Origin of the sequence: Agrobacterium salinitolerans (assembly GCF_002008225.1) — a bacterium.
Taxonomy (GTDB): Bacteria; Pseudomonadota; Alphaproteobacteria; order Rhizobiales; family Rhizobiaceae; genus Agrobacterium; species Agrobacterium salinitolerans.
This window is the reverse complement of the sequence record NZ_MRDH01000026.1, coordinates 1-56395: the sequence shown is the minus strand read 5'-3', so window position 1 is coordinate 56395 and position 56395 is coordinate 1. Positions and strand designations below refer to the sequence as shown.

General features: G+C 58.3%; 58 protein-coding genes and 1 tRNA gene. 30 read left to right on the top strand and 29 right to left on the bottom strand.

Annotated elements, in window-relative coordinates; genetic code table 11:
• Positions 1-135 precede the first annotated feature (135 nt).
• The 6 genes from BS627_RS17935 (at position 136) to BS627_RS17910 (ending at position 8205) form a co-directional block, all read left to right on the top strand.
• Positions 136-1230 (top strand): microcin C ABC transporter permease YejB, encoded by a 1095-nt coding sequence (locus tag BS627_RS17935; RefSeq protein ID WP_077984523.1) that lies wholly within the window; start codon positions 136-138, stop codon positions 1228-1230.
• A gap of 29 nt (positions 1231-1259) precedes the next feature.
• Positions 1260-2375 carry an ABC transporter permease gene (locus tag BS627_RS17930; RefSeq protein WP_406568461.1) on the top strand — a complete coding sequence of 372 codons (1116 nt, stop codon included), beginning with the start codon at positions 1260-1262 and terminating at the stop codon, positions 2373-2375.
• A 5-nt stretch (positions 2376-2380) separates the two neighbouring features.
• A complete protein-coding gene (locus BS627_RS17925) occupies positions 2381-4021 on the top strand; it encodes an ABC transporter ATP-binding protein (RefSeq protein ID WP_077984617.1) in 1641 nt (546 codons plus the stop codon).
• Positions 4022-4120: 99 nt separating this feature from the next.
• A complete protein-coding gene (locus BS627_RS17920) occupies positions 4121-5368 on the top strand; it encodes an NAD(P)/FAD-dependent oxidoreductase (protein ID WP_077984521.1) in 1248 nt (415 codons plus the stop codon).
• 172 nt (positions 5369-5540) lie between these two features.
• Complete coding sequence (locus BS627_RS17915; RefSeq protein WP_165691302.1) at positions 5541-6902, top strand: glutamine synthetase family protein; 1362 nt, start codon at positions 5541-5543, stop codon at positions 6900-6902.
• 1 nt (position 6903) lies between these two features.
• On the top strand, positions 6904-8205 hold the full coding sequence (locus BS627_RS17910) for an NAD(P)/FAD-dependent oxidoreductase (RefSeq protein WP_165691301.1): 1302 nt from the start codon (positions 6904-6906) through the stop codon (positions 8203-8205).
• On the opposite strand, the gene BS627_RS17905 is transcribed toward BS627_RS17910, so the two are convergent.
• The 7 genes from BS627_RS17905 to rirA all read right to left on the bottom strand — a co-directional run bounded on the left by BS627_RS17905 (position 8202) and on the right by rirA (position 14475).
• Entirely contained in the window at positions 8202-8690 is a 489-nt protein-coding gene (locus tag BS627_RS17905) for a gluconokinase (RefSeq protein WP_165691313.1), read from the bottom strand. The genes BS627_RS17910 and BS627_RS17905 overlap by 4 nt on opposite strands.
• Before the next feature lie 110 nt (positions 8691-8800).
• Positions 8801-9541, bottom strand: coding sequence for an ABC transporter permease (locus BS627_RS17900; protein WP_077984519.1), 741 nt, complete (start codon positions 9539-9541; stop codon positions 8801-8803).
• Complete coding sequence (locus tag BS627_RS17895) at positions 9538-10476, bottom strand: ABC transporter ATP-binding protein (RefSeq protein ID WP_077984518.1); 939 nt, start codon at positions 10474-10476, stop codon at positions 9538-9540. The genes BS627_RS17900 and BS627_RS17895 overlap by 4 nt, the downstream gene beginning before the upstream one ends.
• Positions 10473-11639 carry an ABC transporter permease gene (locus BS627_RS17890; RefSeq protein ID WP_165691300.1) on the bottom strand — a complete coding sequence of 389 codons (1167 nt, stop codon included), beginning with the start codon at positions 11637-11639 and terminating at the stop codon, positions 10473-10475. The genes BS627_RS17895 and BS627_RS17890 overlap by 4 nt, the downstream gene beginning before the upstream one ends.
• Positions 11640-11735: 96 nt before the next feature.
• A complete protein-coding gene (gene osmF, locus BS627_RS17885; protein ID WP_077984516.1) occupies positions 11736-12647 on the bottom strand; it encodes a glycine betaine ABC transporter substrate-binding protein OsmF in 912 nt (303 codons plus the stop codon).
• Positions 12648-12788: 141 nt separating this feature from the next.
• The gene (locus BS627_RS17880; RefSeq protein WP_077984515.1) at positions 12789-13835 is read right to left on the bottom strand and encodes an AbrB family transcriptional regulator; all 1047 of its coding nucleotides are present in this window, start codon (positions 13833-13835) and stop codon (positions 12789-12791) included.
• A 169-nt stretch (positions 13836-14004) separates the two neighbouring features.
• A complete protein-coding gene (rirA, locus tag BS627_RS17875) occupies positions 14005-14475 on the bottom strand; it encodes an iron-responsive transcriptional regulator RirA (RefSeq protein ID WP_077984514.1) in 471 nt (156 codons plus the stop codon).
• 173 nt (positions 14476-14648) lie between these two features.
• On the opposite strand from rirA, the gene BS627_RS17870 reads away from it, so the two are divergent.
• Positions 14649-15698 (top strand): Fe(3+) ABC transporter substrate-binding protein, encoded by a 1050-nt coding sequence (locus BS627_RS17870; protein ID WP_245307174.1) that lies wholly within the window; start codon positions 14649-14651, stop codon positions 15696-15698.
• Positions 15699-15788: 90 nt separating this feature from the next.
• Here BS627_RS17870 and BS627_RS17865 read toward each other — a convergent pair whose 3' ends face one another.
• Positions 15789-17285 (bottom strand): CoA-acylating methylmalonate-semialdehyde dehydrogenase, encoded by a 1497-nt coding sequence (locus BS627_RS17865; RefSeq protein ID WP_077984513.1) that lies wholly within the window; start codon positions 17283-17285, stop codon positions 15789-15791.
• Between the two features lie 106 nt (positions 17286-17391).
• On the opposite strand from BS627_RS17865, the gene BS627_RS17860 reads away from it, so the two are divergent.
• The 8 genes from BS627_RS17860 to pncB all read left to right on the top strand — a co-directional run bounded on the left by BS627_RS17860 (position 17392) and on the right by pncB (position 24255).
• Entirely contained in the window at positions 17392-18273 is an 882-nt protein-coding gene (locus tag BS627_RS17860) for a LysR family transcriptional regulator (protein ID WP_077984612.1), read from the top strand.
• Positions 18274-18390: 117 nt separating this feature from the next.
• Complete coding sequence (locus BS627_RS17855) at positions 18391-19314, top strand: DMT family transporter (RefSeq protein ID WP_170985428.1); 924 nt, start codon at positions 18391-18393, stop codon at positions 19312-19314.
• 292 nt (positions 19315-19606) lie between these two features.
• Entirely contained in the window at positions 19607-20713 is a 1107-nt protein-coding gene (locus tag BS627_RS17850; RefSeq protein WP_077984511.1) for a DUF475 domain-containing protein, read from the top strand.
• Positions 20714-20724: 11 nt separating this feature from the next.
• A complete protein-coding gene (locus BS627_RS24370; protein WP_131829429.1) occupies positions 20725-21018 on the top strand; it encodes a hypothetical protein in 294 nt (97 codons plus the stop codon).
• A gap of 53 nt (positions 21019-21071) precedes the next feature.
• Positions 21072-21416, top strand: coding sequence for a MarR family winged helix-turn-helix transcriptional regulator (locus BS627_RS17845; protein ID WP_077984611.1), 345 nt, complete (start codon positions 21072-21074; stop codon positions 21414-21416).
• An 18-nt stretch (positions 21417-21434) separates the two neighbouring features.
• Positions 21435-22286 carry a C40 family peptidase gene (locus BS627_RS17840; RefSeq protein WP_077984510.1) on the top strand — a complete coding sequence of 284 codons (852 nt, stop codon included), beginning with the start codon at positions 21435-21437 and terminating at the stop codon, positions 22284-22286.
• 94 nt (positions 22287-22380) lie between these two features.
• Positions 22381-22740: a hypothetical protein gene (locus BS627_RS17835; RefSeq protein WP_077984610.1), complete on the top strand. Its 360-nt coding sequence runs from the start codon at positions 22381-22383 to the stop codon at positions 22738-22740.
• Positions 22741-22950: 210 nt separating this feature from the next.
• Complete coding sequence (gene pncB, locus BS627_RS17830; protein ID WP_077984509.1) at positions 22951-24255, top strand: nicotinate phosphoribosyltransferase; 1305 nt, start codon at positions 22951-22953, stop codon at positions 24253-24255.
• A 107-nt stretch (positions 24256-24362) separates the two neighbouring features.
• Here the strand turns inward: pncB and BS627_RS17825 are convergent, their stop codons facing one another.
• Positions 24363-25757, bottom strand: a complete 1395-nt coding sequence (locus BS627_RS17825; protein ID WP_077984508.1) for a leucyl aminopeptidase family protein — start codon at positions 25755-25757, stop codon at positions 24363-24365.
• 256 nt (positions 25758-26013) lie between these two features.
• On the opposite strand from BS627_RS17825, the gene BS627_RS17820 reads away from it, so the two are divergent.
• Positions 26014-26724, top strand: coding sequence for a tetratricopeptide repeat protein (locus BS627_RS17820; protein ID WP_162520590.1), 711 nt, complete (start codon positions 26014-26016; stop codon positions 26722-26724).
• A 45-nt stretch (positions 26725-26769) separates the two neighbouring features.
• Here the strand turns inward: BS627_RS17820 and BS627_RS17815 are convergent, their stop codons facing one another.
• The 9 genes from BS627_RS17815 to BS627_RS17775 form a co-directional block, all read right to left on the bottom strand.
• The gene (locus BS627_RS17815; protein ID WP_077984506.1) at positions 26770-27756 is read right to left on the bottom strand and encodes a type II secretion system F family protein; all 987 of its coding nucleotides are present in this window, start codon (positions 27754-27756) and stop codon (positions 26770-26772) included.
• A gap of 9 nt (positions 27757-27765) precedes the next feature.
• Positions 27766-28770, bottom strand: a complete 1005-nt coding sequence (locus tag BS627_RS17810; RefSeq protein ID WP_077984505.1) for a type II secretion system F family protein — start codon at positions 28768-28770, stop codon at positions 27766-27768.
• Positions 28771-28785: 15 nt separating this feature from the next.
• Positions 28786-30258: a TadA family conjugal transfer-associated ATPase gene (locus BS627_RS17805; protein WP_077984504.1), complete on the bottom strand. Its 1473-nt coding sequence runs from the start codon at positions 30256-30258 to the stop codon at positions 28786-28788.
• Positions 30259-30291: 33 nt separating this feature from the next.
• The gene (locus BS627_RS17800; RefSeq protein ID WP_077984503.1) at positions 30292-31575 is read right to left on the bottom strand and encodes a CpaE/TadZ family protein; all 1284 of its coding nucleotides are present in this window, start codon (positions 31573-31575) and stop codon (positions 30292-30294) included.
• 34 nt (positions 31576-31609) lie between these two features.
• Positions 31610-32290, bottom strand: a complete 681-nt coding sequence (locus tag BS627_RS17795; RefSeq protein ID WP_077984609.1) for a CpaD family pilus assembly protein — start codon at positions 32288-32290, stop codon at positions 31610-31612.
• A gap of 62 nt (positions 32291-32352) precedes the next feature.
• Complete coding sequence (locus tag BS627_RS17790; protein WP_373692764.1) at positions 32353-33924, bottom strand: type II and III secretion system protein family protein; 1572 nt, start codon at positions 33922-33924, stop codon at positions 32353-32355.
• Positions 33925-33935: 11 nt separating this feature from the next.
• Positions 33936-34742, bottom strand: coding sequence for a Flp pilus assembly protein CpaB (cpaB, locus tag BS627_RS17785; RefSeq protein ID WP_077984501.1), 807 nt, complete (start codon positions 34740-34742; stop codon positions 33936-33938).
• A gap of 126 nt (positions 34743-34868) precedes the next feature.
• A complete protein-coding gene (locus BS627_RS17780; protein WP_077984500.1) occupies positions 34869-35381 on the bottom strand; it encodes an A24 family peptidase in 513 nt (170 codons plus the stop codon).
• Positions 35382-35493: 112 nt separating this feature from the next.
• Positions 35494-35682, bottom strand: a complete 189-nt coding sequence (locus BS627_RS17775; RefSeq protein ID WP_077984499.1) for a Flp family type IVb pilin — start codon at positions 35680-35682, stop codon at positions 35494-35496.
• A 414-nt stretch (positions 35683-36096) separates the two neighbouring features.
• Here BS627_RS17775 and BS627_RS17770 point away from each other — a divergent pair, with 414 nt between their 5' ends.
• A complete protein-coding gene (locus tag BS627_RS17770; RefSeq protein ID WP_165691299.1) occupies positions 36097-36507 on the top strand; it encodes a pilus assembly protein N-terminal domain-containing protein in 411 nt (136 codons plus the stop codon).
• 186 nt (positions 36508-36693) lie between these two features.
• Here BS627_RS17770 and BS627_RS17765 read toward each other — a convergent pair.
• Both BS627_RS17765 and BS627_RS17760 read right to left on the bottom strand, forming a co-directional pair.
• Positions 36694-36780: transfer RNA gene (locus BS627_RS17765), tRNA-Leu, on the bottom strand.
• A 119-nt stretch (positions 36781-36899) separates the two neighbouring features.
• Positions 36900-37205 carry an Rdx family protein gene (locus BS627_RS17760; RefSeq protein WP_077984498.1) on the bottom strand — a complete coding sequence of 102 codons (306 nt, stop codon included), beginning with the start codon at positions 37203-37205 and terminating at the stop codon, positions 36900-36902.
• Positions 37206-37350: 145 nt separating this feature from the next.
• On the opposite strand from BS627_RS17760, the gene BS627_RS17755 reads away from it, so the two are divergent.
• From BS627_RS17755 to BS627_RS17740, 4 genes are all read left to right on the top strand, one after another.
• Complete coding sequence (locus tag BS627_RS17755; RefSeq protein WP_077984497.1) at positions 37351-37800, top strand: DoxX family protein; 450 nt, start codon at positions 37351-37353, stop codon at positions 37798-37800.
• Between the two features lie 133 nt (positions 37801-37933).
• The gene (locus BS627_RS17750; protein WP_165691298.1) at positions 37934-38659 is read left to right on the top strand and encodes a type 1 glutamine amidotransferase; all 726 of its coding nucleotides are present in this window, start codon (positions 37934-37936) and stop codon (positions 38657-38659) included.
• Between the two features lie 58 nt (positions 38660-38717).
• Positions 38718-38906 carry a YegP family protein gene (locus tag BS627_RS17745; protein WP_059759498.1) on the top strand — a complete coding sequence of 63 codons (189 nt, stop codon included), beginning with the start codon at positions 38718-38720 and terminating at the stop codon, positions 38904-38906.
• A gap of 178 nt (positions 38907-39084) precedes the next feature.
• Positions 39085-40197, top strand: coding sequence for a glycoside hydrolase family 25 protein (locus tag BS627_RS17740; RefSeq protein ID WP_077984496.1), 1113 nt, complete (start codon positions 39085-39087; stop codon positions 40195-40197).
• A 27-nt stretch (positions 40198-40224) separates the two neighbouring features.
• On the opposite strand, the gene BS627_RS17735 is transcribed toward BS627_RS17740, so the two are convergent.
• Positions 40225-41100 carry a DMT family transporter gene (locus BS627_RS17735; protein WP_077984495.1) on the bottom strand — a complete coding sequence of 292 codons (876 nt, stop codon included), beginning with the start codon at positions 41098-41100 and terminating at the stop codon, positions 40225-40227.
• Positions 41101-41215: 115 nt separating this feature from the next.
• On the opposite strand from BS627_RS17735, the gene BS627_RS17730 reads away from it, so the two are divergent.
• Both BS627_RS17730 and BS627_RS17725 read left to right on the top strand, forming a co-directional pair.
• Positions 41216-42628: an aminotransferase-like domain-containing protein gene (locus tag BS627_RS17730; protein ID WP_165691297.1), complete on the top strand. Its 1413-nt coding sequence runs from the start codon at positions 41216-41218 to the stop codon at positions 42626-42628.
• 72 nt (positions 42629-42700) lie between these two features.
• Positions 42701-43018: a hypothetical protein gene (locus tag BS627_RS17725; protein ID WP_077984494.1), complete on the top strand. Its 318-nt coding sequence runs from the start codon at positions 42701-42703 to the stop codon at positions 43016-43018.
• Between the two features lie 77 nt (positions 43019-43095).
• Here BS627_RS17725 and BS627_RS17720 read toward each other — a convergent pair whose 3' ends face one another.
• Positions 43096-43554 (bottom strand): Rrf2 family transcriptional regulator, encoded by a 459-nt coding sequence (locus BS627_RS17720; protein WP_077984493.1) that lies wholly within the window; start codon positions 43552-43554, stop codon positions 43096-43098.
• A gap of 154 nt (positions 43555-43708) precedes the next feature.
• On the opposite strand from BS627_RS17720, the gene BS627_RS17715 reads away from it, so the two are divergent.
• A complete protein-coding gene (locus BS627_RS17715) occupies positions 43709-44596 on the top strand; it encodes an NAD(P)/FAD-dependent oxidoreductase (protein ID WP_077984492.1) in 888 nt (295 codons plus the stop codon).
• Here the strand turns inward: BS627_RS17715 and BS627_RS17710 are convergent, their stop codons facing one another.
• Positions 44597-45373, bottom strand: coding sequence for an AraC family transcriptional regulator (locus BS627_RS17710; protein WP_165691312.1), 777 nt, complete (start codon positions 45371-45373; stop codon positions 44597-44599).
• Between the two features lie 94 nt (positions 45374-45467).
• Here BS627_RS17710 and BS627_RS17705 point away from each other — a divergent pair, with 94 nt between their 5' ends.
• Positions 45468-45875 carry a DUF2000 family protein gene (locus BS627_RS17705; RefSeq protein ID WP_077984602.1) on the top strand — a complete coding sequence of 136 codons (408 nt, stop codon included), beginning with the start codon at positions 45468-45470 and terminating at the stop codon, positions 45873-45875.
• Between the two features lie 59 nt (positions 45876-45934).
• Here the strand turns inward: BS627_RS17705 and lepA are convergent, their stop codons facing one another.
• Genes lepA through BS627_RS17690 form a run of 3 tightly spaced genes read right to left on the bottom strand, consistent with a single transcriptional unit; the run spans position 45935 to position 49305 of the window.
• A complete protein-coding gene (lepA, locus tag BS627_RS17700; protein WP_165691311.1) occupies positions 45935-47773 on the bottom strand; it encodes a translation elongation factor 4 in 1839 nt (612 codons plus the stop codon).
• A 60-nt stretch (positions 47774-47833) separates the two neighbouring features.
• Positions 47834-48703: a carbon-nitrogen hydrolase family protein gene (locus BS627_RS17695; protein WP_077984489.1), complete on the bottom strand. Its 870-nt coding sequence runs from the start codon at positions 48701-48703 to the stop codon at positions 47834-47836.
• Positions 48700-49305, bottom strand: coding sequence for a GNAT family N-acetyltransferase (locus BS627_RS17690; RefSeq protein ID WP_165691296.1), 606 nt, complete (start codon positions 49303-49305; stop codon positions 48700-48702). The genes BS627_RS17695 and BS627_RS17690 overlap by 4 nt, the downstream gene beginning before the upstream one ends.
• A gap of 72 nt (positions 49306-49377) precedes the next feature.
• On the opposite strand from BS627_RS17690, the gene BS627_RS17685 reads away from it, so the two are divergent.
• From BS627_RS17685 to BS627_RS17675, 3 genes are all read left to right on the top strand, one after another.
• Complete coding sequence (locus BS627_RS17685) at positions 49378-49779, top strand: ketosteroid isomerase-related protein (protein WP_077984487.1); 402 nt, start codon at positions 49378-49380, stop codon at positions 49777-49779.
• 95 nt (positions 49780-49874) lie between these two features.
• A complete protein-coding gene (locus BS627_RS17680; RefSeq protein WP_077984486.1) occupies positions 49875-50456 on the top strand; it encodes a helix-turn-helix domain-containing protein in 582 nt (193 codons plus the stop codon).
• 21 nt (positions 50457-50477) lie between these two features.
• Positions 50478-51005 (top strand): GNAT family N-acetyltransferase, encoded by a 528-nt coding sequence (locus BS627_RS17675; RefSeq protein WP_077984485.1) that lies wholly within the window; start codon positions 50478-50480, stop codon positions 51003-51005.
• A gap of 5 nt (positions 51006-51010) precedes the next feature.
• Here the strand turns inward: BS627_RS17675 and BS627_RS17670 are convergent, their stop codons facing one another.
• A complete protein-coding gene (locus BS627_RS17670; protein WP_089153266.1) occupies positions 51011-52087 on the bottom strand; it encodes an alpha/beta hydrolase family protein in 1077 nt (358 codons plus the stop codon).
• A 143-nt stretch (positions 52088-52230) separates the two neighbouring features.
• Between BS627_RS17670 and BS627_RS17665 the strand changes: the two genes are divergently transcribed.
• Positions 52231-53325: a helix-turn-helix domain-containing protein gene (locus BS627_RS17665; RefSeq protein ID WP_165691295.1), complete on the top strand. Its 1095-nt coding sequence runs from the start codon at positions 52231-52233 to the stop codon at positions 53323-53325.
• 6 nt (positions 53326-53331) lie between these two features.
• On the opposite strand, the gene BS627_RS17660 is transcribed toward BS627_RS17665, so the two are convergent.
• Together BS627_RS17660 and BS627_RS17655 are read right to left on the bottom strand one after the other, a co-directional pair.
• Positions 53332-54435 carry a TRAP transporter substrate-binding protein gene (locus BS627_RS17660; RefSeq protein WP_077984484.1) on the bottom strand — a complete coding sequence of 368 codons (1104 nt, stop codon included), beginning with the start codon at positions 54433-54435 and terminating at the stop codon, positions 53332-53334.
• 162 nt (positions 54436-54597) lie between these two features.
• Positions 54598-55068: a group III truncated hemoglobin gene (locus tag BS627_RS17655; RefSeq protein WP_089153268.1), complete on the bottom strand. Its 471-nt coding sequence runs from the start codon at positions 55066-55068 to the stop codon at positions 54598-54600.
• A gap of 141 nt (positions 55069-55209) precedes the next feature.
• Between BS627_RS17655 and mbfA the strand changes: the two genes are divergently transcribed.
• A complete protein-coding gene (gene mbfA / locus BS627_RS17650; RefSeq protein ID WP_077984483.1) occupies positions 55210-56193 on the top strand; it encodes an iron exporter MbfA in 984 nt (327 codons plus the stop codon).
• Positions 56194-56395: the final 202 nt, after the last annotated feature.

Genomic DNA, 56395 nt, shown 5'->3' with positions numbered 1-56395 from the left:
GGCCTTGCTTTCATGGCGAAGGCTTGATTCACATAGGGCGAGACGAATCGCTCAAAGCGCAGGCAGCGCTTTCAGGAAGGGACAGGTTTTGAAAGAAACGAAAACCGCTGACGTATCGGCCGGGAGCAGAGGCTGATGGGCGCCTATATCCTCAGACGTCTGGCGCTGATGATCCCGACCATCATCGGCATCATGGGCATTTCGTTTCTCGTCATCCAGTTCGCGCCGGGCGGGCCGGTGGAGCAGGTCGTCGCGCAATTGACGGGGCAGGGTGACAGCGCCTCCGACCGGCTATCGGGCGGCGGCGATCTTATGGGCCAGTCCGGCGGTTTCGATGACAGCGGTTCGAAATACCGTGGTGCGCAGGGTCTCGATCCGGAACTGATCGCCAAGCTCGAAAAACAGTTCGGCTTCGACAAGCCGCCGCTCACCCGTTTCCTCGAAATGATGTGGAATTATATCCGCTTCGATTTCGGCGACAGCTTCTTCCGCAATTCCTCGGTGATCGATCTCATCATTGACAAGCTGCCGGTCTCGGCCTCGCTCGGCTTCTGGATTCTGATCATTTCTTACATGATATCCATTCCGCTCGGCATCAAGAAGGCCGTATCCGACGGCTCGACCTTCGACGTCTGGACGTCAGGCGTTGTCATCGTCGGTTATGCCGTGCCAAGCTTCCTCTTCGGCATCCTGCTCATCGTCCTCTTCGCCGGCGGGTCCTTCTTCGACTGGTTCCCGCTGCGCGGCCTTGTGTCCGATAATTTTGCTGAACTGAACTGGTGGCAGAAGATCATCGACTATTTCTGGCACCTGACCCTGCCGCTGATCGCGCTGTCGCTCTCGGCCTTCGCGACAACGACGTTGCTGACCAAGAACTCCTTCATCGACGAGATCAAGAAGCAATATGTCATCACCGCTCGCGCCAAGGGCCTCACCGAACGCAGGGTTCTTTATGGGCATGTCTTCCGCAATGCGATGCTGATCGTGATCGCCGGTTTTCCGGGCGCCTTCATCTCGGCCTTCTTCACCGGATCGCTGCTGATCGAGAATATCTTCTCGCTCGACGGTCTCGGTCGCCTCGGTTATCTCTCGGTCGTCAATCGCGATTACCCGATCGTCTTCGGCACGCTCTTCATCTTCTCGCTGATGGGCCTCGTCGTCGGCCTCATTTCCGACCTGATCTATACATGGATCGATCCGCGCATCGATTTCGAGCGGAGGGACGTGTGATGACGCTTGTCCATACCGCTGAAACGGAAATGCCGGCAAAGCCGAAGCGCCCGTGGTTTTCGCCCACGACCAAGCGCCGCTGGCAGAATTTCAAGGCAAACCGGCGCGGTTACTGGTCCTTCTGGCTGTTCCTGGTCCTGTTTTTTCTGAGCCTCATTGCGGAATTCATCGCCAATGACAAACCCATTCTCGCTTCCTACAAGGGCGAGTTGCTGGTGCCGGTCATGGTCGATTATCCGGAAGAAAAATTCGGCGGGTTCCTGGCTCAGACCGATTACAAATCCTCCTTCATTCAGGATGAGATCAACGCCAATGGCTGGATGATCTGGCCGCCGATTCGCTATTCCTATCAGACGGTCAATTCCAATATTCCCCATTCGGCGCCGACTGCGCCCTTCTGGCTGATGGATAAAAAGGATCGCTGCTCGGCTTACCCGCAGGGCGATGCCGATCCCGGCTGCACGCTTGGCAATCTCAACTGGCTCGGAACCGACAATCAGGCGCGCGACGTCACCGCGCGAATGATCTACGGGTTCCGCATTTCCGTGCTGTTCGGTCTGACGCTGACCATCGCTTCCGCCATTGTCGGCGTCACCGCCGGCGCTATTCAAGGCTATTTCGGCGGCTGGACGGACCTGCTTTTGCAGCGTTTCATTGAAATCTGGTCGTCCATGCCGGTGCTCTACATCCTGCTGATTATCGCAGCCATTCTGCCGCCGGGCTTCTTCGTGCTGCTCGGCATCATGCTGCTCTTCTCATGGGTCGGCTTCGTCGGCATCGTGCGCGCGGAATTCCTGCGCGCCAGAAACTTCGAATATGTCCGCGCCGCCCGCGCGCTTGGGGTCGGCAACTGGACGATCATGTTCCGCCATCTTCTGCCCAACGCCATGGTAGCGACGCTGACATTCCTGCCATTCATTCTCTCAGGGTCGATCACGACGCTCACCTCGCTCGACTTCCTCGGCTTCGGTATGCCGCCGGGGTCGCCGTCGCTGGGCGAGATGATCGCGCAAGGCAAGAACAACCTTCAGGCCCCCTGGCTCGGCCTCACTGCGTTTTTCACCATGTCCATCATGCTCTCGCTGTTGATCTTCGTGGGTGAAGCGGTGCGCGACGCTTTCGATCCACGCAAGACGTTCCGGTGATCGCCATGACGGAAACAAATATCCAGCCGCTTCTCTCCGTCCGTGATCTCTCCGTCGCCTTCCATCAGGGCGGCGCGACGAGCATCGCCGTCGATCATGTCTCTTTCGATCTGATGCCGGGCGAGGTCGTCGCCCTCGTCGGCGAGTCCGGTTCCGGCAAATCGGTCACGGCAAATTCCATTCTCAAATTGCTGCCCTATCCGGCAGCGAGCCATCCTTCGGGAAAAATCCTGTTCGACGGCAAGGATATGCTGACTTTGCCGGAGCGCGCGCTGCGCGCCGTGCGCGGCAACGACGTCACCATGATTTTTCAGGAGCCGATGACCTCGCTCAATCCGCTCCACACCATCGAGCGGCAGATCGGCGAGATTCTGGAGCTGCATCAGGCGATTGCCGGAGCGGACGCGCGGGCGCGCACGCTGGAACTGCTGCTGCAGGTGGGTATCCGCGAGCCGGAAAAGCGCCTGAAGGCCTATCCGCACGAATTGTCCGGCGGCCAGCGGCAGCGCGTGATGATTGCCATGGCGCTTGCCAACCGGCCGAAACTGCTGATCGCCGATGAACCGACGACGGCGCTCGACGTGACGGTTCAGGCGCAGATTCTCGAGCTGCTCGGCGATCTGAAAACGCAGCACGGCATGTCCATGCTGTTCATCACCCACGATCTCGGCATCGTCCGCAAATTTGCCGATCGCGTCTGCGTCATGACCAAGGGCAAGATCGTCGAGACCGGTACGGTGGAGCAGGTGTTTACCGATCCGCAACACGCCTATACGCGCCATCTTCTGGCGGCAGAGCCAAAGGGCGAGCCTCCCCATTCTGACGCAACCAAACCGGTGGTCATGCAGGGTGACGGTATCAAGGTCTGGTTCCCCATCAAGGCGGGGCTGATGCGCCGGGTGGTGGATCATGTGAAGGCGGTGGACGGCATAGATATCACCCTTCGCGCCGGCCAGACTGTGGGCGTTGTGGGCGAATCCGGCTCCGGCAAGACGACGCTCGGGCTGGCGCTCTCGCGGTTGATCGCATCTGAGGGTCGTATCAGCTTCATCGGCCAGTCGATCGACCACTATTCCTATGAAATGATGAAACCGCTCAGAAACCGGTTGCAGGTGGTGTTTCAGGATCCTTATGGGTCTCTCAGCCCGCGCATGTCTGTCGGCGAGATCGTCGCCGAGGGCTTGAAGGTGCATGAACGGTCTCTGTCTGCCGATGAGCGCGATAAGCGTGTCGCCACAGCGCTGGAAGAGGTCGGTCTCGATCCGGCCACCCGCTGGCGGTATCCGCATGAATTTTCCGGCGGCCAGCGCCAGCGTATCGCCATTGCCCGCGCCATGGTGCTGAAACCGCGTTTCGTCATGCTGGACGAGCCGACCTCCGCGCTCGACATGAGCGTGCAGGCGCAGGTGGTCGATCTGCTGCGCGATCTGCAGGCGAAGCACGAACTCGCCTACCTTTTCATCAGCCACGACCTGAAGGTGGTGAAGGCGCTCGCCAACGACCTGATCGTCATGCGCCACGGCAAGGTGGTGGAGAGCGGCCCGGCGGCGGAGATTTTCGCCAATCCGCAGCAGGACTACACCAAGGCGCTGCTGGCTGCCGCCTTCAACATTGAGGCGGTGAAAACGAAAGCGGTCAACCAGTAAGACGCGTCACCTTTCCATTAAGACGATGATTTTTCTGTTGCTTCGCGGAAAATGCCGACCCATGTTGAGGGGCAGTGACGCGGAAACGGATTGATTGCCATGGCAGCGGATGTGATCGTTTTGGGTGCGGGGATCATCGGGGTCTCCATTGCCCTGCAACTGGCCCGCAGGGGTAAGTCGGTGGTGCTGGTCGACCGGCGCGGGCCGGGTGAGGAGACCTCCTTCGGCAATGCCGGGCTGATCCAGAGAGAAGGTGTCGTACCTTATGCCTTCCCGCAGGATCTCGCCCTTCTGCTGCGCTATTCCCTGAACAACAGCATCGATGCTCGCTATCACCTCTCCGCCCTGCCGAAGATCGTGCCGTTTCTCGGCCGCTACTGGTATAATTCCGCAGCCTCGCGCCACGCGGCAATTGCCCGCGCCTATGCGCCGCTGATCGAGCATTCGGTTTCGGAACACAACATCCTGATCGAGGAAGCGAAAGCCGGTGATCTGATCGTCAAGAACGGCTGGATGGAGGCCTACAGGACCGCCGTAAGGCGGGATGCAGATTTTGCTTTCGCCGAGCGTCTGGCGCGCGACCACGGTATTTCCCATACGAAACTCGACGCTGAGGAGCTTGCCGCAGCCGAACCGCATCTCAGCCATGATTTCGTCGGCGGCCTGAAATGGAACGATCCCTGGTCGGTGCGTGATCCGCATGCGCTGACGCTCGCTTATGTTCGGCTGTTCGAGAGCCTTGGCGGAAGTTTCGTCCGTGGTGATGCCTCCACCCTCAGCCAGACGGTGAGCGGTTGGACGGTGCGCACCGAAACCGGCGCGGTCGAGGCCGAACATGCCGTGGTGGCGCTAGGCCCCTGGGCGGATACCGTTACGGAACGGCTGGGTTACCGCTTTCCACTCGGTGTGAAACGCGGTTACCACATGCATTATGCGCCACAGGAGGGCGCGAAGCTCAATAACTGGCTGATCGACGCCGAGCGCGGTTATTTCCTCGCGCCGATGCGCAAGGGTATCCGCCTGACGACGGGCGCGGAATTCGCCGAACGCGATGCGCCGAAATCTCCCGTGCAGATCGAGCGGGCGGAGCGGGTGGCGCGTACCGTCTTTCCTCTCGGCGGCCGGCTGGATGCGGAGCCGTGGATGGGAGCGCGGCCCTGTACGCCGGATATGATGCCGATCATCGGCAAGGCGCCGCGCCATAAAACATTGTGGTTTGCTTTCGGGCACGCCCACCATGGCCTCACACTTGGGCCGATCACCGGCCGTGTGCTGGCGGAAACCATGCTTGGCGAAACGTCGGTTATCGCCATCGACGCCTATCGCCCGGAAAGGTTCAATCCCTGATAGCTAAATCCGCTGGCCTTCCGGGGACAGGCCACGTAACATGGTCGCGTGCAAAGGGAAAAGGGGCGAAACGTCATCATGGTGGCGAGGTTTCTCATCTATCAGCAGCAGGACGACTTTCGTTAGCGCAACTCGCTGCGCATGAAACGAGATGGAAACGGCTTGCTGGTGCATGATGGATGATATTGAAAACGCAAAGAAATTTTTCGCCGATAATCCCGATATCGAAATTCTCGAAGCTTTCGTCATAGATGCGAACGGCGTGCCGCGCGGCAAGTGGATTCCGCGCGAACGGGCAATTGACGTTCTTGAGAAAGGAATGGCCATTCCCCGGTCGGTCTATGCGCTGGATATCTGGGGTCGAGATGTGCATGCTGCAGGTCTTGCGGAAGGCACGGGCGATCCAGACGGTTTTTGTTTCCCCGTTCCAGGCACGCTGTCGCGGGTGACATGGCTTGGCCGCCCAACGGCACAGGTTCTGCTGGCAATGAAAAATCCGGATGGGACCGGCTTTTATGGCGATCCGCGCCATGTTCTGGCGCAGGTTCTAAGCGCCTATAAAAAGGCGGGCCTCACGCCGGTCGTGGCGACCGAACTTGAATTTTACCTGATCGATCCTGTCCGCTCCGCGCTCGATCCTGTCCGCCCGCCGCGCAGCCGCGAGGGCCGATGGCACACGGGCCAGACACAGGTTCTGTCGATTTCCGAATTACAGGATTTCGAGGATGTTTTCCATGATATTGCCACGGCCTGCCGCGCACAGGGCGTCCTTGCCGATACGACGCTGCGGGAAAACGGCCCCGGGCAATATGAGATCAACCTCAACCATGTGCCGGATGCATTGCAGGCGGCCGATTTCGCCGTCTTCCTGAAACGCATCGTCAAGGGCGTGGCGCGGCGGCATGACCTCGACGCCACCTTCATGGCCAAGCCTTACGGGTTGCAGGCCGGCAACGGCATGCACGTGCATTTTTCCGTTCTCGACAGGGACGGCAGGAACATATACGCCGGGGAGAACGGCCCGTCGGATGCTTTGATGCATTCAGTCGGCGGCCTCTTGGAAAACATGGGTGAAAGCATGGCGATCTTCGCCCCCCATGCCAATTCCTACCGCCGCCTGACCCCCAGCGAACATGCGCCGACCTACGCCTCCTGGGGCATCGACAACCGCTCGGCGGCGGTGCGTGTCATCGTTGCCAGCAAGACGGCGACGCGTATCGAACATCGGGTCGCGGGCGCTGATACCAACCCCTATCTCGTTGTCGCGATGATCCTGAGCGCCGCATTGGCAGGCATGAAGGAGAAGCGCCAGCCGGGCGGCGCGATTGCCGGCGACAGCCACGCGATCAATCACGAGCCGCTGCCCACCAACTGGGACTACGCGTTGCAGCGCTTCACGCGCTCGAGCTTTGCCTATGCGACGCTCGGCCAGAAGTACCGCACGCTGTTTTCCGCCTGCAAACAGCAGGAGCTTTCCGAATTTTCCCTGCGTGTAACCGACGTCGAATATGACGCCTATATCAGGACGGTGTGAAATGGCTGAGGTAACGAATATTCCCAATCCCGGCCACACATCGTCATGGTATGCGGCCTCCGCCAATGTCAAAACCGTGCGGCCGACACTCGAAGGCGCGCTGGACGCCGATGTCTGCATCATCGGTGGCGGCTTCACCGGCATTTCCGCCGCGCTCGAACTCAGTGAACGCGGCTATTCTGTCATCGTCCTGGAAGGTGTCCGCGTCGGCTTCGGCGCTTCGGGGCGCAATGGCGGTCAGATCGTCAACGGCTATAGCCGTGATCTCGAAACCATTGCCGGTCGCTATGGGCATGACAAGGCGGTGAAACTCGGCGAAATGTCGCTTGAAGGCGGCGCGATCATCCGCAACCGCATCGCCAACTACGCCATCGATTGCGATCTCGTCGATGGCGGTTTCTTTGCCGCCTTCACACCGAAACAAATCCGCGAGATGGAAGCTCACAAAGCCCATTGGGAAAAACACGGTCATGGCGGTCTCGAAATGGTCTCCAGGGCGGATGTCGGCCACTATGTGAAGACCGACCGTTATGCTGGCGGCATGATCGACCGCTTCGGTGGCCATATCCACCCGCTCAATCTGGTGCAGGGCGAGGCGGCGGCTGCCGAAAGCCTTGGAGCCCGCATATTCGAAAATTCGCGTGTCATCGCGGTGGAGCAGGGCGTCAATCCCATCGTGCGCACGGCAACGGGCAGCGTGAAGGCGAAATATGTCCTCGTCTGCGGCAACGCCTATCTCGGCAAACTCTTGCCGGAAATCGGCGACCGCATGATGCCGGTCTCAAGCCAGGTCATGGCAACGGAGCCGCTCGATGCCGATCTGATCGAGGCCCTTCTGCCCGCCAATTATTGCGTCGAGGATGCCAATTACATTCTCGATTATTACCGCCGCACCTCCGACAATCGCCTGCTCTATGGCGGCGGCATCGGCTATGGCGGCAGCGATCCTGCCGATCTGACGGGTGTGATCCGGCCGAATATGCTGAAGACCTTTCCGCAACTGGAAAAGACGAAGATCGACTTTGCCTGGAGCGGCAATTTTGCGCTGACGCTCACGCGCATCCCGCATATGGGCAGGCTGTCCGACAATATCTATTTTTCGCATGGCGACAGCGGCCATGGTGTTACGACAACCCATCTGCTTGGCAAGATACTGGGCGAGGCCGTTGCCGGCCACGCCGAACGTTTCGATATCTGGAGTTCGCTGCCGAATTATCCGTTCCCCGGCGGCAAGACCTTCCGGGTGCCGCTGACCGTGCTTGGCGCATGGTGGTACGGCCTGCGCGACAGGCTCGGATTTTAGAACGTCACCGTCTTCAAACCGGAAAGTGCGTTATTCGCAATATCCTCCGGTGTGGCATCGATGCTGACGGTCACGACGCCCGGTTCGCCGGTCGGCACTTCCAGTGTGGCAAGCTGGGTCTGCAGCAGCGAAAGCGGCATGAAATGGCCCTTGCGTTCGCCCATGCGCCGGCTGAGAAGCTCCAGGCTGCCATCCAGATAGACGAAAGCCAGCGGGCCGCCAGTGGCCTTGCGAAGGCGGTCGCGATAGATTTTCTTGAGCGCCGAGCAGGAAACGACGACACCGTTGCTTTCGCTGCCCTTGCGCAGTTCCGCGCCGATCAGATCGAGCCAGGGCCAACGGTCTTCGTCCGTCAGCGGAATACCTTCGGACATTTTTTCGACATTGGATTTCGGGTGCAGCTTGTCGCCCTCTATGAAGGCAATGCCCAGTTTCTCCGCCACTGCTTCCGCGACTGTGGACTTGCCGGAGCCGCTCACTCCCATCACGACAATTGCCTGTGTCACCCGCACCTCGAATGTTTCTGTTTCGACCGTCAGCCCCTATCATGTGCGGCAGGCATCGGGAATATAAAAATGCGGGGGCTTGCACTGTGTCAGTGCCCGGTTTTGCGCGCCGCAGTCTTTTCCATGGCGGAAAAGGCCGCGTGAATCAGGATCGCCAGCGCCGCAACGATCAGCCCGCCCTGAAGAATGAAGGCCAGATTGTTGGATTGCAGGCCAGCAATGATCACTTCGCCGAGGGTGCGCGCCGCGACTGTCGAGCCGATGGTCGCGGTCGAAAGGCTGATGACCGCCGAAAGCCGGATGCCGGCGAGAATGGCTGGAAGGGCAAGCGGCAACTCCACTTTGACAAGGCGTTGCCAGCCGGTCATGCCGCTTCCTCTCGCGGCGTCCATCACCGTGGCGGGCAGGGTCGTAAGACCCGTCAGCGAATTTTCGAATACCGGCAAAAGCGCGTAGAGAAACAGGGCAATGAGCGTCGGTTTTTCGCCAAAACCGATCATCGGCACGGCCAGCGCCAGCACCGCCACGGGCGGAAAGGTTTGGCCGATATTAACGATGCTGCGCGACAGCGGCAGGAAATCCGCCCCGAAAGGCCGGGTGACGAGAACCGCAAGGGCCCCCGCCGTGAGCGTGGCCAAGCCCGTGGCAATCGCCACGATAGTTAGATGCGACAGAGTGAGGGAAAGCAGATTGGCCTGCGTGTAGATTGCGGGTGCATTGGCCTGCACGAGAGGGCGGAACACCGGTACGAAGACCTGCGGCGCTGCCAGAAAGATGATCAGCGCCAGTAGCAGTAGCCCGAGAGCAAAGAAGGATAATGCGTTTTTCATAGGGCTCCGGCGGCGCGCTGGAGGAGAACATCACGCCGCACCCGGCCGGCGGGTTGCCCATCGTCCCCGACGACCGGCAAGGCATCGCAACCCGCCCATAACATCGCCGACAGGGCGTCGCGCTGGCTTGTATGTTCGGTGAGCGGTTCGCCCTTAGCATTTCCCGGCTCCACGACATCGGCAACGGAGAGAACGGATAGCAGTTTCAGCGCCCGTTCGTTTTCGCCGATCATGGTGCGCACGAAATCCGTCGCCGGTTTCAGCACCAATTCGGCCGGCGGGCAGTCTTGGACGATACGGCCTTTGTCCATCACGGCGATACGATCCGCCAAATGAAAAGCCTCGTCCATATCGTGTGTGACGAGAACGACGGTCACGCCGAGCTTTTTCTGGATGTCGAGAAGATCGTTCTGGGCCTTGGCGCGGATCACCGGGTCCAGCGCGCCGAAGGGTTCGTCCATCAGGAGAATGTTCGGTTCGGCGGCCAGCGCACGCGCCACGCCGACACGCTGCTGCTGACCGCCTGACAGTTCATGCGGGAAACGGTTGGCATAAAGCGCGGGATCGAGCTGGAAGAGCTGCATCAGCGCGTCGATCTTCGCATCGATCCGCTTGCGATCCCAGCCGATCAACTGCGGAACAGTCGCAATATTTTCGGCCACCGTCCGGTGTGGAAAAAGGCCATGGCCCTGAATGGCGTAGCCGATCTGGCGGCGCAGCTTGAAGCCGGGTATGGCGCTGACATCCTCACCGTCGATACGGATCGTGCCGGAGGTGGGCTCCACCAGCCGGTTTATCATGCGCAGCAGGGTGGTTTTTCCCGAGCCGGAGGTGCCGACGATGACGGTGACGGTGCGCGGCGCGACAGTCAACGATACCTGATCAACGACGGCTGCATCGCCATATCGCTTCGTGATGGTGTCGATCTCGATCATGCCTTTTGCCTTCCGCCTGCGCTGAAGAGATTGCTGTCGATGAGGGCGTCGAGTGTTATTGCTGCGGCAAAGCCAAGAAGGACGGTCGGTACGGTGCCGAGCAGCACGAGGTCCATCGCTGTCTGCCCGATGCCCTGAAATACGAAAACGCCAAAACCGCCGCCGCCGATCAGGGCGGCTATCGTCGCCAGGCCGATATTCTGCACCAGTACGATGCGGATGCCGGTGAGGATGACCGGCATGGCCAGCGGAAATTCCACCCGCAGCAGCCGTTGCACCGGCGTCATGCCAAGCCCGCGCGCCGCTTCCCGGACCGCCTGCGAAACGCCGGAAAGACCGACCACAGTGTTGGAAACGACCGGCAGCAGCGAATAGAGAAACAACGCCACGAAAGCGGGCGCCATGCCGATGCCGGCGATGCCGATTTTCGCGGCGCCCGGCACAGTGGCTGCGATCCACCCCAGCGGGGCGATCAAAAGGCCGAAAAGGGCGATGGAAGGGATGGTCTGGACGATATTGAGGCCATTCAGTACACCCGCGCGCAACCACTCGACCCTGTAACAGAGTATCCCCAGGGGAATACCCACTACGGTCGCCGCGATCAGCGAGCCTATGGCAAGTTCCACGTGCCGCAAAGCCTCGGTCCAGAACGTATCGGCCCGGCCGGTATATTCCTTGATGATGGAGAGGTCGTTCCAGAGGCCGCTTGTCAGCACGGCCGCGAGTGCGGCGATGGCCGCCAGCAGCAACAAAATCCGGGCAGCGGGCTTCGGCTCAAGACGCGCAATACAATCCGTAGCAAGCAGAGCCAGACCGGCAAACATCAACCAGAAGCCGCTTGCGGGTGAAACGCGGGCAAAACTGTTACCCTCTGGCGTGAGAAAAGATGCCGCCTGCCCGATGAAAACCGCCAGTGCCGCAAGACCGACCAGCGCGACTGCGAGTTTCAATCGCGTGGGAAAGCGGAAAAAGGCGATGAAGACTGAAACAAGAACGATGGTGACGAGAAGAGTTGCAGCTGAACCCGGAAGCGCTTCGAAGACCGTGCGTGTCTCGCCCTGAACGATCCGGTTGGCACGCAATGTCATGAAAGGCGACGCAAAAAGCGCATAAAGAAGCAGGGACGAAATCACCACGCCCACTTTGTCAGGCCACTTCGTCAAATCCTGCTCCCCTGCCTTTTGTCTCGCCTACTCTGGATTCGGACCGGATCATGGGAACGTACCGGCTCCCGCAACCCGCTCCGGCGTCGCGAGCGGTTACTTGACGAAGCCGTTCTTTGTCAGGAAGTCGATGGCTACGGTCTTGGCCTGTTCACCCCCCACCTGCACGCGCGCATTCAGGTCCTGCAGGGTTGCCAGATCGAGTTTTTCGAACACGGGTTTCAGCAACTCTTCGATATTCGGGTGCTTTTTCAAAGCCTCTTCGCGAATGATCGGCGCTGGCTGATAGACCGGCTGCACATGTTTGTCATCCTCCAGCACCACGAGACCTGAAGGCGCGATGCCGCCATCCGTGCCATAGACCATGGCAGCATTGGCGTTGTTCGTCTGGTTGGCGGCGGCGGCGATCGTGGCCGCAGTGTCGCCGCCGGAAAGTGTGATCAACTGGTCAGGCTTCATGGTGAAGCCATAGGTGGTCTGAAATGCAGGCAGCGCAGCGGCGGAATTGACGAATTCTGAAGAAGCGGCAAGGACCACCTCGCCACCATCGGCAACATATTTGCCGAAGTCGGAAAGCGTCTTGAGATTGTTCTTGTCGGCGACATCCTTGCGCAGCGCAATAGCCCAGGTGTTGTTGGCCGGAGATGGTGTCAGCCAGACGATCTTGTTGGCATTGAAGTCGAGTGTTTTTGCTTCTTCATAGGCCTTGGCTGCATCTTTCCAGAGCGGATCGTCCGCCTTGGAGAAAAAGAAGGCGGCGTTGCCGGTATATTCCGGATAAATGTCGATCTCGCCGGCTGTGATCGCTTTTCGCACAACCGGCGTCGCGCCGAGCTGGATGCGATCCGTCGTTTCGATCTTGTTCTGATTGAGGACGGCGAGGATGATGTTTCCGAGAACACCGCCTTCCGTGTCGATCTTAGACGACACGACCACCTGCGCCTGCGCGATGGAAACAGAAAGGGCAAGCGCAAGTCCGGCGCCCGTCAACGTCATCAAGCGGTTCATGAATGTTCCTCCGGTGGGTCAGCCTGCGAACAGGCGAAAGATCGCCGCCGCAATTGCGGCCCAACATAAACAGCCGGAAGGAAAAATGGTTGCATGCCATCTGCTTTTTTTGCGTCAATGGCTGCGGCTGGACGCCGATAGTCAGGTTTCGCCGTCACGTTTGCGCGCATCCCTGCCCATGACGAGCGGCATGAGAACGGACAGAAACAAGAGCCGGATGACGTGATGGGAACCGACATAGGCGGTATCGGCATGCATCATCACCGCCATCGCCGCCATGGTTTCCAGACCGCCCGGCGAATAGGCGATCATGACGGCATTGAGAGGAACGCCGGTCACACCGGAAATCATCCAGGCAATGCTGCCAGCGATAACCATCACGGCGATGGTGACGACGAAGCCCGCCAGAAAGCCTTTCCGCACGTCCATCAGTGAGACATTCGAAAAGCGCGTGCCGATCAGGCAGCCGATAAGCACATAGACGGGCAGGCTGAGCCAGGTGGGAACACCGCCTTCGGTAAGGCCGGTAATATGGGTGCCTATGGAAATGGCGACACCGCCAAGCAGCAGGGCGGCCGGAAACTTCCAGCGCAGGAAGAGCCAGCCGGTCAGAAGCGATGCACCGATGGTCAGCGCCAGCGTAAAAAGGCCCATTGGCGGGTTGGCCACAAGCGGTTCCCTGCTGACAAGATCGAAATATTCGACGATCAGCGGCACGGAAAGCGTCAGCGCCAGCACCCGCACGCTTTGCACGATGCTGACGGTCGCAAGGTCGCTTTTCGTTTCGGCGCCGAGGCTGATGATATAGCTGAGATGACCGGGAGAGGCGCCTAGCATCGCTGTCGTCCGGTCGTAACCGAAGCCGTAATGCAGAATCCAGTAGGCGACATAGAGCATGATGACGACGGCGGCGAGCACGACGACGAAACTCAGGGGCCAGGTCTTTGCGGCGTCGATCACGGACGGCGTCACGCTCGTTCCCATCGAAATGCCGACGACGACGAAACAGGCGTTGCGGATAAAGGCGGGAATACCAAGCCTTACACCGGCCAGTCCCGTAATCGTCACGGCAAGCGCCGGGCCGGAAAGAAAAGGCGCCGGGATATCGATGAGACTGGCGAGCAGCGCACCAATGCTGCCGACGAGCGCGGTGAGCGCGAATGTATGGAGTTCAGGCTTGATGATCATTGCGACGCTGAGTGTTTGCTTGAAAAAGCTCGCGACCAAATGCGCCGCTTCCGTTCATGACGTCAACACGCAGGACCAGAAATATTACATTTCTTGCTTATTTACATAAGAAAAGCCCGTGGCCTACAGGGCACGGGCTATGGCAATTCCCGATGGGACAATGGGATGATCAGGCAGCCGGAAGGGGAGCGACCTTCGGCATTTCCGTGTCCAGGCCCAGGAGGAAGTTGATCTGGGGCCGCGCCTTGACGAGATCATCGATTGAGTATTCCGCCAGAACGTCAAAAAAGGCATTAAGTGCCTTGCGAAGCGCCGAGTTGAGGCCGCAGCTATCTACAAGCGGACATTCCACCGCACCATCCTCAAAGCACTCGGCCATGGCGAAGCTGTCTTCAGTAACCTTCACCACGTCGAACAGGCTGATCTTGTCGGCGGGTTTGCCAAGACGCACGCCGCCGTTGCGGCCGCGCACGGTCTCCACCAGACCTGCCTTGTTGAGCGGCTGCAGGATTTTGAACAGGAACAGCTCCGAAACGCCATAAGCCCTGGCAATCTCGGGAATGCGGCTCAGATGGCCGTCATTTGCGGCGCAATACATCAACATGCGAACGGCATAGTTGGTCTGTTTGGTCAAGCGCATGCTGGTCTCCTAACTCTCAATGTGGAGTTATATAGTCTCTTTTTCAGTTTAGAACAATTCCAAAAACTGAAAAAACTGGTACCCATCCGATATTTCTCGAACAGCGTTGTTGACCGTCCGGATGATTCATGAACAAACAAGTCAAGAATCCGAATGTAATGGAGGCGTTCATAATGGCAAGCTTGAAATCATACTTTTCCGCTGCCGTTTTTTCAGGGTTGACGATCCTTGTCGCCGCGCCCGTCGCTTTGGCGGAGGGGGAGGTTAACGTCTATTCCTATCGCCAGCCTGAATTGATCCAGCCGCTGCTCGATGCTTTCACGAAGGAAACCGGGATAGAGGCGAATGTGCTTTTTCTCGACAAGGGGCTGGTGGAACGCATTCAGGCCGAGGGCGTCAATTCACCTGCGGATGTGTTGCTGACGGTCGATATCGCCCGTCTCGTCGAGGCGAAGGAGGGCAAGGTTACCCAGCCGGTCCTCAACGATCCCGTCATCGAAAAGGATATCCCCGCCAATCTGCGCGATCCCGAGGGCGAATGGTTTGGGCTCACCACGCGCGGCCGGGTGGTCTATGCGTCGAAGGAAAGGGTGACCCAGAAGGAGATTACCTATGAGGAGCTTGCCGATCCGAAATGGAAGGGCAAGATCTGCATTCGCGACGGCCAGCATTCCTATAATATCGCGCTGATCGCCTCGATGATCGCCCATCACGGCGTCGATTATACCCGCACATGGCTGACCGGCCTGAAGAACAATCTTGCTCGCAAGCCTGATGGAACCGACCGCAGCCAGGCGAAATCGATCTTTTCCGGTGAATGCGATATCGCGCTCGGCAACACCTATTATGTCGGCCTGATGCTGACCAATGATCGCGAGCCGGAAGAAAAGGAATGGGCCGGATCGGTGCGGGTGATTTTCCCCAATGCGGGCGATCGCGGCACGCATGTGAATATCTCCGGCATGGCGCTGACGAAATACGCCCCCAACAAAGACAATGCGCTGAAGCTGATGGAATTCCTGGCCTCGCGGGAGGCGCAGGAAATCTACGCCAGGCAGGTCTTTGAATATCCGGTGCTTCCCGGTGCGGAGCCATCCGATGTTGTGAAGGGCTTCGGCCCCATCAATCCGGACAAGCTGCCGCTGACGGACATAGCCGCCCATCGCAAGCAGGCGTCCGAACTGGTTGATGAAGTGGGTTTCAACGACGGCCCGACCAACTAATCCCGGCGCAACCCTTACCGTTCTGCCGAATCTAATAAAAAGCCCCGCTGTTTTTGCAGCGGGGCTTTGTTTGTCTACGTGCTTCTCGGGTTACTTCATTGTCGGCATGACGAATTCTGCGCCCGACTTGATACCCGACGGCCAGCGCGAGGTGATCGTCTTGGTCTTGGTCCAGAACTTGATCGAATCCGTGCCGTGCTGGTTGAGGTCGCCGAAGCTCGAAGCCTTCCAGCCGCCAAAGGAATGATAGGCGAGCGGAACGGGGATCGGAACGTTGATGCCGATCATGCCGATATTGATGCGGCTTGCGAAGTCGCGGGCGGCATCGCCGTCACGGGTGTAGATCGCGACGCCGTTGCCATATTCGTGCTTCATCGGCAATTCCAGCGCGTCTTCGTAGTTCTTGGCACGCACGACGGAGAGAACCGGTCCGAAGATTTCCGTCTTGTAGATGTCCATGTCAGGAGTGACATGGTCGAACAGGCAGCCACCGACGAAATAGCCGTCTTCATAACCCTGCAGCTTGAAGTCGCGGCCATCGACCAGTAGCTTTGCACCCTGTTCGACACCGCTGTCGATCAGACCCTTGACGCGCGTCTGGGCTTCCTTGGTGACGAGCGGACCCATATCGGCCTTGTCATCGGTATAGGGACCGATCTTCAGCGCCTCGATCTGCGGGATGAGCTTTTCAACGAGGCGATTTGCCGTTTCTTCGCCAACCGGAACCGCAACGGAAACCGCCATGCAACGCTCGCCGGCGGAACCGTAACCTGCGCCCATCAAGGCGTTTACCGCCTGGTCGAGATCGGCATCCGGCATGATGATCATGTGGTTCTTCGCACCGCCGAAGCACTGCGCACGCTTGCCGTTCATGGCGGCCGTGCCGTAGACGTAGCGGGCAATCGGCGTCGAGCCGACGAAGGAGACCGCGCCGATATCGGGATCGGTCAGGATGGCGTCGACCGCGCCCTTGTCGCCGTTGACGACGTTCAGGATGCCAGCCGGAAGACCGGCTTCGATCATGAGTTCGGCAAGGCGGATTGGCAGGGACGGGTCGCGCTCGGAAGGCTTGAGGATGAAGGCGTTGCCGCAGGCGATCGCCGGGGCGAACATCCACATCGGGATCATGCCGGGGAAGTTGAACGGGGTGATGCCCGCACCGATGCCGACCGGCTGGCGGATCGAATACATGTCAATCGCAGGGCCGGCACCTTCGGTGAATTCACCCTTCTGCAGATGCGGAATGCCGCAGACGAATTCGCACACTTCGAGGCCGCGGACGATATCGCCCTTGGAATCCTCGACGGTCTTGCCGTGCTCGCTGGAAAGCAGCACCGCCAGCTCATTCATGTCGCGGTTCAGAAGCTCGACGAATTTAAAGAAAACGCGGGCGCGGCGCTGCGGATTGGTGGCGGCCCATTTTGGCTGTGCCGCTTTTGCGCTCTCAACAGCGGCGCGAAGCTCGGCATCGCTCGCAAGCGCGACAGTCGCCTGAACTTCGCCAGTGGCCGGGTTGTAGACATTCGATGTGCGACCGCTGGTGCCGGGCACATGCTTGCCATTAATGAAATGACCGATTTCCTTCATGGGTTTTCCTCCAGAATGTGATGGCGCAGCATTACCTTTCGATTTGCACAAATCAATCGCCTGAAATAAGCATCCATTGTGCAAAAATAGACATAAGGAGGGTGCCGTGAACTGGGATGATGTGCGTTTGTTTCTAAGCGTGGCGCGAAGCGGCCAGTTTCTTTCGGCGGCGAGAAAGCTCGGTGTGAACCACGCCACCCTCAGCCGCCGTATTTCCGCGTTGGAAGCGGCCATCGGCACACAGCTCTTCCTGAGAAGCACCAATGGCTGCGAGTTGACGGAAGAGGGCCAGCGCCTTCTTGCCGGGGCCGAGCGCATGGAAACCGAAATGCTGAATGCCCAGGCAAATCTCGGCCGCGTCGATACGGCGGTGGCGGGAACGGTGCGCATTGGCGCGCCGGATGGTCTCGGCGTTTCCTTCCTCGCGCCGCGGCTTGGCCGGCTGACGGCGCGTTATCCCGATCTTAAAATCCAGCTCGTGCCGGTGCCACGCTCTTTCTCTCTGTCGCAGCGCGAGGCCGATATAGCCATCACCATCGAAAGGCCGGAGCAGGGCAGGCTGATGTTTTCGAAGCTCACCGATTATTCGCTGGGCCTCTATGCCTCGGCGGATTATCTGGCCGATTACGGAACGCCTGATGATGTCGAGGCACTGAAGCGCCACCGGCGGATCGGTTATGTAGAGGACCTGATCTTTTCGCCTTCACTGAACTTTACCGGTGAGATCATGCGCGACTGGGACGCCGCCTTTGAAATATCGAGCGCCACCGGTCAGACCGAGGCAGTGCGCTCCGGTGCGGGTATCGGTATCCTGCATAATTACATCGCGGGGCAATATCCCGAGCTTTTGCGCATCATGCCGCAACTCACCATCAGCCGGTCCTATTGGACAGCCTATCACGAATCCGCCCGTCAACTTGTCCGCGTCCGCACAGTGGTCGATTTTCTCCAGGAACTCGTGGCCGAAGAACGGCGGATATTCACCTGACGTCCCACATGTCGATATTATTAGTACTATTAATTGTTTGGGCCTGGCTGTTCGGGGCTTGACAAAGGATAGCTGGCTGGACGACCAATGCAGCCATTGGGAGAGATCGGAACTGACATGTCTATACTACGTAAGCTTTCGCCGACTGGCCTCGGCGTGGCCGTCATGCTGCTTGGAATGCTGCTTTTCGCACTGAACGACGCCATGGGGAAGTGGCTCGTCGCCACCTATAGCCAGGGTCAGGTGATCCTTATTCGCAGCGCGGCGGCGCTTATTATCCTCGTTCCGATCGTCTGGCGTGCCGGCCTCTCCGGCCTTGTCAGAATTGAGCGTCCCGGCCTTCAGTTTGCGCGCGTTTTCTTTTCCACCGCAGAGCTTTTCTGTTTCTATTTCGCGGTCGCGGCACTGCCGCTCGCCGATGTCATGACCTATTGGCTGGCCGCCCCCATTTATGTGGCGGCGCTCTCACCGTTTCTGCTCGGAGAAAAAGTGGGCTGGCGTCGCTGGACGGCCATCGCCATCGGTTTTGTCGGCGTTCTCATCGCGCTCAAGCCCAGTTCGGCAAGCCTCACCTCCGCAGCATTGTTTTCGATCCTCGGCAGCGCCGCTTTCGCTTTCATGATGTTGTCTGGCCGCCAGCTGCGCAATACGCCGGATACCGTGCTTGCCTTCTGGCAGATCATCGGTGCGGCGCTTGCGGGCATTGTCGCGGTAGTCCTTACGCCATCGGGATGGCTGCCGGTTCAGTCCGGTTTCGATCTCGCCTTCCTCGGCCTGCTTGGCGTCGTCGCCATGACAGCGCATGTGCTGGTCAACCGGGCACTTAAACTCGCCGATGCTGCAACCGTCGCACCGCTGCAATATACGCTGCTGCTCTGGGCGGTGATCTTCGGCTGGCTGTTCTTCAACGATGTGCCGCAGACCAGTATCGTTGTCGGTGCAGGCCTGATTGTTCTTTCCGGACTTTATATTTTCTTCCGCGAAAATACACTCAAGCGACGCCGTGAAACCGCCGAAGGACTGGCTGCGGAGCAGGTTTGATCTTTCCAGTTCGCCGTGGTCACAATCACGGGACTTGACGAAGGCGTGATCTTCAGGAAGTAAGAAGGGGCCCTGCGATGATTTGTCTCGCAAGGGCAGAGGAAACAAAGGTGCCGGGCCCCTCTGGCGAGAGTTTTACGGCGCTCTCGCGATGTCGGTACCGCCTGCAAAAATTGGCCGGCGGATTAAAAACTATGAAAAACCTGAATGTGCTTCGCGCGCGTGCTTTCTGCGTGCGGCCTGACGCCTCTCGTCGGTCCGTGAACGTCCTCGTCATTGGAGGCGACCGGACATGAGCGCTGCCCAGAAAAACACGCTTACCTACTTCAAGTGGGCTTTTATCGTCACCATTGTCGGCCTGATCCTCGGCGGTTATCTCGGTTGGGAAATGACCGGAACGGTGGGCGGCACGGCGACGATCTTTTTCATCTGTGTCGTTCTGGCGGTGCTGGAAATCTCACTTTCCTTCGACAACGCCATCGTTAACGCCAACAAGCTGAAGGATATGACACCGGTCTGGCAGCATCGCTTCCTGACATGGGGTATTCTGATTGCCGTTTTCGGCATGCGTATCGTCTTCCCGCTGCTCATCGTGGTCGTCGCGGCCAATGTCGGCCCCTGGACAGCTCTCGTCATGGCGGCCACACAGCCGGAACGTTATGCGGAAATCATGCGTGACGCCCATTTGCCGATTGCTGCTTTCGGCGGCACCTTCCTGATGATGGTCGGCCTCAACTTCTTCTTCGACCACGAAAAGGATGTGCACTGGGTACGCTGGATCGAGCAAAAGGCTGCAATCTATTCCTCCGTCAAGGGCATCGAGATTGCCTTCGTGCTGGTCGTCATGCTGATCTTTTCCCGCATCATCGGCGCAAGCGACAATCCTGAACTTGGTCCGGTCGCCGCCAACACCTTCTTCCATTCGGCGATCTGGGGTCTTCTGACCTTCCTGCTGGTGGAAGTTGTCGGCGGTATTCTCGACCGCAGCCAGGAAATGCTGGAGGGCGCTGCAAAAGGCGGCTTCGGTGCGTTTCTTTACCTCGAAGTGCTGGATGCCAGCTTCTCCTTCGACGGCGTGATCGGCGCTTTCGCGCTGACGCAGAACCTCTTCATTATCGCCATCGGCCTCGGCATCGGTGCCATGTATGTGCGCTCGATGACCATTATGCTGGTCGAGAAGGGAACCCTGGCCGAATATCGCTATCTGGAGCACGGCGCCTTTTATGCGATCCTCATCCTGTCCGTCATCATGTACGTGCAGACCATGGTGCATATTCCGGAGGTCATCACGGGCCTTGGCGGCGCGGGCCTGATCGGCATCTCGCTCTGGTCGTCGATCCGCTATAACCGGCGACAGAATGCCGATGCGGTCGATGCCGCGCGTGGCGCGGAGATCTGATCCGCGTATCCTTGCCTTCCGCTGTCGCGGCGGAAGGCAATTTTTATGCATTGAGTTATTTTTGCCTATTTTTATTGCTGTTTATCCTTTGCGAAAAATTTCGCCAAAAGACGAATTTTTCCCTTAAGTTGCTGTTTTTACGAATATTTGCGCGTTGCATCAAAACTGGCACGCTTCCTGCTTCTCATTCTGCAAGTCCAGAGGGGACATCATGGCCCGAAAACGGGTCAACAAATACCGCCGCGCCGCGCGATCTTTCTGATCTGCGCCGTGCGGCGGTTCTGTTTGTGCGGGATGGTTCTTGAGTTTTCCGTTCTCTTGAATGAAAAAGGTAAGAAAACGACTGGAGGGGCAAGGTTTGCCTGCACAATTGTCGCCCTCGGAGGCGCTTGGCCTCTGGCATCGTGTGTCCACGACGCAGGTCATTGACGATCAGCCGGATTTGACCTTGCGTCAAACCGCCATCCTGCTGCAGATTTATCTCGTCACGCCACCACACACCGTCAGGGGGCTTGCGGCAACGATGGGAGTCACCAAACCGGTCATTACCCGCGCGCTCGACAGCCTCGGCGCTCTCGGACTCGTCGATCGGGTTCGGGATGAGCGGGACAAGCGCAATGTCGTGATAAAACGTACGGTGGCTGGTGCGCTTTATCTGGAAAAATTCGGCGACCTGATTATTGATCAGGCACGCAAGATCTAACCCCTGGATGTGAAACCCATGATGCTCGACCGCCGCCTGAATGTCTTCCGCTCCGATCTCGCCGATGAAAAGCTGCAGGGCGTGGTGCAGGCCGAACGTTTTGTCAGCGGCTCACCTGCCCAGATCGCGGTGCCGGTTATTGGCCTGCGGCCGACGCCGGATCTTGCCGTCGGCATCGATACCGAGCTGCTGTCTGGCGAAACCATCCGTGTTTTCGACCGGGCGAACGGCTGGGCATGGGTGCAGGCGGATGCGGATGGTTATGCCGGCTATGTGCCGGAAAAGGCGATTGGCGATGTCGTTGTCGCCACCCATCGGGTGACTGCGCCGCGCACTTTTCTCTATCCAGCCGCTGAGTTGCGCAAACCGCCGGTCGCAGCACTGTCCATGGGTAGCCTGATCCAGATTGTAGGCGAGGCGGAGACACGCGGTACCCGTTACCTGCTGACCGAAAAAGGCGAAGGCATCATCGCCGCCCATTGCCAGGCCGTCGACGCGGCGCTTGACGAAGATTATGTGGCGGTGGCGCTGCGCTTTATCGAAACGCCCTATCTCTGGGGCGGCCGCTCCGGCTTCGGTATCGATTGTTCCGGCCTCGTGCAGCTTTCCATGGCCATGACGGGCCGGCGGGTTCTGCGCGATACCGACATGCAGGTGAAGTCGCTCGGTGTGGAAATCGAGCGGGATGAATTGCGCCGCGGCGATCTCGTCTTCTGGAAGGGCCATGTCGGCCTCATGGAAAACGAGGAAACCTTGCTGCATGCCAATGGCCATACGATGAATGTTGCACGCGAAAATCTCGATGCGGCCATCGAGCGCATCGGCTGGCTTTACGAAAAGCCGACGGCTTTCCGCCGGCTGGAGGACTGAGAAGGCGGCTTTCACGAAATTGTGCCTGCCTGGCCCTTTGTGGGAGAGTTTCCGACGCCTACATCGGTTGGATGGTGGTATGGGACTGGCAACGATGAAGACGAGAACGGCAACACGACTGGCAACGATCGTCACAGCGATTTTACTGAGCGCCCCTGCGCAGGCGCAGACCGTTTTTCAGAATGGTTTTGCCCCCGCACCGGATGCCTATGCAAACCTGCCGGGCGTCAAGGACCCGCGAACGCTGCAGCCAAAGGTCCGTTACAACTGCCATAGCGCATTGGGTGTGACCGGATATTCCCGAGGTCCTTACCGGGATGTTTTCGGCAGCCGTGGGCTTCCCGTTCAGGGGTATCGTTGTACCGACGAAAACGGCATTTCCAGTTTCGGCGGCAGAAATCCGGTCTCCAAGGACTGGTATCCCGGCATAAACCCCGTCGACCCGACCTTCTGAAGCCGCATGGTTTGAACGCCGGACCGAAAACCCCTTTGTGGTCTTCGGAAAATCGATGCGTGAGCTGTGGTGGCAGGCATTTGCCAGGCGGGTGCTCTGGACTTGTTGTCGCTTTTTCAGATAAATCTTCCGCATGACAGGTTGATACCTGCCAGGGTGCGGAGTGACATCGGCTATTCTGACCTTTGGCCGATATTGGGGAATGCAAGTATGACGAAGACCGATATAGCCACCCGTGTCCACAATCATACCTGGAAGCTAGACCCGATCGTCCGCAGCCTGATCGACACGGATTTTTACAAGCTATTGATGTTGCAGATGATCTGGAAGCTCTATCCGGAAGTCGACGCGACATTTTCCCTGATCAACCGCACGAAGACGGTACGGCTGGCGGAAGAGATCGACGAGATGGAACTGCGCGAGCAGCTCGATCATGCGCGTACCCTGCGTCTTTCCAAGAAGGAAAATATCTGGCTTGCGGGTAATACGTTTTACGGCCGCTCGCAGATTTTCGAGCCGGAATTCCTCTCCTGGCTGTCGAGCTATCAATTGCCCGAATACGAGCTTTTCAAGCGCGACGGGCAATATGAGCTGAATTTCCATGGCCGCTGGATGGACACGACACTCTGGGAAATCCCGGCGCTCGCCATCATCAACGAGTTGCGCTCGCGCAGCGCCATGCGTTCGCTCGGTTATTTCACGCTCGATGTGCTCTATGCCCGCGCCAAGGCCAAGATGTGGGAAAAGGTCGAGCGGCTGCGCGAGCTGCCGGGCCTGCGCATTTCCGATTTCGGTACTCGCCGCCGCCACAGTTTCCTTTGGCAACGCTGGTGCGTGGAAGCGCTGAAGGAAGGCATCGGTCCTGCCTTTACCGGTACGAGCAATGTCCTGCTCGCCATGGATTCCGATCTCGAAGCCGTTGGCACGAACGCGCATGAACTACCGATGGTCGTCGCGGCGCTGGCGCAGACGAATGAGGAACTGGCCGCCGCTCCCTATCAGGTCCTGAAGGACTGGAACCGGCTTTATGGCGGCAACCTGCTGATCGTGCTGCCGGATGCGTTCGGCACGGCGGCTTTCCTGCGCAACGCGCCGGAATGGGTGGCAGACTGGACGGGTTTCCGTCCCGACAGCGCCCCGCCGATCGAAGGCGGCGAAAAGATCATCGAGTGGTGGCAGAAGATGGGCCGCGATCCGCGCAAGAAGATGTTGATCTTCTCCGACGGTCTCGATGTCGACGCCATCATCGATACCTACAGGCATTTCGAAGGCCGGGTTCGCATGAGCTTCGGCTGGGGCACCAACCTCACCAATGATTTTGCCGGTTGCGCGCCAAAAACCATCGCCAGCCTCAAGCCGATTTCCATCGTCTGCAAGGTAAGCGACGCCAATGGCCGGCCGGCGGTGAAGCTCTCGGACAACCCGCAAAAGGCGACCGGTGATCCGGGCGAGGTGCAACGGTACCTGAAGTTCTTCGGTGAAGAGGACCATAAGGAACAGAAGGTGCTGGTTTAAAGCTTTTCCAGGAAACTTGGAGCCCGGTTTTCCGTCCGGAATGCTCCGAATTGAAAACGGGCGCTCCGGTTGAGGAAGCGCCCGTGGAAGCCTGACCTATCAGCAGATTACTTCGCAAACTGGTGTGCAATATAATGGAAGAGTGCGCGGATGCCCTGCGCCTCGCCGCCGATCGATGAGTGATGCCTTTCGCTCAGAGACCAGCCGTAAATATCGAAATGCGCCCAGCGCCTGGTATTGGTGACAAAACGTTTCAGGAACAGGGCGGCGGTGATCGATCCGCCCATGCCGCCCGAAGGCGCATTGGTGATATCGGCTGCGCGCGAGCGTATATCCTTGTCGTAGCCCATGTAGAGCGGCATGCGCCACAACGGATCGTCCGTATCGATGCTGGCTTCCGCGATATCATGCGCCAGATCCTCGTCATCGGTGTAGAAGGGCGGCAGATCCGGGCCGAGCGCGACACGCGCCGCACCCGTCAGCGTCGCCATGTCGATCATCAGGTCCGGCGCATCTTCGTCCGCATAAGCGAGCGCATCCGCCAGAACGAGACGACCTTCGGCGTCGGTATTGTCGATCTGTACCGTCAGCCCCTTGCGGCTCTTATAGATATCGCCGGGACGGAAGGCATTGGCGGAAATGGAGTTCTCGACCGCCGGCACGAGAACGCGCAGATCGACAGGCAGCTTCGCATCCATGATCATCAGCGCAAGGCCGAGAACATTGGCGGCACCGCCCATATCCTTCTTCATCAAGGCCATGGAGGCGGCGGGTTTGATATCGAGGCCGCCGGTATCGAAGCAGACGCCTTTGCCGACAAGGGTGAGGCGCGGATTGCCCTTCTTGCCCCAGCTCATCTCCAGAAGCCGCGGCGCGCTTTCGCTGGCCCGACCGACAGCATGGATCAGGGGTAAGTTTTCCTTGAGCAGATCATCGCCGGTAGTGACCTTCACCTTTGCCTTGTAATGGGCGGCAAGCGCGCGGAAGGCAATCTCTAGCTCATCCGGTCCCATATCGTTGGCCGGAACATTGATGAGATCGCGCGCAAGGAAAACGCCGGCCAGAACGCGCTTGATCTCGCCGTCTTCCGCATCCTGCGGAATAAGGAGCTTTGCCCCGTTCGCCTTGGTGGTCTTGTATTTGTCGAAGCGGTAGCTGCCGAGGCCGAAACCGAGAGCGAGCCGATTGGCCGTCAGGGGTGCGGTCTCGATGTGCCATTCGCCTTCCGGCAGTTCACGGGCGAGTTTCCCGGTGATGAAGGGGATTTCCGAGGGATTGCCGCCGAGGCCGAGAAGCACGCCGCCCAGCGAACCATCGGCGGAAGGAACGAGGAGGATAGCGCCCGCCTCCGCCTTGAACCCCGCCTTCTTCGCCCAATCCAGAGCGACAGGGTCGATGGCGCCCTGTTCGATATGGGCCGGCGTGACGGCGAAAACCGGCAATGTGCTGCCGGCCTTGGAGCTGAAGGGGGTCGGGCGTTCGATGAACTGATAGGGCGCCATTATATGCTTCCGTAAATGTCGAGAATCGGTGCGATTAACGCTCTGTTAGGGTTAACAGATTATTGCTTAAGCGAAAGTTGCGTCATGTGAGTCTGTCGTGTGTCGGGCGCAAGATCGATCATTCTCGGGCGGGGGCGCTGCCATGACTGCATTTTCTTTGGGCGAGACAGGCCGGACAGGGTTGCTGCGGGGAGCATGTCTTGCCGCATTGGTTCTTGCGGTTTCAGGATGCGCGGGCGCCAACAAGCCCGATCGCATGTCCACCGGCTCCATTCCCGCGGCCACGCGTTCTTACGACCATCTGAACATGGAGCAGCTTCGGCAGGCGGAAGAGACCGCCGGCAAAGCCTATGAACGCAATCCCAAGGACAAATCGGTGGGCATGAATTATGCCAGCGTGCTGATGATGACCGGCAAGAACACACAGGCTCTCGCCGTCATGCAGCAGATCGCCATCGCCAATCCGGCCGACCGTGATGTGCTTGCCGCCTATGGCAAATCGCAGGCGGCTGCCGGCCAGCTGGAACAGGCGCTTTCGACCATCCAGCGGGCACAGACGCCGGACCGGCCCGACTGGCGGCTTTATTCCGCCGAGGGCGCCGTGCTCGATCAGCTTGGACGTTCGAACGAGGCGCGTTCCCGCTACAGGCAGGCGCTTGACCTGAAGCCGAACGACCCGAGTGTATTGTCCAACCTCGGCATGTCTTACGTCCTGTCGAGCGATCCGCGCACTGCCGAAACATATCTGCAATCCGCCATCGCCCAGCCGGGCGCCGATAGCCGCGTTCGCCAGAACCTCGCGCTCGTGGTCGGTCTACAGGGCCGCTTTGCCGAAGCCGAGCGCATCGCGGTTCAGGAACTCTCGCCACAACAGGCGCAGGCAAATCTCACCTATCTGCGCGCAATGCTTTCACAGCAGAACTCCTGGCAGCAACTGGCGAAAAAGGACGGTAAGCCGGCCGGTTGATACGCTTTTGCAGTCATAGAGGGGCCGCGCCCTGATGGTTCGTCGTCAGAATGTGTCGGCGACACGAATGCCGGCAGGCCCGAGAATGACGGCGATGAGAACCGGCAGGAAGAATATTATCATCGGTACAGTCAGTTTGGGCGGCAACGCTGCGGCCTTTTTCTCGGCTTCATTCATTCGCTCGTCCCGGCCTTCCTGCGCGAGAACGCGCAGGGCCTGGGCGAGGGGGGTGCCGTACCGCTCCGCCTGGATAAGGGCCTGCACCACGCTTTTGACACCGTCCAGTTGTGTGCGCATACCAAAATTCTCAAGAGCGACACGCCTGTCCTGAAGGAAGGACAATTCCGCTGTCGTCAGAATCATTTCTTCTGCGAGTTCAGGTGACTGCTCGCCCATCTCTTCCGCTACGCGGCGCATGGCGGCTTCCATCGATACACCGGATTCGATGCAGATCAGCATCAGGTCAAGCGCATCCGGCCATGCCCGTTTGATCGATGCCTGTCGCTTGGTCATGCGGTTCGAAACATAGATATTGGGGGCGTAAAAGCCGACATAGCCGAAAAGAAGCACCGCCATCAGCCGAACGACAAAAGCCTGATCAGCCAGGTTTCCGAGAATAAAAACCCAGGTGAATGCCACGGCCAGGAAAATGAACGGAAAGATGAACCGGGCGGCGAGAAATGTATTAAGCGCATTTTGCGAACGAAAACCGGCTGCTCGCAGCTTGTTCATTGTGTTCTTGTCGGCGAGTGCTTCCCGGAGGTTGAATTTTTCGACGATTCGACGTGCGGACTTATTGTTGTTGCCTCGCAGGGAGGTCTTGCCGTCTCTGGTTGCTGTCGCAAGTCGCTCGCGCTCGCGGCTGCGAATGAGTTCTCGCTCCGACGATACGGCTTTCATGCGCTTGGCAAAGTCTTTTCGCTCGAAGAAAGGCGTAATGAGCGTATAAAGAGTGGCGAAAACTGCCACTGTTACCAGAATCGCAATAATGGTCTGCGGATTTGTCAGGTCTGAAAGGAGATTCCTTGTCATTGATGACCCTCAAATATCGAAATTGATCATTTGACGCATGATGAAAATTCCTATGAGCATCCATAGTCCAGATGCACCCAGAATGATGTGCCCGCGCATATCCGTGAACAGGACTGAAAGATAGTCAGGTGACGTAAAGTGCACCAGCAGCATAACGATGAAAGGCAATGCGCCGATAATGACGGCAGACGCTTTTGCCTCCATGGATAGGGCGTTCACTTTTGCGCGCATTTTTTTTCGGTCGCGCAACACCTTTGAAAGGTTGGATAACGCCTCCGACAGATTGCCGCCTGCCTGTGCCTGGATATTGATGACAATGCTGAAGAAACTCACTTCGAAAAGCGGCATGGTCAGCATCATACGCTCTATCCCTTGGGGAATCCCGATGCCAACCTGCTGCGCATCGACAACTCGCTGAAACTCTGTCTTTACCGGCTCCTGACCATCTGACGCGATCAGGCGTACCGCGTCGTTCAACGGCAAACCCGACTTGATCGAGCGGCACATGACATCAAGCGCATTGGGGAATTCCTCGAGGAATTTTTTCTGCCGGCGCTTGAGGAGAAACGCCAATACCCAGCGTGGCAGTCCCAAGGCCGCAACAGCGGCGACGAAGAGAACTGTCATTAACGACAGACCGTAGATAAGTGCAATAAAAGCGGCGCAAGCTGCCGCGCCAAGGCTCAGAAGGTGGAACTGCCGAACGGAAATTACCAGCCCAGCCTGCATCAGTTTATCGCGCAGGCTGACATTCTTTGTTTTTTTCGCCTTTTCATTTTGTTTCTTCTCCATGTCCCGCAGGCTGTCCTGCATGGACTTGCGGCGCTTGCTGAGCTCCTGAACCCGATCGCGCGCAGCTTTGATATTTGCGTGATCCGTCTCTGCGGCCCGCACCCGCTTGAAACGACTGGTGGTCTTTTTTTCGACCTCTATCTGCTGGAAAAGAAACGCATAAGCGAGTGCTCCTGCCGAGATGGCGACGAGTACGGCCAGTAACACTATTGTCGGGTCCATGGCAGTCGCTTTCCCTTAGGATGTCTTTTCCATCTCATCGAGCGCGGCCGCCAGGCGTTTTTCTTCACCGTAATAGCGTGCACGATCCCAGAAATTGGGCTTGCTGATACCGGTCGATACGTGTCTGCCGATCAGCCTGCCCTGCGCATCCTCGCCTTCGATCTCGTATCGCATCAGATCCTGGGTGACGATGACATCGCCTTCCATGCCGATCACTTCCGTGATCTGCGTTATCCGGCGCGAGCCGTCGCGCAGACGCGCCGCCTGAATGACGACATCGATCGAGCCTGAGATGATTTCACGCACGGTCTTGGCCGGCAGGGTGAAGCCGCCCATGGCGATCATCGATTCGATACGGCTGAGGCATTCGCGCGGCGTATTGGCGTGCAGCGTTCCCATCGAACCGTCGTGACCGGTGTTCATGGCCTGGAGAAGGTCGAAAACTTCCGGTCCGCGCACTTCGCCGACGATGATGCGTTCGGGTCGCATGCGAAGGCAGTTCTTGACGAGATCGCGCATGGTGATCTCGCCTTCTCCTTCGATATTCGGCGGACGTGTTTCGAGCCTCACCACATGCGGTTGCTGCAGCTGCAGTTCGGCGGTGTCTTCGCAGGTGATGACACGTTCATCCCTGTCGATGAAGCTCGTCAGGCAATTGAGAAGCGTGGTCTTGCCGGAGCCGGTGCCGCCCGAAATGACGACATTACAGCGGACGCGACCGATAATCTTGAGCAATGTCGCGCCTTCCGGCGTAATCGCTCCGAAACGCACCAGCTGGTCGAGTGTCAGCTTGTCCTTCTTGAATTTTCGGATCGTCAACGCCGGACCGTCGATGGCGAGCGGCGGCGCGATGACGTTGACACGCGATCCGTCCGGTAGGCGCGCGTCGCATATCGGGCTCGACTCATCCACCCGTCGGCCGACCTGGCTGACGATGCGCTGGCAGATGGAAAGCAACTGCGCATTGTCACGAAAACGAATATCGGATTCGATGGTTTTACCGCCGACTTCGATGAAGGTCTGGCCGGAACCGTTGACCATGATATCGGCGATATCATCGCGAGCGAGGAGAGGCTCCAGCGGCCCGTAACCAAGAACGTCATTGCAGATATCTTCGAGCAGCTCTTCCTGCTCGGCGATCGACATGGCGAAATTCTTGATCGTGATAATATCGTTGACGATATCGCGAATTTCCTCGCGTGCGCTCTCCGCGTCGAGCTTGGCGAGTTGCGAAAGGTCGATCGTATCGATAAGTGCGGAAAATACCTGGCTCTTGGTATTGTAGTAATCTTCCGTGCGGGCGCGTTTTTTCTGTGCCGGCGGTACGCTTGCGGTCGCCTGACGCATTGCCGGCGATTGGCCGGGTTCAAGAGTGTCAATCGCGGCAGAACGAGGTTCAGGCGCCGTCACCGCCTGCATATGTACAGGTGCAACAGGTTCCGGCTTCGTGCTTCTGGCTGGGCCCTCAGGCCCGCGTTTTCCGAACATCGGCGTTTCCGTCTAAGGGCGCAGGCAAAAGCCCTACTTGCGCTTGAGAATATTCTTCAGTTTTTCGAGGCCGCCGCGCCTGCTTTTGCGCAGCACGGAGCGGCCTGTGATGGTGTGGGCGATTTGCGAGAAGGTTTCCGCTATTTGCGATTTTTCATCCATCTCGCTGATCATTCGGCCGCTATTGGCGGCATTTCCGAATAATGATGCGTCGAACGGGATGATCGCGATCGGTTCGATTTCAAGCGGCTCAAGGAAATCCGCCGGCGCGATTTCCGGACGTTTGGGCATGCCGACCTGATTGAGAACGAGATGCGGCAATTTATCGTTGGGTCTCAGCTTTATCAGCGCGTCGAAGAGATTTTTCGTATTGCGCAGGTTTGCGAGATCGGGAACGGCCGTTATGACCACCTCATCGGCTTCCGCAAGGACTGCCCGCGTCCAGTCGCACCATTGGTGGGGAAGATCGAGAACCGCAACCGGGGCGCTGCGCTGCAAAACCTCGAGGATCGGCAGAAAGGCTTGACGATCGAGATCGTAGGTGCGGTCGAGAAGAGACGGCGCTGCCAGAAGCGACAAATGATCGGAACATTTCGTCAGAAGGCGGTCGAGAAACACCTCGTCCAGCCGCTCCGGCGAAAAGACCGCTTCAGCCATGCCTTGGGCAGGGTCCTGATCGAAATCGATATTCGCCGTTCCGTAGGCAAGGTCCATATCAGCTAGAATGGTTTCCGTGGAAAAAAGACTGGAAATACCAAAGGCGCAATTGTGCGCGATGGTGGACGAGCCCACACCGCCCTTGGCGCCAATGAAGGCGATGTTACGGCCAAGCGGCTCCGCTTCCGGATCGACGAAGATCGCGGCGATCGAACCCAGGAGATCGGCCATATTGATTGGAGCGACGAGATATTCGGAGATGCCGTTGCGGATGAGATCGCGATAGAGCGTTATGTCATTGTGCCGGCCGACGATGATGACACGCGTGGAGGGATCGCAAACCTCCGCCAAAGGCGCGAGATCGTCCAGCAGTGAGGCGGGTGAGCTTGCTGTTTCGAGAATGATGAGATTAGGCGTTGGCGATGCGGAAAACATTGTCGCCGCCGCATTGATATCGCCCTTGGTCACCCGCAGCGTGACCTTGCTCATGCGCCTGTCGCTGGATAGCGCTTCCATGACGGCCTGCATATGGTCGCTGACGCAGAAGGCATGAATGGAAATGCGGGGCAGGGGCCGCAGGCGATCCATATCCGAAGCGCGTAACGGCGGTTCGATTTCCGCGCCGCCGCTTGGCTTGATATCGTATTCTACAGCGCTCATTGTTTTTCCTGCCGTGAGAAATCGTGGATCTGCATCAGTTTGTCGGTGCCGTCGAAGTACCGCTGCGATAGGTATCGATGACCACCGCCCGGCGTTCGGCATCGATCGGGCTCATGCCGCGCGGGCCGACGAGATCCATGGGATTGGCGATCTGCGCTGCGAGATTGCTCTGGGATGCGCATCCGAAATTGTACCAGTTCTTGTTGGCGAAGGTATTATCCGAGAGGTCCTCGGGCCATTGGCCGCACTGGCCAGTCATGGCGGTAACCGCAACATAGCTCAGGCGGATGGGCGCGGCGTCGCCATTCGGGGAGGCGGCATAGTTCGTCTGCATGATTTTTCCTGGCGCCACACCCGCACCCGAAAGCGCTGAGCGAATCTGTTTTGCCATTCGTGATGCCGCCGCGGAGTTGGCGGAGCCGGAAGGTATTTGAATATTGACTATGCCCGTCGACATGGATGCATAATTCTGGGCAAAGCCACGAACATTGTCTGCCATCGCAGTGGTCAAGCGGCTATCGCCGGCAGAAACGGGTATGTCGAGCGAGTGCTCGGCTTCGGACAGCGTAATCGGGTGGCGGGTGCGATAGTCATCGGGGATCGCGTTGGTCGTCATGGGGTCACGGGCGCAGCCCTGTAGCAACCCCGCGACAACAGCGACGACAGCCGCAAGGCCGATCTGTTTTGCGAAAGGGCGGTGAGTGTTTGCGTGCATGATGTCACCTGCGCGGTCCGGACTTGCTGCGAGATCGGGTTGGGAATTGGCGGAACTCGTCGTCATTTGTAGATGAACCCCACGGAGCCTTGGTATGGCGCCGCCTGGACCTGGTCCTTGCGGCCATAGACCTTGTTGACGCGGTTCATGAAATACATGGCGGCATCGTTTTCCGGATTGAAGTTGTCATCCGGCCGGGCGATCTGGTTGCGCGCGACGGGCCGTACCAGATAGGGCGTCGCGATGATGACCAGTTCCGTTTCGTTGCGCAGGAAGTCCTTGCTGCGGAAAAGCGTACCGAAGATAGGAATTTTCGAGATGCCCGGCAGCCCGGACATGGCTTGCCTGACATTGTCCTGGACAAGGCCCGCGATCACGATTGATCCTCCCGAGGGAAGTTCGACCGTCGTGGAGGTCTCGCGCTTGCGCACGGACATATAGGTCGAGCCTGGAACGCCCCGCCCGTAATTACCGGTGACGACATTGCCTTCATAGGTGGGTTCGGAGACATTGGTCTCGATCTTGAGACTTATTCTGCCTGGTGAAAGCACCACCGGCTTGAAGTTCAAGGTGATGCCGTAGTCTACCGTCTGTGTCTCGCGTATAACTTTGCTCGGCTGTTTCGTCTCGTTATCAATCTCGATTTCTTGTGTAGCGGCAAGTCGGAAGTCACCGCCCACGTAAAATTTGGCCTGCTCGCCGGAAATGGCTGTCAGGCTCGGCTCTGCCAGGGTGCGCATGACGCCGGCCTGCTCCATGGCGTTGAGGTAGGAAGCGAATCTAAGGGAGCCAGAACCAATCGCACCACTGGCGATCCGGGACGCTCCATCGATCGCGTTGCCGAGATTGGACGGATTTGCGAATTCGAAACCATTGCCGCTCGTTGTACTGCCGATCGACCCGTTGAAGCCGAGTTGCTTCAGAACCTGTCTGCTGACTTCGGCAACGGTGACCTTCAGCGTCACCTGATCTTCACCCTCAATCGTCAACATATTGACGATTTGCGATACTTGCCGGCGCTCGGCAAAAATCGCCGCATCGCCACCATTGTCGCCGCCCGTCAGCGATATGTTGCGTGTGGTGGCCTCACCGCCCTTTAGAAAGGCGTCCGCCAACTGCACGGCGCGTGCGGAGTCCTGCGGTGTGCGCACCGATCCCGTCAGAACGATATTGTCCGAAACGATTTCCACCTTGATGTCAGACTCGGGAATGAAGCGGCGAATATTGGCCTCAAGCCCGGAAATATCGCGCTCCACCTCCAGATCGAGGCTGACGATTTCCCTGCCGCCGTCACCGAAAATGAAAATATTGGTCTGACCGACCGTTTTACCGAAGAGATAGATTCGTCTGGACGTGCGGGTCACGGCATCGGCAAGGCTCGGATCGGCAACAAGGATATCGTGAGCATCTTCAGGCAGGTCGATAACCAGGGCCTTGTTTAAACCCAGTTTCAAGCGTTTGCGAGTGCCAGCACCGCTTTCGGTGATCCGCACGACGCTTGCGCTTTGCGCCTCTGCTTCGCTGAAACGCAAAAATTTGGGGGAGTGCTGGCCGGGGATGCCTGAAAAGGCAAGGCAGAATGCGAGCCCACCCGCCATCGATGAACGCAGGTGTTGTTTGAGACGGTTTGTCATGAGCCCCCCGGTCATTGTGAAGCTCCTTGACCGCTCTTCACGATCGAGCCGGATTTGATTACCTGAATTTCCGGCTGCCCGGAGCTTCCGCTGAGAAGATGGCCGGCCGAAAGCGTATCGTTTTCCTGTGCATCCGCGACGGAGCGCAAGGCGAGCGTGAGACGATCCGCCATCTGTTGCGCCACTGTAATGATCTTCGCCTGTTCCGGGGTCAGTTCGAGCGTAGCGGTTGCGCCGACAACCGCCGACGTTCCGTCCTCGCCTTCCTTGATCTGCTGATCGATCGCCAGGACACGAACATTGTTCAAAACGTTTTCGGTCAGAAAGTTATTGTTTTCGCCCTTGCGGACCATGATCACATCGACCCGGTCGTTCGGCAGCACGAAACCGCCTGCACCTGTCGAGACGGAAATCTCGGTGGCGACGGCGCGTTTTCCGGCCGGCAGAAGGGAGGACATGATGCGCGTGCTGGAATCGACCACTTTTTCCGGCCGGATCGGCTCACCTTCGAAGAGAGGCAGCCGGACGACAGCGCCCGCGAGTTCGGTGATGGCGTCTGGCCTTTTTGTTTCCGTGATGAAACTGTCGACCACATTGCCCTGTGGCCAGGGTGTCCAGCGCACGGAGCTGTCGTTCAGGCGGCTGCCGACGGGCAGGTTGACCGAAGAGACGAGAACGTTGACCGTCGGTTCTTTCTGGATGATCGTTTCCGCTTTCTCGATGACCTGCTTGGCACCGGAAATCTGCATGGCGACAAGGCCGGCAAGACCGGCGGCCACCAAGGCAACGGAAAGAATGACGATACGCGACGGTTTCATGCTCGATCCTTGAGGGAATCAGATTCTGCTCCCGTCAGGATGGCGCGCCATTGGTATAATTATGGTTAATAGTATGCTTGGATTTGTGGTTAACGGGCTATTAAAGCTAGGTTGAGTAGCAATTATCTAGGAAAGACTGGCAATCGCGGCTTTAACGAGCGGTGCTTCGCCATAGGTCATCAGCCCGGCGACGGCGATGCCGATGCCGTAGGGAACTTTTTTCGCGACCAGGAGCGAATCCGGGATGGGCATACCAGCCGCCATGATTTGTTGTGACCGCGAGCGCAGAAGCAAAATGCCGATCGTAAGGAAGCCGCCAAGGAAAGCGACGCCGAGCAAGAATTCTATGAGCGATATGTTGAAACCATACCAGCATGCCGCGGCTGTCAGGAGCTTAGCGTCGCCTCCGCCCATGACATTGGCGGCAAAAAGCGCAAAACAGGCAAAAAAAACGATGGCGGCGGCCAAAAGACTCATTGCCAAGGTCTGCCATCCCATGCCGGTGAAGGGGGCAACTACTATAAAACTTAGCAACAACACCAGCGGTATGCGGTTAGGTATTGTCATGCTGAACAGATCGTTCAGCGCAGCAAACGTCAGGCACAAAGGCAAAGTTAAAAAGATTGCTGCGACAACCATAAATTCGCCTCCCCAGAATATGGGTGTAGTGGTGATGACTGATATTCAGATGACTAAAAATACAAAAGATGGCCGCCCTTTGTAGGGCAGCCATCTCGAAATTTCTTAGCTTTTACTGACCCGACTTCGTGGCGGCCGTCGTCATCTTGGTGCCAAGGTTTGTGAACAGCGTGCCGATCTGGGTGCCGACAGTCGTTGCGCCGCCAATGATCGCAACGGAAATAAGCGCAGCAATCAGGCCGTATTCAATGGCAGTTGCACCGGATTCGTCTTTCAGGAAACGAGCGAAAATCTTGGTCATGGGTCTCTCCTAACTTGTGTTGGTTCAGCACGCCGACAACTGTTTTCCGTTGTTCGGTTGCCTTCAAACTACAGCCGAGCGATTTCCAAGCGCTTAAAAAAAACGATTAATTCAAAGTAAACGGCAGGATGAGTTTCTCTTGGTAAACAAACAAGAAAAGTAATTTCTGTATTTTTATATTTGCTGATAAACAAATGTATTTTGAGCCTGTCCGGTTATCTCTTCCCTACAGGTGTCGTTTCACAGGGGCGCACATGTTCAGTTTTGGAGCGTGTCAAGAGACATGAAAATATCATCTTGTTACATACGGCCATGGTCTGCTTAGAGGATTTCAGCCATTTAACGCTTCATTCACTAAAACCACGCATTCTCTAGCGAAAGACATTGTGCGGATAATGAGCAAGGGCCAAAAGCGTGACATCCGGAAAACTGGCGAAAATCGTGGTCGGCTTGTCCGCTATTTTTGGAGCAGCGGCGCTGCCTGTTTTTGCTCAGGAAGATTTATTACGCGTGTCGATGAATCACGCCCGCGTCCTCCGCCTCGATCGTCCCGTGAGCAAGGTTATCGTCGGCAATTCCAAGGTCGCAGACGCCACGGTTGCCGATTCCACCACGATTGTTCTGACAGGCCGCAGTTTTGGCACGACCAATCTCGTGCTTCTGGATGCCGATGGCAATCCTATCGTGGACGAACGGATTCTCGTCTCCATCGACGAGGGCAATACGGTGCGTGTTTTCCGCCAGACGGAGCGAACCGTTCTGTCCTGTACGCCGAATTGCGAACAGCATTCGCAAAATAGCGGCGACAAGGACGCTCAGCCGTAACGCCGTAACATCAATCATAGATTCTGACAGTATGGCAGCCTTCCGGTAACACGGGAGCGGCCTTCTTTCGGGTTTTCCCATCGGTGGGAAGGCGAAAAAGCAACACGCTCCCCGGCGTTTGCCGGTCGGCTATATGTTGCTGTTTTTTCGGCTAAGTATTTGATCTGGCTAAGATCAAAAATGGAATGGTGCCCAGAAGAGGACTCGAACCTCCACACCCTTGCGAGTACCAGCACCTGAAGCTGGCGCGTCTACCAATTCCGCCATCTGGGCGACGGAGAGCGATGTACGAGGGCAGCCGCCCGGTGTCAACAGACTTTTTGAACTTTTATGACGATCATTGATTTCAAAGGGAAAAAACTTGGTTGGCCTTGTTGAAACATGTCGCCGGGTCAGGTGTCGAGGCCTTCGTGCTTCGTTCTGTCCACATGGCCGAGGTCGCGTTCCGGGTCGATGATGTCACGGATTCTTTGTTTGAGTTCTTTTGGGCCGGGAAAACCGCCATCGCGTTTGCGTTCCCATATGGTCGTACCGTTAACGGTGATCTCGAACAGACCGCCGGTTGAGGGAACGAGGCTGACTTCGCCGACATCAGAAGCGAAGGTCTGCAGGATTTCCTGCGCCATCCACCCTGCCCGAAGCAGCCAGTTGCATTGTGTGCAATAGCGGATGGTTATGCGGGGTTTGGTTTCGGTCATCCTCACGTCTCCTTCGCTGCCCGGCAGGAATATTGCTCACGATAATGTCAACTATAGCACTCATGTTTTTATCGGGTGCACCCTTGTTCTTACCATGCGGCTTTGCGAACAGAGAAGCTGTCGAAGGCTGCAACGTGGAGATCCTATGGCCCAGTTCGAGAATAATCGTCAGCGTCTTTTCGTTCCGGCGGTCGCACCGCTTTATAATGCGACGCATGATCTGGTGGAGACGATCCTGCGCGTCACGGCCGGGCTTCTTCTCGTTACCCATGGGGTCGGCAAGATCGTCAATCCTTTTGGCGCAGTCGGCATGGTGGAGAGCCTCGGCTTTTATCCAGGCGTCTTCTGGTCGCCGCTGCTTGCTGCCACGGAATTTTTCGGAGGAATTCTGGTCGCTATCGGCCTGTTTACACGGCCTGCGTCCTTTGCTGCCATGATCGTTCTTCTGGTAACGGTTTATTTTCACGGCATCGTAAAGGCGGAAGGTCTGGGCGGCGCGGAAAAATCGATTCTGTGGGCCGCGATTTTCCTGTTCTTCGCCGTTCGCGGCGGCAACCGGCATTCGGTAGACGCCAAGCTGGCGCGTGAATTCTAGGGCGTCGCTTCAGAATCCACCTATTGTCACAAGGACGTTGCTGCGGCTCTTGAAAATCGATTTTTCTCGTGGTGAAGCTTGATTTGATCGGTACTTTTGGCCGGTTGAATCCATGCCGTCTCCACGAGGTTTCATGCGCGTCGCAATTATAGAAAATATGGCGAGTACGCCGCATGGGCAGCTCGGTGTCGCGCTGCAAGAAGCGGCGGCGGAAATCCATGTCATCCGCGCCTATGCGGGTGAGCCTCTCCCAAGGGATGCCGCCGACCATGATGCGCTTGTCGTTCTGGGCGGCGAACAGAACGCGCTTGACGATGCGCTTTATCCCTATCTTGCCGATCTCGCCCTTCTCATGAAAGCCTTTGGCGATGCTGGCAAGGCGGTCTTGGGTGTGTGCCTCGGCAGCCAGTTGCTGGCGCGCGCCTATGGCGGAGAGAATATTCTCTCAGGTCCGCCGGAATTCGGTTGGCAGGATGTCTCCCTGACGGAAGAGGGCGTGTCCGATCCGCTATTGGCCGGGCTGGAAAAGACCTTCCCTATTTTTCAGTGGCATTGCGATACATTTACGCTTCCGCCGGACGCCACGCGGCTTGCGACCAATGGCGCGACACGAAATCAGGCCTTTCGCATCGGCCGGGCAGTCTATGGCACGCAATTCCATTTCGAGGCCTCGACCACCGTGGTTGATGGCTGGTGCCAGGCGTTTCCTGCTTCCGTCGAAAGAATGTCCCCGGGCTGGCTGGGGAATTATCGTGACCATCGTGGCCCGCGCGCAGAAATGGCGGATGCAGCCGGACTGGAAATCGCTCGAGCCTGGGTACGGCTCATTCAGATCGCCGATTTTCCGTTGCGAAAGTGATCGAGGCCGAACAGAGTTGCGGCTGATGGACTACGGCGCGAAAGGAGACGCAAAGATCATGTACAAATTTGAAATCTACCAGGACAAGGCCGGCGAATACCGGTTCCGCTTCAAGGCATCCAACGGGGAAACAATGTTCTCGTCGGAAGGATACAAGGCAAAAGCTTCGGCCATCCATGCGATCGAATCGATCAAGAGAAATTCCCCCGGCGCCGACACTGTCGATCTGACCGCCATGACGGCCTGAACCGCGCCGCCGCGCGAGAATTCGATCCGTTTCGCCTGCCAGAAATGACGGGCGCATTGGCGGGTGCCGACGTAAAGATAAGATTCAGTCTTTTTTGATAATCTTCCGTTAGCATTTGTATTTCGAGGTCTCCGGGCGGCATCAGAGCGCCCCCGATTTGTTTTGCGTACGGGTTCTCATGCGTTCATCGGCTGTGCCAGCACTCTTCTTCGGTTGCTTCCTGCTTGGAGGCTGCACGTCCAGTTCCGGGCCGGAAAGCCTGATGGCCGGCTTGCCCTCGAAGGAAACGACGAGTTCGGTCACGCCATCCGCGCCGGTGCCGCAGGCAGGCGTCGGTACCCAGGCCATCGCCGCCCAGCCACGGCAGGAAGTTCTGGCATGGGGCGGGCCGGTGCCTGACGAACCCAAGGCATTTTCCGCTGTCACCCCCAGGGCGTCGTTAACGCAGAATGCACCTGAAATCCGTTTGCCGGTTCCGTCACAGGCGGCGGGAATGGTGCGGCCGGCGGAGCGCCCCACGATCAACCAGATGGAGCGTCCGGTCCAGTTGGCCATGGCTGCGGCGCCGGCGGCGAGCGCCGGTGCGCACATTCGCTCACGCATTTTCCGCTCCAGCTTCAGCGATGCGAAGCCGATCAATTTCGGCAGGGTCCAGCCGCGTCATTTCCAGGTCCACGGGGTGGATGTATCCCGCTGGCAGGCCAATATAAACTGGCCGCAGCTGCGCACACGCGGCGCCAATTTCGCCTTCATCAAGGCGACGGATGGCGGCGACCATCTCGATCCGATGTTCCGCACCAACTGGCAGCGCGCGAAGGAAGCGGGTATTCGCCGCGGTGCTTACCACTTCTTCTACTGGTGCCGCAACGCCAGCGAACAGGCGGACTGGTTCATTCGTAATGTACCGCGCGATCCAGATGCGCTGCCGCCTGTCATTGATGTGGAATATAACGGCGAATCGAGCTGCAAGATGCGCCATTCGCGTGAGCGCGTTCTGGAAAAGATGCGCGTCTTCATGGACAAGCTCGAGCGCCATTACGGCCAGCGACCGATCATTTATACGGCGCCCGATTTTTACAAGGACAACCTCAAGGGCGAATTCCAGGATTATCCCTTCTGGCTGCGCGCCGTTGCCCAGCATCCGTCCGTGGTGTATCCTGGCCGCAAGTGGCTGTTCTGGCAATATTCCGGTTCCGGCCTGTCGCATGGCGTCGATGGCCGCATCGATCTCAACGTCTTCAACGGCAGCGAGGACGCATGGCATCGCTGGGTGGAGCGTCGTTCGAGCTGACATCGTTCGAGCTGACGATGGCAGCCGTCAGCGTGCGAATTTCCGCGCGCCTGCAACACAGAGAACCACCACAAGCGTAATGGCGATCATGGCCGGGCTCACCTCCTCATGCAGCAGGGTCGCGGCAAGTGCCAGCCCGAAGAAGGGCTGAAGCAATTGCAGCTGGCCCACAGCGGCGATGCCGCCAAGCGCCAGTCCGCGATACCAGAAGATGAAGCCGATCAGCATGCTGAACAGGGAAACATAGGCAAGGCCGGCCCAGGCCTGCGGCTCGATGCCGGCAAACGTTTCCGGCCCGATAAAGAAAGCAAGCGGCAGCATGACCGGCAGGGAAAGAACCAGCGCCCAGGAAATGACCTGCCAGCCGCCCAGCTTGCGGGAAAGGGCAGCACCCTCCGCATAGCCGAGCCCGCAGACGATGATTGCCCCGAGCATCAGCAGGTCGCCGGCAAGCGAGGCCTCGACACCGGCGGCCAACGAATTCGACAGGGAAAACCCCGCAACAAGCGCGCTTCCAAGGCAGGAAAAGAGCCAAAACACCGGGCGTGGGCGTTCTCCGCCGCGCAGCACCGCGAAGATTGCCGTTGCGAGCGGCAAGAGCCCCACAAAAACGATGGAATGCGCGGAGGTAACATGCCGCAGCGCCAGCGCTGTCAGTAGCGGGAAGCCCACCACAACACCCAGTGAGACGATGAAAAGCGATGTCAGGTTATCGCGCGCCGGGCGCCTTTGCCGGAACAGAAACAGCAGCGCCAGCGCCAGCAGGCCGGCAATGCTGGCGCGGGCGACAGTCAGGAAAACCGGATCGAAACCCGTTACCGCAATGCGCGTCGCGGGCAGCGAACCGCTGAATATCACCACGCCTGTCAGGCCGCTCAGCCAGCCGCTCGTCGTCTTGTCCATCGTCAACTCCTGCGTTTTGCCTTTCTTGATCCGGAATGGCTGGCAGGAACAGCGACAATCATATACAATTTCAATAAACTGTTATGGTATCGCAAGCGATACAGTTGGAGGAAGTGTGGACGGACCGATTGCTGCGGGCACGCGCATAGAAAAGGTGATGGCAAGTGTGCGGCAACGCATCGCCTCGCGCATCCTCGTGCCGGGCGCGCGCCTGCCATCGGTCAGGGCGCTGGCGAAGACCATGCAGGTTTCCACCTCCACCATTGTCGAGGCCTACGATCGGCTGGTGGCCGATGGCACGATAAGCTCGCGCCCCGGCTCCGGTTTTTTCGTTTCGGGTCCGCTTGCGCCCCTGTCGCTTGCCGATATCGAACCGCAGCTGGACAGGGCTGTGGATCCTTTGTGGGTTTCACGGCAGGCGCTGGATGAAAGTTCCGTTCTCGCCAAACCCGGTTGCGGCTGGCTTCCCACATCGTGGATGCCGCAGGAGGCGTTGAGGCGAGCCATGCGCGGGCTTACCCGCGCCGACGCAGCCCTGTTGACGGATTATGGCGGCCCGATGGGGCTGTTGCCGCTGCGCCTGCTTCTCTCGCGCAGGTTGGCCGAACACGGGGTGCAGGCGGGCCTCAACCAGATCATGCTCACCGACTCCGGCACGCAGGCGATCGATCTTTTGTGCCGTTTCCTGCTGCAACCGGGGGATACGGTTGTGGTCGATGACCCGTGTTACTTCAATTTCCACGCCCTCTTGCGGGCGCACAGGGTAAAGATCGTCGGTGTTCCCTACACGCCGACCGGACCGGACCTGGAACTCTTCGAGCAGGCGCTGAAAGACCATCAGCCCCGGCTTTATATCACCAATTCCGCAATTCATAATCCGACAGGCGCAAGGCTTTCCGCCGTTTCCGCCCATCGCCTGCTGATGCTCGCAGAGCAGGTGGGGCTGACCATCATCGAGGATGATATTTTTGCCGATTTCGAAACCCAGGCAGCGCCCCGGCTGGCTGCCTTTGACGGTCTGAACCGCGTCGTCCAGATAGGCAGTTTTTCAAAAACCCTGTCGGCCTCCGTACGGTGCGGTTTCATCGCAGCACCCATGGCATGGGTAGACCCTCTAACCGATCTCAAGATCGCCACCACTTTTGGCGGAACGCATTTTTCGGCGGCGCTCATCCTCTCGCTTTTGACCGATGGCAGCTACCGCAAACATGTCGAGGCGCTCAGGCAGCGTCTTGCAGCGGCGATGCCGGAGGTGGCGGCGCGTCTCAGGTCGGTTGGATGTGTGCCGTGGATCGAACCGCAGGCGGGCATGTTTTTGTGGTGCCGCCTGCCGGACGGGGTTGATGCCGCCGATGTGGCGCGCCGTGCCCTGTCGCGGCAGGTGGTGCTGGCCCCCGGCAATGTGTTCAGTTCCTCACAGAGCGCGTCCGGTTTCATGCGTTTCAACGTGTCGCAAATGGCAGGTCCGCAGGTCATGACGGTGCTGGCGGAGGCGCTTCAGCAGGCGGTTGAGCCTCGTCTGTCGTAAGCGCTCTGGGCCAAATCGGAACAAAATCTCGTGAACGTCGTTTTCTCCGCAGAATGAAGAGGAGGAAACACCATGACATTCGATCCCAACAACCCGCGTCCGGACCGCGATCTTCGTCCGGAAGTGAATATCAGCAATGAACCGCGTGCCCGCACGTCGTCGTCCTGGGTGCCGTGGTTGGCGATCATCGTCGTCGTATTGGTGGGCGTTTTCGCCTGGTCGCAGATGAGCGGCCCGACCACCGATCCGGCCACGACATCCTCCACCACGCCGCCTGCGGCAACGGATCAGGCACCGGCACCCATGGCTCCGACCGCTCCGACAACACCGCCTGCGAACGATACTGCACCGGCTAGCCCGAATACGGGCGGCACGCAGACCCAGCCGTAACGAGCCTACTCATACAATAAAACCGTCTGCCTCAGGGCAGGCGGTTTTTCTTTGCGAGATGGCCCCTTTCCCGCCCCCTAAAGCTGTTCCATCGCGGAAGGGTGGTTGGAAACCCTGGACCAGCGGCTGATGGACTCTTGCGCCAGCTGCGAAAGGGCAATGCCTCCGAAACGGGACAGCAGAATGTTTTCCGCTTCTTTCATGGCATCAAAAAGTGCTGCATTGACAGCCTGTTCGATAACGCAGTTCGGGTTGTCCCCAGCCAACCCGATCGAGAACAGTTCCGGCGCGCCAAGCGCCCGGTAAATATCGAGCAGCGTGATTTCGCTGAGCGGCCGCGCCAGCACCCACCCACCACCATGGCCTTTTTCCGACGAGACATAACCATGCTCTCGCAAGCCCGCCATTGTCCTGCGCACCACCACCGGATTGGTCTGAAGCATCGCTGCGATGCTCTCGGATGTCGCTGCACCCTTATGATTTTCCATATGGATCAGAATATGCAGCACCCGTGAAAGGCGCGTGTCGTGTCTCATTGTCCAAACCCGCTTGTTTACAACGACGCTATCACTTTCGATGTGATGTAACAATATAAGTTGCGTGACTATTGACTCCGAAAATCACGTAACAATATAAGTATCGTGAAACGAACGGGCACTTCCGCCTCCCTCCTGAAACGATGGGTGCATCATGAAATTCGACGTCATCATTATCGGCGGCAGCTATGCCGGCCTCTCAGCCGCCCTGCAGCTTGGACGCGCCAGAAAAAACATTCTGGTGGTGGACGCAGGTGAACGGAGAAACCGTTTCGCCAGCCATTCCCACGGTTTTCTCGGTCAGGATGGCAAGGCGCCGGGTGAAATTATCACCGAGGCGCGCCGCCAGATCGAACGCTACCCGACCATAGATTGGGCTGAGGGCAGGGTGACCGATGCCGAAGGCTCCTTCGGCGATTTTGTAATCGAGATCGATGGCGGCCGTCGTGAGACTGCGGACCGGCTCATCCTCGCTATGGGCGTCGCCGATGAATTGCCTGCAATTGCCGGGCTGAAAGAGCGTTGGGGCTCTTCGGTCTTCCATTGCCCCTATTGCCATGGTTACGAGCTCAATCAGGGAAAGATCGGCGTCATCGCCGCTTCACCTTTGGCCATTCACCACGCATTGATGCTGCCCGACTGGGGCGAGACGACCTTTTTCACCAACGGCGTCTTCGAGCCGGATGCGGACCAGAACGCATTGTTGTCAAAGCGCGGCGTGCGGGTGGAAACAACCCGCATCCGGGAAATTACGGGGCATGCGGATGTCGTTCTGGCGGATGGACGCAGCATCGCATTGGCTGGCCTTTTCACCCAGCCGAAATTGCGTATCGCCTCGAACTGGCTGGAAAAACTTGGCTGCGCTGTGGAGGAAGGGCCCATGGGATCAAGCATCGTGACAGACCCGATGAAACAGACCACCGCCCCCGGTATTTTCGCCTGCGGTGACGTGGCAAGGCCTGCCGGCTCGGTCGCCCTCGCGGTGGGAGACGGCGCCATGGCGGGTGCTGCGGCTCACCGGTCGATCCTGTTTCCGGAATGATCAATTCGAAACAAGGTTGAGCCAGCGTCCCGGCGGCATGCCAAAGGCATTTTTGAAGTGTCGGGTAAAATGCGCCTGATCCGCAAAACCGCAGGCAAATGCCGTTTCCGCAAGCCCCGCACCCGCACGCATCATGTCCTTGCATTTTTGCAGTCGGCGCATGATGAGATAGCGGTGCGGGCTTGTGCCGAACAGGAAACGAAAGTGCCGAAAGAGCGTGAAGCGGTCGAGCCCACTTATCCGTTCCAGCTCTTCAGAGCCGACGGTGCCGGCGCTATTCTCCAGCAGATAGTCCCGGCACCGTAAAACGGCGATACGGTCGATCCGTTTGATGGTTCTGGCGCTTCCGTTTGAATGTTTCCAGAGCAAGTCCGCCAGTCTTGACTGCCAGTCGGTAAGAAGCAGATTGTCCGGCTCGCCTTCCAGATTGCCAAGCGCCTCAATGAGGCATCGCCGGAACTCCTCATCTTCGATGACGGGATTTTGGGCGAAGGGCAGCGCATTATATCCCGCCTCAGTCGTTTTTTCGGGCGGAAGATAAAGCATACGGTAGCGCAGCCCTTCATCGGTGCCTGCGCCGCCATCGTGAACTTCGTCCGGATGCAGCACGATTACCTTTCCGGGCATGCTGAAATGCGATTTCCCCCGATAGGAAAAGGTCTGGACGCCGTAAAGCGTGACACCCAGCGCATAGGTATCATGACGGTGCGGCGCATAGGCGTTGCCATGAAAGCGCGCTTCGATGCGTTCTATGCCTTCGCTGGAGGGCGCCTGCACGATCCCTTCGAATTTGCACGAACGTTCAAGATCGCCGACGCCCCGAGGCGCTAGGATCGCTTCTCTTTCGTAACCACAGCCAGATTGAGTTCGCATGTTTGATACCAAGATCGCCGTCATCCTTCGCGATGACCTTGCCGTGTGGCAAAAACTGAACGTTACCGCATTTCTCATGTCCGGGATCGTCGCCCAGGCACGAGAGATCATCGGCGAACCATACCGCGACGGGGCGGGCAACGTCTATAATCCCCTGTCCATTCAGCCGATTGTCGTCATGGCTACGGATCAGGAGGCGTTGCGCAAAATCCACCAGCGATCCCTCGAGCGCGACGTCACGACATCGCTTTATATCGAGGAAATGTTCGCCACCGGGCACGATGTCGCCAACCGCCAGGTATTTTCGGAATTTTCTCCTGATGATGCCAAGGTGGTCGGCATGGCGCTGAGGGCCGACAGGAAGATCGTCGACAAGATCACCAAGGGTGCCAAGTTGCACGCGTGACCCTAAACGCAAAAGGGAGGCTGTGGGCCTCCCTTCGATAGCGATGCAGTGATTGCCGCTTATTCGTCGTTCATCTTCAGAGCGGCGATAAAGGCTTCCTGCGGAATCTCCACCTTGCCGAACTGGCGCATGCGCTTTTTGCCTTCCTTCTGCTTGTCCAGAAGTTTGCGTTTACGCGTCGCATCGCCACCGTAGCACTTCGCCGTCACGTCCTTGCGCAGGGCGCGCACGGTTTCGCGGGCGATGACCTTGCCGCCAATGGCCGCCTGGATCGGAATCTGGAACATGTGCGGCGGAATGAGTTCCTTCAGCTTTTCGCACATGCCGCGCCCGCGCCGGTCGGCCGCCGAACGGTGCACCAGCATGGAAAGCGCATCCACCGGATCGCCATTGACGAGGATCGACATCTTGACGAGATCGCCAGCGCGATAGTCGATGATGTTGTAATCGAACGAAGCGTAACCCTTGGAGATGGATTTCAGCCGGTCGTAGAAATCGAACACCACTTCGTTGAGCGGCAGTTCATAGGTGATCATTGCACGGTTGCCGACATAGGTCAGCTCCGTCTGCAGGCCGCGCCGGTCCTGACAGAGTTTCAGGATGCCGCCGAGATATTCGTCCGGCGTCATGATCGTCGCCTTGATCCACGGCTCGCGGATTTCCTTGATCTTCACGACGTCAGGCATATCGGCCGGGTTGTGCAGTTCCTTCTCCGTGCCATCGGTCAGCGTCATTTCATAGACGACCGAAGGTGCGGTGGCGACGAGATCGAGATTGAACTCGCGCTCGAGGCGTTCCTGAATGATTTCGAGATGCAGCAGGCCGAGGAAGCCGCAGCGGAAACCAAAACCGAGAGCGGCCGACGATTCCATTTCGAAGGAGAAGGAGGCGTCGTTGAGGCGGAGCTTGCCCACTGCCGCGCGCAAATCCTCGAAGTCGGCTGCATCGACCGGGAAGAGACCGCAGAACACCACGGGCTGCGCGGGCTTGAAGCCGGGCAGGGCCTGCGCTGTCGGGCGCTTGTCGTCGGTGATGGTATCGCCGACGCGCGTATCGGCCACTTCCTTGATCGACGCGGTAATAAAGCCGATCTCGCCGGGGCCGAGGCTATCGACAGTGACCATCTTCGGGGTCAGCACACCGACGCGCTCAATGCCGTATTTCGCGCCGGAGCCCATCATGCGGATCTGCTGGCCTTTGCTCAGCACGCCATCGATGACGCGCACCAGAACCATGACGCCGAGATAGGTGTCGTACCAGCTGTCCACCAGCAGTGCCTTCAGCGGCCCGTTTTCGCCGACATCGCTCTTCGGCGGCGGCAGGCGTTGGACGATGGCTTCGAGAACATCGGGAATGCCAAGGCCGGTCTTGGCCGAAATCATCACCGCATCGGAAGCATCGATGCCGATCACTTCCTCGATCTGCTCCTTGATACGGTCGGGTTCGGCCGCCGGCAGGTCGATCTTGTTGAGCACCGTGACCAGTTCGTGATTATTGTCGATCGCCTGATAGACGTTGGCGAGCGTCTGGGCTTCCACGCCCTGCGACGCATCGACCACCAGCAGCGAGCCTTCGCAGGCCGAGAGCGAGCGGGACACTTCGTAGGCAAAATCGACGTGGCCGGGCGTGTCGATGAGGTTCAGCACATAGGTTTCGCCATCATTCGCCTTGTAGTGAAGGCGCACGGTCTGTGCCTTGATGGTGATGCCGCGCTCGCGCTCGATATCCATCGAATCGAGAACCTGTTCCGACATGTCGCGTTCGGCAAGGCCGCCCGTCGACTGGATCAACCGGTCGGCCAGCGTCGATTTGCCATGATCGATGTGGGCAACGATCGAGAAGTTGCGGATATGGTCCAGGGGCGTGCGGGTCGAATTTGTGCTCATGTCCCGCGCTATAGCAGGGGCTTGTCATGCCGCAAAGCGGGAATTTGGTTAAAAGCCCTTTAAAATGGGCTTTCAGATCGCAAATTGCTCCGGCCAGTCACGCCGGGTGGCCACCTGTCCTTCGGTGCGCAGCCTTGCAACGGCGGCAAGATCGATATCTGCGATCAGCAACGTGCTTTGTGTGACCGCATCGTGCTCGCTTTCCGCAATGATGCCGGATGCCGGCATGCCATAGTCTGACGGCACATAAAGGGCGGCGCGGCCGCAATTTTCATCGACGGCGGGAGACCATGGGGCCTCGCCCGCAGTAGGGGAGGAGAGGATGGCATATTGATTTTCCAGCGCCCGTGCCTGCGCGCCGATGCGAACCCGGTAGGCGCCCGCCAGCGTGTCGGTGCAGCTGGGGGCGAGAACAAGTTCGACGCCGAGCTCCGCCAGCCTGCGGCCCAGCATCGGAAACTCATTGTCGTAACAGATGAGGATGCCGAGCCTGCCGATCGGGGTCTCGAAGGCTTTCAGGCCCTCCACGCCGGCATGAATGTTCCATTGCTCCCGCTCGAAGCGGGTCATGATCTGCTTGTCCTGATATCCGATCAGGCCATCCGGGCCAAACAGCCATGCGCGGTTGCGGAACTTGCCGTCCGGATCCTTCACCGGGGCGCTGCCCGGCTGGAAGAGGATTTGATGTTGCCGCGCCAGCTCCTCGCAAAGCTCCACCCAGGAAGGGATCAGCGGCTGTATCTCTTCAATGGAACGATGCAGATCGGAGCGGGCGTCGGGCGGCAACTGTCCGGTCAGCGCCATCGCCGAATATTCCGGCAGGAGCAGCAGTTCCGCGCGCTTACCCTTGGCCTCGCGGACGATGGCGGAAAGATGCGCGGCATAGGCCTCCCATGTTTCGATCAGTTCGATGGCATATTGGCTGGCGGCTAACCGGGTCATTCGTTTCCGTCTCCGGCAATGTTCTTCATCCAGAAGGACAGCGGTTTTGCGCTTTCGCTGCCCTCGTCGAGGTCCTGCCATGTGAAGCTGGTGCGCAATTCTGGGTGATGGCGATAGCCGCGCTTTTCCCAGAAGGCATTGAGCGGCACGTAATCCGCTGGGCGACCCGGATGGTCGGCGGGCCGCTCGACCGCACAGAAGGTGCAGCGATCAAAGCCGAGCCTCTTTGCATGCGCCTCCCGCTCCTCGAAGAAGCGCACTCCTATCCCGTGACCACGATAGCCGGGCAGCAGCACGCTTTCACCGAAGTAAAATATCCGGTCCGGATCGTAACCCGCCTTGACGAAGGGCGCCTTCACCTCTTCGGTCTCTGCCGCCATCGGCATGCCGGTCGACATGCCGACCACATTGCCGTCATCGAGCGCCAGCACGAAGACCGCGCCGTCCGTATCGGCATAGGTCGCGAGATATTTTCGCTCATAGTTCAGCGAGCCGTCATAGAGATAGGGGAAGGCACGGAAGACCGTGATCCGCAGGCGCGCGAGGTCATCGAAATGATGCGCGGCGTCGATGCCGGAAAGAGACTTGATTTCGACGGTCATGGGCATTTTCACTCTCGGTTGCACTGGTTATACCGTCATGGAACACCCGCGCAAGCATGAACGGAGAAGACGATGACCGCTGCCGAGACCATCCGCGCCTATTACGATGCCTTCAACCGTCAGGACATGGATGCCTTCCTGGCGCTGCTTCACGATGAAGTGGTGCATGACATCAATCAGGGCGAGCGCCAGACCGGCAAGGCCGCCTTTGCCTCCTTCATGGACCACATGAACCGCTGCTATAGGGAAAACCTCACCGATATGGTGATCATGGCGAGCGATGACGGCAAACGCGCATCCGCCGAATTCGTCGTGAACGGCGAATATCTCAAGACCGACGAAGGGTTGCCCGAGGCTAATGGCCAAAAATACGTCCTGCCAGCCGGTGCCTTTTTCGACCTGAAGGACGGAAAAGTTAGCCGAGTAACGAACTACTATAACCTCAACGATTGGATTGCCCAGGTCGGCGCTTGACACCTCTATTTGTCGCGGAGCAACCGGCGGCGAAGATGGTCACAATTTCCACTATCATGGATATTGACTCCATCATATGAGAATGCAATTCTCATATGATGGAAAACGAAGATCATATTCTCGACCGCTCGATCGGCGAGCGGATCAAAACGTTGCGGGCTGAAAACGGCCTGACGCTGGACAGGCTAGCGTCCGAATCCGGCGTCAGCCGAGCCATGATTTCCCGTATCGAACGTGGAGAGGCGAGCCCCACGGCGTCGCTGCTCGCCCGCATTTGCGCAGCACTTGGCCTGTCGCTCTCCGGTTTCTTCGCCGAAGACGAAGAGGTTGTTTCCCCCCTGGTGAGAAAGCGCGATCAGCAGCTCTGGAAAGATCCGGAGACGGGCTATGTACGCCGCGCCATCTCCCCGCCACGTATGGGGTCTGACGTTGATATCGTTGAAGTCGAATTTCCAGCAGGCACGCGTGTCGGTTTTCCGCCGCATGCGGCAAGCCGGGGCATGACGCAATATGTCTGGCTCTTCGAAGGCGTTCTGGAGATGACGAGCGGCGGTGTCGTGCATCTGATGGAACCCGGAGATTGCCTTTTTATGCCGGTTGGAGAAGGGCATGTCTTTCACAATCCTTCCGAAAAACCCGCCCGTTATGCCGTCGTGCTGGATCAAAGACAGCGCTGATTTTTCCTGACAGGAGTTTTTATGGCCACAATCCGCGTGTTGAACGGGCAAGAGACGCTCGACGTCCTGCCGGAACTCTGCGAAGTCCTCTCCACCTGCGTGAACGGCGGCGCATCCGTTGGTTTCATGTTGCCCTTTTCCCCACGGGACGCCGAGTCATTTTGGCGGGATGTGGCAGCTGCCGTGGGACTAGGCGGCACAATTCATGTGGTGGCGGAAGTGGATGGCATGGTGGTGGGCACCGTACAGGTGGGCCTCGCTTCCAAACCCAACCAGCCGCATCGCGGCGATCTGATGAAGCTTCTCGTGCATCCCTCGGCGCGCGGTCTCGGACTTGCCCGCGAACTCATGCAGAAGGTGGAAGAAGAGGCGGCGAAGCGTGGCCGCACCCTTCTGGTGCTGGATACGGCCACGGGCAGCGATGCGGAGGCGATCTATCCCCGTCTCGGGTGGGAGCGGGTCGGCGTCATTCCTGACTACGCCCTGTTTCCCGATGGGCGTTATTGCGGCACGACCCTGTTTTACAAGCGGATCGGCCAGAGCGTTTAGGCTGCCTATTGCCCTGGCTTCAGCGTGCGGTTGAAGGCGGCAACAATCATCTTTTCCAGTTCAGCATGAATATCTGCACGGTCGCGCGCCCCGGCCGGTTCGCAGATCGGATCGCGCTCACCGACGGATTTGAGAAACGCATCGGCTTCCGGCTTGCAAAGGGGCAGAAAGCTGAAATGGTTTGCCTCATCCACCTGCTGATAGGTTGAACCGGGCACCTCGGCTGCGAGTTTGTCAGCCAGCACAGCCGGCGGTATTTTCCCTTTGCCGCCGAGATTAATGAAGGTCAGTGGAATATCGATTTGTTTCAGGCCCTCCAGCTGGAAGGCGAGCGCCAGGCCGGGATCGACGAGCACGGCGGAACGGATGCGGGGATCGCGGTTCTGCTGCTCGAACTGCGTCTTATCGATGGTTCTGAGGTCGAGCTTCGGCACGCTGACCGGCTCGTTATTGACATAACCCCGGCCGCCGGCGAACCACTGGCAATCCATCATCGCCGCATAATCCTCGCAATAGCGCCTATACGCGTTGAGATCGGCGCGTGCGCCCGAAATCTCCATTGCCGCACTGCCGCCCAGCGAAAACCCAAGGACGCCGATCCTCTGCGCATCAATGACGCTCGACCATTTGCCTTGCGTCGTCAGCGCCGTGAGAATCGAGGAAAGATCGTCTGTCCGTTCCCAGATTTTCGGCGTGTCCGCAGGTGTGGAATAGCCGCTGGTCGTGCCGGGATGGTTGGTTCCAGCAACGATGAAGCCTTCGCTAGCGAGCTTCGCCGCAATCCACGCCATGGCCTCCGCGCGCGAGCCGGAACCATGGGAGATCAGCACGAGTGGGAAATGTCCGTCCTTGATGGACGCGTCCTTCCGCACTGCCATCCCCTGAAATATGCGGTTATCGCCAGAAAGAGCGGGCGTGCCGGTCCCGCTTTTGGCCGGATACCAAATTGTCACATCAAGGTCCGTGTTGCGCGCCTTGGAGGACACCGGGACGTTCAGAAGTCCAACGTCATCAGCAGCCAATGCCTGCGAGGAAAACGCCGCGCATACCAGAAGTGCGACGAGGGTGTTTTTCAGTGTCATGAGAGCTTCTCCGTTTGACAAGGTGGATGCTCCCGTTCTCTCTTTTGGACGTATAAATGCGTCCTTGATCACGTTTGAGGTCGTACCGAAACGCGATTTGGTCCATGACAGGGCAATAGATCGTCGATCCGGGATATTCTTTCGTGCTTTTCATTCCCCTGCCATTCGTCGTGGCGCTTCTGCTGGTCGTCATGTTCATCGTCTTTTTCCGAAGCGGAGACGATGTGCGGACGAACCGCGCCTTTCTGGCCCTGATCGCGCTTTGTGCGGCGCAATCGGTTCTTGTCGGCCTGCGCTGGGGGTATGGCGTCAATGCCGTGCGTTATGTCCTGCCGGTTCTCGCCGCCTGCCTGCCACCACTTGTCTATATCGCCTTTCGCGGCTTGATGAGGGTCGGGGCAGACAGCAGAAGGACGATGCTGGCAGGTCTTGTGCTCTCGCCTCTGTTGATTATCGTTCTCGAGTTCGCCCTGCCGGTGGCGATCGATCTTGCCTTGATCCTCATCTTTGTCGGCCATGCCGCCGCACTGCTTCTTCTTGGAGGAAGGGGGCCGGATGGGCTGGACGAGGCGCAATTCGCCAGCGTCAGTTCGGCGCATGGGGCGCTCATCGTTGCTGCCATTGCCCTTTGCGTTTCGGCACTGTTCGACCTTCTGGTGTTTCTCGATTTTGAAGGGGCGCACGGAGAGAATGTCGCGGCACTCGTCAGCAATGCCAATCTTTTCGGGCTGTTGTTGATCGGTCTGATGGCCGCTATGGCTGGAAAAAGCAAAGCACCGCAAGCGGCTATAGAGCTTGCTGAGGAATCGCCGCTTTCGGTGGAACCATCGAAACAGGATCGAGACATTGTGGCAAGCCTCGACCAACTGATGACAACACAGGCGCTTTACCGTGACGAGAACCTCAATCTGACGCGGCTGGCCAGACGCCTCGGCCTGCCAAGCCGGCAGATTTCCGGGGCCATCAATCGTTCCCTCGGCATCAATGTCTCGCAATATGTCAACCAACTTCGTATCCGCGAAGCGTGCCGGCTGCTGGAAGAGACGGAGCAATCGGTAACGGCGATCATGTTTTCCTCGGGTTTCCAGACCAAGTCCAACTTCAACCGGGAATTCCGCCGCGTCACCGGCATGAGCCCGGTGGACTGGCGTGAACGGCAGGTATGGAAGCTGGTCTCGCCAAACAAAACGGCCACCCGGCAGATGCCGGATGACCGTTTGAAGATCGTCGGGAAATGATGGGAATCAGAGCGTGCCGTTACGCTGCTGGATCATCATGTAGGTGTCGTAGGTATATTCAGCGATCTGCGCCCAGAGATAAGCGTCCTTCTTGAAGGCCTGCTGGCTCTCGTAGATTTTCTTGAAGCTCTCGTTCTTGGCCGAAATATCCGCGTAGGTTTCCTGCGCCGCCTTATGGCAGACATCGAGGATTTCCTGGCTGAACGGGCGCAAGATAGCGCCCTGCGCCACGAGTTCCTTCAGGGCTTGCGGATTGCGCGCATCGTAACGTTCCAGCATGCTGGCGCTGCCGGCGGCGCAGGCATCCTTCAGAATGCGCTTGTAGTTCTCGGGCAGTTCATTGAACTTCTGCAGGTTCACGAAGGCATGAACGGCCGGGCCGCCTTCCCACCATGCCGGATAGTAGTAGTATTTTGCGACCTTGTAGAAGCCGAGCTTCTGGTCGTCATAGGGGCCGACAAATTCGGTAGCGTCGATCGTGCCTTTTTCCAGCGCGGCATAAACGTCGCCGCCGGCGATCTGCTGCGGTGTCACGCCAACCTTCTGCATCACCTGGCCGGTGAGGCCGGCAATGCGCATCTTCAGACCCTTGAGGTCATCGATCGTGTTGATTTCCTTGCGGAACCAGCCGCCCATCTGGGCGCCGGTATTGCCGAGAAGGATCGAATAGATATTGTGCTGGGCAAGGAATTCATTGAGCAGCTCATTGCCGCCGGCCTGATTGAACCAGGCATTTGTCTGGCGCGCGTTGAGGCCGAAGGGAACCGAGGTGCCGAGTGCGAAGGTTGGGTCCTTGCCGACGTAATAATAGGCGCAGGTATGCGCCATTTCGACGGTTCCGGCCGTCACCGCGTCCGCCGCCTGCAACGCTGGCACGATTTCACCGCCGGCAAAGTGCTGAATGACGAAGTTGCCGCCGGAGGCTTCCTTGACATGGTCGGCGACGATCTGGCCGGCCCCGAAAAGAATGTCGAGGCCCTTGGTGAAGGACGATGTCATGCGCCAGGTGATCTTGGGATTTTCCTGTGCAATGGCCGGAGCGGCAAGCGCCGTTGCTGTAACACCGGCGCTAAGAGCGCCCGCCTTGCGGATAAATGATCTGCGATCCATGTCGATAAGCCCTGCTATGTCTGCATATGACGGGCGAACCGTACGGTACGCCTCCCGCCGGCTACTAATCATTTATCCTTGCGGTCATCAAGAGGGAATGTTCGAAACTTGCGTGATCATCGGTAATGCTTGGCGAATGTTGCTTCTTCACGTCTCTCCGTATCATTTGCTGCGCATCAACGCCGGGTCGTCCAGTGCGGGATTGTAAAACAGCGAAAGTGTCAGGCTTCTGGCGATGCGTTCGGCCGTTTCCATGAACCAGTGATGGGCCTGTCTGCTCGGCGCGATATCGTCGAGCGTGGTTGAAAAAAGCGCAAGCCATTGCGGGAAAAGCTCCGCCGACATGCCCTTTACGCCGAGATGCGCCTGCTCGGGCTTGCCGCCGTAACCGCCGTTCTTGAAGGCCACTGCCGCCCAGAACTGTTTCATCCTTGTCATATGTTCCGGCCAGCGCCCGTTAAGCCGTGCATCAAAAACCGGGCCGAGCGTGGGATGGGCGAGAACGCGTCCGTAAAATGTCTCCACCAACACATCGATAAATCCGGCATCCACGCCGATCGCAGCCATGGCTTTTTCCGCCCTGTCCTGAATTTCCGCGCTGTGGGTGGCTCTGGCCGCAATGTCGTCCTGCATGGTGTTTCCTTTTTGGGCGAATTTACCCTGCTGCGATGCGACCCGCAATGCGACCCTTTGCCTTGTTAGAATTATTCTAAAATGACTTGATCCTGTCGCGGCGGAGATGTATTTAGAATTATTCTAAAAAAGGTTTCAGCCATGTTTCGTAGTCTTTTCTCCCTGTCCAAACGTCCCTTTTCTTCCCTTGGCGAACAGGAAATCCTAGCGCTCGCAATTTCGTCTGAAGAAGACGATTCCCGCATCTATCGTTCCTATGCCGATCATCTGCGTGTGCAATATCCGCAATCGGCGAAAGTCTTCGATGATATGGCCGAGGTTGAGCAGCAGCATCGAAACGTGCTGATCGACATGCATCGCCGCCGTTTCGGAGAGACGATCCCGCTCATCCGTCGCGAACATGTACGTGGTTTTTATGAGCGCACCCCGGACTGGCTGGTGAAGAATCTGTCGCTGGAAAAAATCCGCGGCCAGGCCGAATTGATGGAAGCCCAGGCAATCCGTTTTTACGATGAGGCCGTCAAACGCACCAGCGATGCCTCGACGCGCAAGCTCCTCGGCGATCTGGCCGAGGCGGAGCGGGGGCATGAAGACATCGCGCAGATGCTGGAAGAGAAACATCTCGATGAGGATGGCAAGACCGAAGAGGCGGAAACCGCAAGGCGGCAATTTCTTCTGACCTATGTGCAGCCCGGTCTCGCGGGATTGATGGATGGTTCCGTTTCAACGCTCGCGCCGATCTTTGCGGCCGCCTTTGCAACGCAGGATACCTGGCAGACCTTTCTCATCGGTCTTTCCGCCTCCGTCGGTGCGGGTATCTCCATGGGCTTCACAGAGGCCGCCCACGACGATGGCAAGCTTTCCGGCCGTGGATCACCGCTGAAGCGCGGCCTGGCCTCGGGTATCATGACGGCCGTTGGCGGTCTCGGCCACGCGCTACCCTATCTCATTCCGCATTTCTGGACAGCAACGGCGATTGCCGCCATCGTTGTTTTCGTGGAGCTCTGGGCTATCGCCTTCATTCAGAACCGTTTCATGGAAACGCCGTTTCTTCGCGCCGTATTTCAGGTGGTGCTGGGTGGTTCGCTGGTGCTCGCGGCGGGTATTATCATCGGTAACGGGTGAGAAAAGAAAGAGCCCGCTACCGCGGGCTCCAGACTGCTGACAAACCCCTAGCGTGAGCTGGGGGTTTATGATTCATTGGGATATGTTGAAGAAACCTGCTCCTGAACAGACCGCTCTCGAAATGGTGACGCTCGATAGTCTGGTCCCGAAAGATCACCTGCTTCGCAAGATCGACGCGGTGATCGACTTCTCATTTATCCAT

Coding starts and splice junctions, on each gene's coding strand:
- BS627_RS17935 (WP_077984523.1), top strand. CDS start 136: ATGGGCGCCTATATCCTCAGACGTCTGGCGCTGATGATCCCGACCATC.
- BS627_RS17930 (WP_406568461.1), top strand. CDS start 1,260: ATGCCGGCAAAGCCGAAGCGCCCGTGGTTTTCGCCCACGACCAAGCGC.
- BS627_RS17925 (WP_077984617.1), top strand. CDS start 2,381: ATGACGGAAACAAATATCCAGCCGCTTCTCTCCGTCCGTGATCTCTCC.
- BS627_RS17920 (WP_077984521.1), top strand. CDS start 4,121: ATGGCAGCGGATGTGATCGTTTTGGGTGCGGGGATCATCGGGGTCTCC.
- BS627_RS17915 (WP_165691302.1), top strand. CDS start 5,541: ATGATGGATGATATTGAAAACGCAAAGAAATTTTTCGCCGATAATCCC.
- BS627_RS17910 (WP_165691301.1), top strand. CDS start 6,904: ATGGCTGAGGTAACGAATATTCCCAATCCCGGCCACACATCGTCATGG.
- BS627_RS17905 (WP_165691313.1), bottom strand. CDS start 8,690: ATGGGAGTGAGCGGCTCCGGCAAGTCCACAGTCGCGGAAGCAGTGGCG.
- BS627_RS17900 (WP_077984519.1), bottom strand. CDS start 9,541: ATGAAAAACGCATTATCCTTCTTTGCTCTCGGGCTACTGCTACTGGCG.
- BS627_RS17895 (WP_077984518.1), bottom strand. CDS start 10,476: ATGATCGAGATCGACACCATCACGAAGCGATATGGCGATGCAGCCGTC.
- osmF (WP_077984516.1), bottom strand. CDS start 12,647: ATGAACCGCTTGATGACGTTGACGGGCGCCGGACTTGCGCTTGCCCTT.
- BS627_RS17880 (WP_077984515.1), bottom strand. CDS start 13,835: ATGATCATCAAGCCTGAACTCCATACATTCGCGCTCACCGCGCTCGTC.
- rirA (WP_077984514.1), bottom strand. CDS start 14,475: ATGCGCTTGACCAAACAGACCAACTATGCCGTTCGCATGTTGATGTAT.
- BS627_RS17870 (WP_245307174.1), top strand. CDS start 14,649: ATGGCAAGCTTGAAATCATACTTTTCCGCTGCCGTTTTTTCAGGGTTG.
- BS627_RS17865 (WP_077984513.1), bottom strand. CDS start 17,285: ATGAAGGAAATCGGTCATTTCATTAATGGCAAGCATGTGCCCGGCACC.
- BS627_RS17855 (WP_170985428.1), top strand. CDS start 18,391: ATGTCTATACTACGTAAGCTTTCGCCGACTGGCCTCGGCGTGGCCGTC.
- BS627_RS17850 (WP_077984511.1), top strand. CDS start 19,607: ATGAGCGCTGCCCAGAAAAACACGCTTACCTACTTCAAGTGGGCTTTT.
- BS627_RS17840 (WP_077984510.1), top strand. CDS start 21,435: ATGATGCTCGACCGCCGCCTGAATGTCTTCCGCTCCGATCTCGCCGAT.
- BS627_RS17835 (WP_077984610.1), top strand. CDS start 22,381: ATGAAGACGAGAACGGCAACACGACTGGCAACGATCGTCACAGCGATT.
- pncB (WP_077984509.1), top strand. CDS start 22,951: ATGACGAAGACCGATATAGCCACCCGTGTCCACAATCATACCTGGAAG.
- BS627_RS17825 (WP_077984508.1), bottom strand. CDS start 25,757: ATGGCGCCCTATCAGTTCATCGAACGCCCGACCCCCTTCAGCTCCAAG.
- BS627_RS17820 (WP_162520590.1), top strand. CDS start 26,014: ATGTCCACCGGCTCCATTCCCGCGGCCACGCGTTCTTACGACCATCTG.
- BS627_RS17815 (WP_077984506.1), bottom strand. CDS start 27,756: ATGACAAGGAATCTCCTTTCAGACCTGACAAATCCGCAGACCATTATT.
- BS627_RS17810 (WP_077984505.1), bottom strand. CDS start 28,770: ATGGACCCGACAATAGTGTTACTGGCCGTACTCGTCGCCATCTCGGCA.
- BS627_RS17805 (WP_077984504.1), bottom strand. CDS start 30,258: ATGTTCGGAAAACGCGGGCCTGAGGGCCCAGCCAGAAGCACGAAGCCG.
- BS627_RS17800 (WP_077984503.1), bottom strand. CDS start 31,575: ATGAGCGCTGTAGAATACGATATCAAGCCAAGCGGCGGCGCGGAAATC.
- BS627_RS17795 (WP_077984609.1), bottom strand. CDS start 32,290: ATGCACGCAAACACTCACCGCCCTTTCGCAAAACAGATCGGCCTTGCG.
- BS627_RS17790 (WP_373692764.1), bottom strand. CDS start 33,924: ATGACAAACCGTCTCAAACAACACCTGCGTTCATCGATGGCGGGTGGG.
- cpaB (WP_077984501.1), bottom strand. CDS start 34,742: ATGAAACCGTCGCGTATCGTCATTCTTTCCGTTGCCTTGGTGGCCGCC.
- BS627_RS17780 (WP_077984500.1), bottom strand. CDS start 35,381: ATGGTTGTCGCAGCAATCTTTTTAACTTTGCCTTTGTGCCTGACGTTT.
- BS627_RS17775 (WP_077984499.1), bottom strand. CDS start 35,682: ATGACCAAGATTTTCGCTCGTTTCCTGAAAGACGAATCCGGTGCAACT.
- BS627_RS17760 (WP_077984498.1), bottom strand. CDS start 37,205: ATGACCGAAACCAAACCCCGCATAACCATCCGCTATTGCACACAATGC.
- BS627_RS17755 (WP_077984497.1), top strand. CDS start 37,351: ATGGCCCAGTTCGAGAATAATCGTCAGCGTCTTTTCGTTCCGGCGGTC.
- BS627_RS17750 (WP_165691298.1), top strand. CDS start 37,934: ATGCGCGTCGCAATTATAGAAAATATGGCGAGTACGCCGCATGGGCAG.
- BS627_RS17745 (WP_059759498.1), top strand. CDS start 38,718: ATGTACAAATTTGAAATCTACCAGGACAAGGCCGGCGAATACCGGTTC.
- BS627_RS17740 (WP_077984496.1), top strand. CDS start 39,085: ATGCGTTCATCGGCTGTGCCAGCACTCTTCTTCGGTTGCTTCCTGCTT.
- BS627_RS17735 (WP_077984495.1), bottom strand. CDS start 41,100: ATGGACAAGACGACGAGCGGCTGGCTGAGCGGCCTGACAGGCGTGGTG.
- BS627_RS17725 (WP_077984494.1), top strand. CDS start 42,701: ATGACATTCGATCCCAACAACCCGCGTCCGGACCGCGATCTTCGTCCG.
- BS627_RS17720 (WP_077984493.1), bottom strand. CDS start 43,554: ATGAGACACGACACGCGCCTTTCACGGGTGCTGCATATTCTGATCCAT.
- BS627_RS17715 (WP_077984492.1), top strand. CDS start 43,709: ATGAAATTCGACGTCATCATTATCGGCGGCAGCTATGCCGGCCTCTCA.
- BS627_RS17705 (WP_077984602.1), top strand. CDS start 45,468: ATGTTTGATACCAAGATCGCCGTCATCCTTCGCGATGACCTTGCCGTG.
- BS627_RS17695 (WP_077984489.1), bottom strand. CDS start 48,703: ATGACCCGGTTAGCCGCCAGCCAATATGCCATCGAACTGATCGAAACA.
- BS627_RS17690 (WP_165691296.1), bottom strand. CDS start 49,305: ATGACCGTCGAAATCAAGTCTCTTTCCGGCATCGACGCCGCGCATCAT.
- BS627_RS17685 (WP_077984487.1), top strand. CDS start 49,378: ATGACCGCTGCCGAGACCATCCGCGCCTATTACGATGCCTTCAACCGT.
- BS627_RS17680 (WP_077984486.1), top strand. CDS start 49,875: ATGATGGAAAACGAAGATCATATTCTCGACCGCTCGATCGGCGAGCGG.
- BS627_RS17675 (WP_077984485.1), top strand. CDS start 50,478: ATGGCCACAATCCGCGTGTTGAACGGGCAAGAGACGCTCGACGTCCTG.
- BS627_RS17670 (WP_089153266.1), bottom strand. CDS start 52,087: ATGACACTGAAAAACACCCTCGTCGCACTTCTGGTATGCGCGGCGTTT.
- BS627_RS17660 (WP_077984484.1), bottom strand. CDS start 54,435: ATGGATCGCAGATCATTTATCCGCAAGGCGGGCGCTCTTAGCGCCGGT.
- BS627_RS17655 (WP_089153268.1), bottom strand. CDS start 55,068: ATGCAGGACGACATTGCGGCCAGAGCCACCCACAGCGCGGAAATTCAG.
- mbfA (WP_077984483.1), top strand. CDS start 55,210: ATGTTTCGTAGTCTTTTCTCCCTGTCCAAACGTCCCTTTTCTTCCCTT.